The sequence below is a fragment of the Burkholderia sp. E168m22 genome (genome assembly GCF_001319805.1).
GTDB lineage: Bacteria > Pseudomonadota > Gammaproteobacteria > Burkholderiales > Burkholderiaceae > Burkholderia > Burkholderia orbicola.
In genome coordinates this window covers 1-56,241 of sequence record NZ_BBSK01000097.1, presented here as the reverse complement: position 1 = coordinate 56,241, position 56,241 = coordinate 1, and the positions used below count along the sequence as shown (strand labels likewise).

General features: G+C 68.7%; 53 protein-coding genes (1 of these 53 only partly in view). 22 read left to right on the top strand and 31 right to left on the bottom strand.

Going from position 1 to position 56,241, the window contains the following annotated elements:
* On the top strand, positions 1-209 hold the 3' portion of the coding sequence (locus AP428_RS22100) for an ABC transporter substrate-binding protein (RefSeq protein WP_011548044.1). 1,453 nt of this gene lie to the left of the window's left edge; only the last 209 of its 1,662 coding nucleotides appear in the window; the start codon falls outside the window, past its left edge; its stop codon occupies positions 207-209.
* 49 nt (positions 210-258) lie between these two features.
* On the opposite strand, the gene AP428_RS22095 is transcribed toward AP428_RS22100, so the two are convergent.
* From AP428_RS22095 to AP428_RS36805, 9 genes are all read right to left on the bottom strand, one after another.
* The gene (locus tag AP428_RS22095; protein ID WP_011694694.1) at positions 259-1,206 is read right to left on the bottom strand and encodes a TauD/TfdA family dioxygenase; all 948 of its coding nucleotides are present in this window, start codon (positions 1,204-1,206) and stop codon (positions 259-261) included.
* Positions 1,207-1,363: 157 nt separating this feature from the next.
* Positions 1,364-2,317, bottom strand: a complete 954-nt coding sequence (locus AP428_RS22090; protein WP_011694695.1) for a TauD/TfdA family dioxygenase — start codon at positions 2,315-2,317, stop codon at positions 1,364-1,366.
* A 148-nt stretch (positions 2,318-2,465) separates the two neighbouring features.
* On the bottom strand, positions 2,466-3,311 hold the full coding sequence (locus tag AP428_RS22085; RefSeq protein ID WP_011548042.1) for an ABC transporter ATP-binding protein: 846 nt from the start codon (positions 3,309-3,311) through the stop codon (positions 2,466-2,468).
* Between the two features lie 40 nt (positions 3,312-3,351).
* The gene (locus AP428_RS22080; protein WP_011548041.1) at positions 3,352-4,167 is read right to left on the bottom strand and encodes an ABC transporter permease; all 816 of its coding nucleotides are present in this window, start codon (positions 4,165-4,167) and stop codon (positions 3,352-3,354) included.
* Positions 4,168-4,202: 35 nt separating this feature from the next.
* Entirely contained in the window at positions 4,203-5,045 is an 843-nt protein-coding gene (locus tag AP428_RS22075; RefSeq protein ID WP_011548040.1) for an ABC transporter permease, read from the bottom strand.
* Positions 5,046-5,066: 21 nt separating this feature from the next.
* Positions 5,067-6,134, bottom strand: coding sequence for an ABC transporter substrate-binding protein (locus AP428_RS22070; protein ID WP_041489405.1), 1,068 nt, complete (start codon positions 6,132-6,134; stop codon positions 5,067-5,069).
* A 103-nt stretch (positions 6,135-6,237) separates the two neighbouring features.
* On the bottom strand, positions 6,238-7,485 hold the full coding sequence (locus tag AP428_RS22065; protein ID WP_011548038.1) for a glycosyltransferase family 87 protein: 1,248 nt from the start codon (positions 7,483-7,485) through the stop codon (positions 6,238-6,240).
* 6 nt (positions 7,486-7,491) lie between these two features.
* On the bottom strand, positions 7,492-8,589 hold the full coding sequence (locus tag AP428_RS22060) for a glycosyltransferase family 2 protein (protein WP_011548037.1): 1,098 nt from the start codon (positions 8,587-8,589) through the stop codon (positions 7,492-7,494).
* Positions 8,590-8,726: 137 nt separating this feature from the next.
* Positions 8,727-8,900 carry a hypothetical protein gene (locus AP428_RS36805; RefSeq protein WP_154585706.1) on the bottom strand — a complete coding sequence of 58 codons (174 nt, stop codon included), beginning with the start codon at positions 8,898-8,900 and terminating at the stop codon, positions 8,727-8,729.
* Here AP428_RS36805 and AP428_RS22055 point away from each other — a divergent pair.
* Positions 8,899-9,273 carry a phage protein NinX family protein gene (locus AP428_RS22055; protein ID WP_011548036.1) on the top strand — a complete coding sequence of 125 codons (375 nt, stop codon included), beginning with the start codon at positions 8,899-8,901 and terminating at the stop codon, positions 9,271-9,273. The genes AP428_RS36805 and AP428_RS22055 overlap by 2 nt on opposite strands.
* A gap of 21 nt (positions 9,274-9,294) precedes the next feature.
* On the opposite strand, the gene AP428_RS22050 is transcribed toward AP428_RS22055, so the two are convergent.
* The 5 genes from AP428_RS22050 to AP428_RS22030 form a co-directional block, all read right to left on the bottom strand.
* Positions 9,295-10,281 carry an ABC transporter substrate-binding protein gene (locus AP428_RS22050; protein WP_011548035.1) on the bottom strand — a complete coding sequence of 329 codons (987 nt, stop codon included), beginning with the start codon at positions 10,279-10,281 and terminating at the stop codon, positions 9,295-9,297.
* 228 nt (positions 10,282-10,509) lie between these two features.
* Positions 10,510-10,941 (bottom strand): DUF1090 family protein, encoded by a 432-nt coding sequence (locus tag AP428_RS22045; protein ID WP_011548034.1) that lies wholly within the window; start codon positions 10,939-10,941, stop codon positions 10,510-10,512.
* Positions 10,942-11,104: 163 nt separating this feature from the next.
* Positions 11,105-12,289, bottom strand: a complete 1,185-nt coding sequence (locus AP428_RS22040) for a LysR family transcriptional regulator (RefSeq protein WP_011548033.1) — start codon at positions 12,287-12,289, stop codon at positions 11,105-11,107.
* A 61-nt stretch (positions 12,290-12,350) separates the two neighbouring features.
* Positions 12,351-13,073, bottom strand: coding sequence for an aspartate/glutamate racemase family protein (locus AP428_RS22035; RefSeq protein WP_011548032.1), 723 nt, complete (start codon positions 13,071-13,073; stop codon positions 12,351-12,353).
* Between the two features lie 23 nt (positions 13,074-13,096).
* Entirely contained in the window at positions 13,097-14,647 is a 1,551-nt protein-coding gene (locus AP428_RS22030; protein WP_011548031.1) for an NCS1 family nucleobase:cation symporter-1, read from the bottom strand.
* Positions 14,648-14,882: 235 nt separating this feature from the next.
* On the opposite strand from AP428_RS22030, the gene AP428_RS36800 reads away from it, so the two are divergent.
* Positions 14,883-15,134 carry a hypothetical protein gene (locus AP428_RS36800; protein WP_156349344.1) on the top strand — a complete coding sequence of 84 codons (252 nt, stop codon included), beginning with the start codon at positions 14,883-14,885 and terminating at the stop codon, positions 15,132-15,134.
* Positions 15,135-15,330: 196 nt separating this feature from the next.
* A complete protein-coding gene (locus AP428_RS22020) occupies positions 15,331-15,882 on the top strand; it encodes a DUF3005 domain-containing protein (protein ID WP_011548029.1) in 552 nt (183 codons plus the stop codon).
* A 107-nt stretch (positions 15,883-15,989) separates the two neighbouring features.
* On the opposite strand, the gene AP428_RS22015 is transcribed toward AP428_RS22020, so the two are convergent.
* On the bottom strand, positions 15,990-16,751 hold the full coding sequence (locus AP428_RS22015; RefSeq protein WP_011548028.1) for a DUF4397 domain-containing protein: 762 nt from the start codon (positions 16,749-16,751) through the stop codon (positions 15,990-15,992).
* A gap of 282 nt (positions 16,752-17,033) precedes the next feature.
* Positions 17,034-18,341, bottom strand: coding sequence for an MFS transporter (locus AP428_RS22010; RefSeq protein WP_011548027.1), 1,308 nt, complete (start codon positions 18,339-18,341; stop codon positions 17,034-17,036).
* Between the two features lie 539 nt (positions 18,342-18,880).
* Here AP428_RS22010 and AP428_RS22005 point away from each other — a divergent pair.
* The gene (locus AP428_RS22005) at positions 18,881-19,327 is read left to right on the top strand and encodes a MarR family winged helix-turn-helix transcriptional regulator (RefSeq protein ID WP_006491051.1); all 447 of its coding nucleotides are present in this window, start codon (positions 18,881-18,883) and stop codon (positions 19,325-19,327) included.
* 25 nt (positions 19,328-19,352) lie between these two features.
* On the opposite strand, the gene AP428_RS22000 is transcribed toward AP428_RS22005, so the two are convergent.
* The 5 genes from AP428_RS22000 to AP428_RS21980 all read right to left on the bottom strand — a co-directional run bounded on the left by AP428_RS22000 (position 19,353) and on the right by AP428_RS21980 (position 25,220).
* Positions 19,353-21,626 carry a xanthine dehydrogenase family protein molybdopterin-binding subunit gene (locus AP428_RS22000; RefSeq protein WP_041489404.1) on the bottom strand — a complete coding sequence of 758 codons (2,274 nt, stop codon included), beginning with the start codon at positions 21,624-21,626 and terminating at the stop codon, positions 19,353-19,355.
* A gap of 231 nt (positions 21,627-21,857) precedes the next feature.
* Positions 21,858-22,505, bottom strand: coding sequence for an isochorismatase family protein (locus AP428_RS21995; RefSeq protein ID WP_011548024.1), 648 nt, complete (start codon positions 22,503-22,505; stop codon positions 21,858-21,860).
* Between the two features lie 19 nt (positions 22,506-22,524).
* Positions 22,525-23,565 carry a hypothetical protein gene (locus AP428_RS21990; protein ID WP_011694696.1) on the bottom strand — a complete coding sequence of 347 codons (1,041 nt, stop codon included), beginning with the start codon at positions 23,563-23,565 and terminating at the stop codon, positions 22,525-22,527.
* Between the two features lie 44 nt (positions 23,566-23,609).
* On the bottom strand, positions 23,610-24,440 hold the full coding sequence (locus AP428_RS21985) for an alpha/beta fold hydrolase (protein WP_011548022.1): 831 nt from the start codon (positions 24,438-24,440) through the stop codon (positions 23,610-23,612).
* Between the two features lie 27 nt (positions 24,441-24,467).
* Positions 24,468-25,220 (bottom strand): Asp/Glu racemase, encoded by a 753-nt coding sequence (locus AP428_RS21980; RefSeq protein WP_006483547.1) that lies wholly within the window; start codon positions 25,218-25,220, stop codon positions 24,468-24,470.
* Between the two features lie 298 nt (positions 25,221-25,518).
* Here AP428_RS21980 and AP428_RS21975 point away from each other — a divergent pair, with 298 nt between their 5' ends.
* The 4 genes from AP428_RS21975 to AP428_RS21960 all read left to right on the top strand — a co-directional run bounded on the left by AP428_RS21975 (position 25,519) and on the right by AP428_RS21960 (position 30,331).
* Entirely contained in the window at positions 25,519-26,676 is a 1,158-nt protein-coding gene (locus tag AP428_RS21975; protein WP_011548021.1) for an FAD-dependent monooxygenase, read from the top strand.
* Between the two features lie 184 nt (positions 26,677-26,860).
* Entirely contained in the window at positions 26,861-27,364 is a 504-nt protein-coding gene (locus AP428_RS21970; protein WP_011548020.1) for a (2Fe-2S)-binding protein, read from the top strand.
* Complete coding sequence (locus AP428_RS21965; RefSeq protein WP_011548019.1) at positions 27,354-29,774, top strand: c-type cytochrome; 2,421 nt, start codon at positions 27,354-27,356, stop codon at positions 29,772-29,774. Before AP428_RS21970 ends, AP428_RS21965 begins: the two co-directional genes overlap by 11 nt.
* Before the next feature lie 224 nt (positions 29,775-29,998).
* Entirely contained in the window at positions 29,999-30,331 is a 333-nt protein-coding gene (locus tag AP428_RS21960) for a hypothetical protein (RefSeq protein ID WP_011548018.1), read from the top strand.
* 115 nt (positions 30,332-30,446) lie between these two features.
* Here the strand turns inward: AP428_RS21960 and mmsB are convergent, their stop codons facing one another.
* From mmsB to AP428_RS21945, 3 genes are all read right to left on the bottom strand, one after another.
* Positions 30,447-31,337 carry a 3-hydroxyisobutyrate dehydrogenase gene (gene mmsB / locus AP428_RS21955; protein ID WP_011694697.1) on the bottom strand — a complete coding sequence of 297 codons (891 nt, stop codon included), beginning with the start codon at positions 31,335-31,337 and terminating at the stop codon, positions 30,447-30,449.
* 14 nt (positions 31,338-31,351) lie between these two features.
* Positions 31,352-32,878, bottom strand: coding sequence for a CoA-acylating methylmalonate-semialdehyde dehydrogenase (locus AP428_RS21950; protein ID WP_011548016.1), 1,527 nt, complete (start codon positions 32,876-32,878; stop codon positions 31,352-31,354).
* A gap of 111 nt (positions 32,879-32,989) precedes the next feature.
* Positions 32,990-34,309, bottom strand: coding sequence for an MFS transporter (locus tag AP428_RS21945; RefSeq protein WP_011548015.1), 1,320 nt, complete (start codon positions 34,307-34,309; stop codon positions 32,990-32,992).
* Between the two features lie 158 nt (positions 34,310-34,467).
* Between AP428_RS21945 and AP428_RS21940 the strand changes: the two genes are divergently transcribed.
* Together AP428_RS21940 and AP428_RS21935 are read left to right on the top strand one after the other, a co-directional pair.
* Positions 34,468-35,427: a LysR family transcriptional regulator gene (locus AP428_RS21940; protein WP_011548014.1), complete on the top strand. Its 960-nt coding sequence runs from the start codon at positions 34,468-34,470 to the stop codon at positions 35,425-35,427.
* An 82-nt stretch (positions 35,428-35,509) separates the two neighbouring features.
* Complete coding sequence (locus AP428_RS21935) at positions 35,510-36,301, top strand: hypothetical protein (RefSeq protein ID WP_011548013.1); 792 nt, start codon at positions 35,510-35,512, stop codon at positions 36,299-36,301.
* Between the two features lie 67 nt (positions 36,302-36,368).
* On the opposite strand, the gene AP428_RS21930 is transcribed toward AP428_RS21935, so the two are convergent.
* A complete protein-coding gene (locus AP428_RS21930; RefSeq protein ID WP_041489403.1) occupies positions 36,369-37,091 on the bottom strand; it encodes a haloacid dehalogenase type II in 723 nt (240 codons plus the stop codon).
* A 201-nt stretch (positions 37,092-37,292) separates the two neighbouring features.
* The gene (locus AP428_RS21925) at positions 37,293-37,931 is read right to left on the bottom strand and encodes a hydrolase (protein WP_011548011.1); all 639 of its coding nucleotides are present in this window, start codon (positions 37,929-37,931) and stop codon (positions 37,293-37,295) included.
* Positions 37,932-38,051: 120 nt separating this feature from the next.
* Between AP428_RS21925 and AP428_RS21920 the strand changes: the two genes are divergently transcribed.
* Together AP428_RS21920 and AP428_RS21915 are read left to right on the top strand one after the other, a co-directional pair.
* Positions 38,052-38,945, top strand: a complete 894-nt coding sequence (locus AP428_RS21920; protein ID WP_027808942.1) for a LysR substrate-binding domain-containing protein — start codon at positions 38,052-38,054, stop codon at positions 38,943-38,945.
* A 270-nt stretch (positions 38,946-39,215) separates the two neighbouring features.
* Positions 39,216-41,465: a bifunctional diguanylate cyclase/phosphodiesterase gene (locus AP428_RS21915; protein WP_011548009.1), complete on the top strand. Its 2,250-nt coding sequence runs from the start codon at positions 39,216-39,218 to the stop codon at positions 41,463-41,465.
* A 22-nt stretch (positions 41,466-41,487) separates the two neighbouring features.
* Here AP428_RS21915 and AP428_RS21910 read toward each other — a convergent pair whose 3' ends face one another.
* Both AP428_RS21910 and AP428_RS21905 read right to left on the bottom strand, forming a co-directional pair.
* Complete coding sequence (locus tag AP428_RS21910; RefSeq protein ID WP_027808944.1) at positions 41,488-42,552, bottom strand: diguanylate cyclase; 1,065 nt, start codon at positions 42,550-42,552, stop codon at positions 41,488-41,490.
* 77 nt (positions 42,553-42,629) lie between these two features.
* The gene (locus AP428_RS21905; RefSeq protein WP_011694698.1) at positions 42,630-43,634 is read right to left on the bottom strand and encodes a chemotaxis response regulator protein-glutamate methylesterase; all 1,005 of its coding nucleotides are present in this window, start codon (positions 43,632-43,634) and stop codon (positions 42,630-42,632) included.
* Positions 43,635-43,946: 312 nt separating this feature from the next.
* Here AP428_RS21905 and AP428_RS21900 point away from each other — a divergent pair, with 312 nt between their 5' ends.
* Positions 43,947-44,375 carry a hypothetical protein gene (locus AP428_RS21900; RefSeq protein ID WP_011694699.1) on the top strand — a complete coding sequence of 143 codons (429 nt, stop codon included), beginning with the start codon at positions 43,947-43,949 and terminating at the stop codon, positions 44,373-44,375.
* A gap of 48 nt (positions 44,376-44,423) precedes the next feature.
* Here the strand turns inward: AP428_RS21900 and AP428_RS21895 are convergent, their stop codons facing one another.
* Positions 44,424-44,648 carry a hypothetical protein gene (locus AP428_RS21895; RefSeq protein WP_011548005.1) on the bottom strand — a complete coding sequence of 75 codons (225 nt, stop codon included), beginning with the start codon at positions 44,646-44,648 and terminating at the stop codon, positions 44,424-44,426.
* 271 nt (positions 44,649-44,919) lie between these two features.
* Between AP428_RS21895 and AP428_RS21890 the strand changes: the two genes are divergently transcribed.
* From AP428_RS21890 to AP428_RS21875, 4 genes are all read left to right on the top strand, one after another.
* Positions 44,920-45,609: a DUF969 domain-containing protein gene (locus tag AP428_RS21890; RefSeq protein ID WP_011548004.1), complete on the top strand. Its 690-nt coding sequence runs from the start codon at positions 44,920-44,922 to the stop codon at positions 45,607-45,609.
* Positions 45,606-46,556: a DUF979 domain-containing protein gene (locus AP428_RS21885; RefSeq protein ID WP_011548003.1), complete on the top strand. Its 951-nt coding sequence runs from the start codon at positions 45,606-45,608 to the stop codon at positions 46,554-46,556. Before AP428_RS21890 ends, AP428_RS21885 begins: the two co-directional genes overlap by 4 nt.
* Positions 46,557-46,575: 19 nt before the next feature.
* Positions 46,576-47,598, top strand: coding sequence for a DUF2891 domain-containing protein (locus AP428_RS21880; protein ID WP_041489488.1), 1,023 nt, complete (start codon positions 46,576-46,578; stop codon positions 47,596-47,598).
* Positions 47,599-47,755: 157 nt separating this feature from the next.
* On the top strand, positions 47,756-48,817 hold the full coding sequence (locus AP428_RS21875; RefSeq protein ID WP_011548001.1) for an asparaginase: 1,062 nt from the start codon (positions 47,756-47,758) through the stop codon (positions 48,815-48,817).
* Positions 48,818-49,059: 242 nt separating this feature from the next.
* Here AP428_RS21875 and AP428_RS21870 read toward each other — a convergent pair whose 3' ends face one another.
* Positions 49,060-50,034, bottom strand: coding sequence for a LysR family transcriptional regulator (locus AP428_RS21870; protein ID WP_011548000.1), 975 nt, complete (start codon positions 50,032-50,034; stop codon positions 49,060-49,062).
* A 142-nt stretch (positions 50,035-50,176) separates the two neighbouring features.
* Between AP428_RS21870 and AP428_RS21865 the strand changes: the two genes are divergently transcribed.
* Together AP428_RS21865 and AP428_RS21860 are read left to right on the top strand one after the other, a co-directional pair.
* Positions 50,177-51,583, top strand: coding sequence for an aspartate ammonia-lyase (locus tag AP428_RS21865; RefSeq protein ID WP_011547999.1), 1,407 nt, complete (start codon positions 50,177-50,179; stop codon positions 51,581-51,583).
* A gap of 78 nt (positions 51,584-51,661) precedes the next feature.
* Positions 51,662-53,167, top strand: coding sequence for an amino acid permease (locus AP428_RS21860; RefSeq protein ID WP_011547998.1), 1,506 nt, complete (start codon positions 51,662-51,664; stop codon positions 53,165-53,167).
* 58 nt (positions 53,168-53,225) lie between these two features.
* On the opposite strand, the gene AP428_RS21855 is transcribed toward AP428_RS21860, so the two are convergent.
* Positions 53,226-53,915 carry an alpha/beta hydrolase gene (locus AP428_RS21855; protein ID WP_011547997.1) on the bottom strand — a complete coding sequence of 230 codons (690 nt, stop codon included), beginning with the start codon at positions 53,913-53,915 and terminating at the stop codon, positions 53,226-53,228.
* Between the two features lie 162 nt (positions 53,916-54,077).
* Here AP428_RS21855 and AP428_RS35635 point away from each other — a divergent pair, with 162 nt between their 5' ends.
* Both AP428_RS35635 and AP428_RS21850 read left to right on the top strand, forming a co-directional pair.
* Positions 54,078-54,311, top strand: coding sequence for a virulence-associated protein (locus AP428_RS35635; RefSeq protein ID WP_226138881.1), 234 nt, complete (start codon positions 54,078-54,080; stop codon positions 54,309-54,311).
* Between the two features lie 327 nt (positions 54,312-54,638).
* On the top strand, positions 54,639-56,241 hold a 1,603-nt coding region (locus AP428_RS21850), incomplete at its 3' end, for an MCP four helix bundle domain-containing protein (RefSeq protein ID WP_054928389.1).

Here is a 56,241-nt window from a genome sequence, read left to right as displayed (position 1 = left end):
TCGAGCAGCTCGTGACCGCCGCGCGGTCGAACGGGGACGTCGCGAAGCGCACGGCGCTGTACGAGCAGGCGCAGGTGGTGTTCAAGGAGCAGGTGCCGTTCACGCCGATCGCGACGTCGATCGTGTCGTTGCCGATCTCCAGGCGCGTGCACGGGCTGACGTTCTCGCCGCTCGGCGGGCACCGGTTCGATGGCGTGTGGCTGGATTGAGGGAAGCGGAAGCCGGCGCGTTCGTGCGCGCCGGCGTTCGCCGCGTCAGTCAGTTGAGTGCGACGGCGGCCGCGGCCTCGACCGGCGTGCCTTCGAGCGCGACCGACGGGCGGCCGTCGGGGCCGACCGGCACGTCGCCGATGAGCGTCGTGCGATACAGCTGGCGATCGAAGTCGAGATCGAAGATGTCGACGGGCGCGAGATGCGCGGTCGCGCGGTTGTCCCAGAACGCGATGCTGCGCGGTTCCCACTTGAAGCGGATCGTGAATTCCGGCCGCGTCACGTGCTCCCACAGCAGTTCGAGCAATGCCTGGCTCTCGCGCGGCGTCAGCCCGACGATCGTTTTCAGGAAGCTCGGGCTCACGTACAGCGCGCGTTCGCCGGTCTCCGGATGCACGCGCACGAGCGGATGCTCGGTCACGAGCGGGCGACGCTCGACGGCGTCGTCGAATGCGCCGGTCGCGCGCGCGCCGGGCGGCGGCGTGAAGCGATGGATGCCGCGCAGGGTATCGACGAAGCCGCGCAGCGGCGCGGACAGCGTTTCGTACGCGCGTACGAGGTTGGTCCAGTGCGTGTCGCCGCCGTACGGCGGGATCGTCACGCCGCGCAGGATCGACGCCCACGGCGGGTTCACGGCCGCCGTCACGTCGGTGTGCCAGCCGGTCCAGGGCCGGCGCACCGGTTCGCCTTCGAAGCGCGTCGCCTTGCGATGCTTCGCGATCGAATAGACGGCCGGATGGCCGTCGACGTGCCCGAACACCGGGTGGCCGACCGTCGGCTCGCCGAACTGCGCGGAGAACGCGACATGCTGCTCGTGCGTGAGGAATTGTTCGCGGAAGAAGATCACGCGCCATTTCAGCAGCGCGGCGCGGATCGCCGCGATCTGCGGCGTGGTCAACGGTTGCGTGAGGTCGACGCCGCGGATTTCCGCACCGATATGGGCGGACAGCGGGATCACGTCGACCGGCTGGGCGGCGGGTTCGAGTAGGGCGCTCATGCGACGCTCCTGGCGGAAGTGAACGGGGAAGAGGGACGACATCGTTGCGCGTGCAAGTGTCGGTCCGGTGGTGCGAGTTTCATGGCGGGTGTCCTCCAGAGCGGAGCGCGGCGGCGCGCGGAAAAGAGCGCCGCCGCGTGACGTGGGTACGTCGACGTTATTGCAGCGTGGCGCCCGGCCCCTTGAGCAGGACGCTCTGGCGGCCGTCGATGCCGACCGGCACGTCGCCGTGAACGGTCGCGCGGCGCACGACGCGGCGTGCATCGCCGTAGTCGTTGATCGCGTAGTGCTGGGTCGCGCGGTTGTCCCAGATCGCGACGTCGCCTTCCTGCCAGTTCCAGCGCACGGTGTTCTCGAGGCGCGTCACGTGTTCGTGCAGCACCTGCAGCAGGTGCGCGGAATCCTGCGACGACAGCCCCTTGATCTTCTGCACGAAGTGCCCGAGCACGAGCGTGCGTTCGCCGGTTTCCGGATGCACGCGCACGACCGGATGCTCGGTTTCGTAGACGGTCGACGTGAATACTTCGCGGTAGCGCTTCAGTTGCGTATCGTCGGCATGCACGTGCGTCGACGCATAGTCGTACGCGTTCGTATGCAGCGCCCACAGCGTGTCGGCGAGCGCGCGCAGCGGGTCGGGCAGATTCGCGTACGCGGTGGCCGTGTTGGCCCACACGGTATCGCCGCCGAACGGCGGGATCACGACTGCGCGCAGGATCGAGATCTTCGGGTACGCGTCGACGAAGGTCACGTCGGTGTGCCACGAATTGGCGCGTGCGCCGTGCGCGGAATCGAGTTCGAGCAGGGCAGCGCTGCCGTCGACGGACGGCACGGTCGGGTGCGCGACCGTGTCGCCGAAGCGGCGGGCGAAGGCTTCCTGCGCGGTGTCGTCGAGATGGTGCTGGCCGCGGAAGAACAACACCTTGTGGCGCAGCAGCGCGGCGTGGACCGCATCGAACGTCGCGTCGTCGAGCGTGGCCGACAGCCGCACGCCGGAAATTTCGGCGCCGATCCGGCCGGCGACCTGGCGAAGCTGAAGCGGGACGGCGGCCGTGCGCGGCGCGGCGTGAGAAGCAGGCGAAGGCGAATGAGCGGCGTGCTGGACTTCGGACATCGGGAGTCTCCTGGGAGTCGGGTCGGTCGAGTCTCCATTCAAGCAGGCGCCGCGCGGAACCGGAACCGATGAATCGTCACAACCTTAGCGTGCGCGCTGCGATGAACGATATGTGTCGTGATGCTGAACGATCCGGCGCGTCATGCGCTTACCATGCGAGCCGCCATTCGCCGATCCGGTGCGGGCGCGCGGCGTCGAGGCGCTTGCCGCCGGAACCGTCGTCGTCCGGCGGCTCGCTGTCGTCGAAATCGGCGAGCACGGTGTCGCGCAAGCGCGCGAATGCCGGCGAATCGCGCCGGCGCGGGCGTGGCAGCGCGACGTCGACGATGCGCGCGATGCGGCCCGGACGCGGCGCCATCGTGACGACGCGGTCGCCGAGATAGACGGCTTCGTCGACATCGTGCGTGACCAGGATCATCGTGATGCGCTCCTGTTCCCAGATCCGCAGCAGTTCGTTCTGCATCTTCGCGCGGGTTTGCGCGTCGAGCGCGCCGAACGGCTCGTCGAGCAGCAGCACGCGCGGCCGGTTCACGAGGCCGCGTGCGATCGCGACGCGCTGCGCCATCCCGCCCGACAACTGGTTCGGAAACGCGTGCTCGAAACCGTTCAGCCCGACGAGCGCGACGTGCTCCGCGATCGCGCGCCGTTTCGCGGCGGCGTCCAGCGGCGCGTTGCGCAGCGCGGCGCCGATGTTCTGTTCGACGGTCAGCCACGGGAACAGCCGGTGATCCTGGAACACGATGCCGCGCTGCAGCGACGTGTCGCGCACGCGCTCGCCGCCGGCGTGGATTTCGCCGGTGTAATCGGTGTCGAGCCCGGCGACGAGCCGCAGCAGCGTCGACTTGCCGCAGCCGCTGGCGCCGACGATCGTGACGAATTCGCCGGCGCGCACGTGCAGCGACACGTCGTCGAGCACGGCGAGCGCCGCGCCGCGTTGCGCGTAGTGCTTGCTTACATGGAGGATGTCGAGCGAATCGGAGGCGAGAGTCGTCATGGCGGTCAGGAGAAGGGAGCGATATGGAGGGAACGGGCGCTCAGCGCGTCAGGTCGCCGCGCCGGGCCAGCACCTTGCGCTCGATCGCCCGCGCGGTCGCGTTCAGTGCCCAGCCCGTCACGCCGACGACGATGATCCCGAACAGCACGAGATCCATCCGGAACTGCTCGCTGCCGTCGATCAGCGTGTTGCCGATCCCGCTGCCGGCGACGAGCAGGTATTCCGCGCCGAGCGTCGCGAGCCACGAATAGATCAGGCCGAGATACAGGCCGGTGAAGATAGACGGCAGCGCGGCCGGCAGGATCACGTAGCGGATCAGCTGAAGCCGTGAGTAGCGCAGCGCGCGGGCGACGTCGACGTACGTGCGCGGCACCGCGTGAATGCCGTCGCAGGTATGGGCGGCGACCGGCAGCAGCGCGGCGAGCGACAGGAACACGACCTTCGCGACGTCGCCGAGCCCGAACCACACGGAAATCAGCGGAATCCACGCGAACAGCGAGATCTGCTTGAACGTGTCGAAGCTCGGGCCGACCATCCGCGCGGCGACGCGCGACAGCCCGAGCACGGCGCCGAGCAACAGCCCGCCCGTCGCGCCGATCGCGAACCCGCACGCTTCGCGCGCGAGCGATGCCGACAAGGCACGGCCGAGCGCGCCGCTCGTGGCCTGCGCCCACGCGGTGTGCAGCACGTCGGCGGGGCTGACGAACAGCCCGCTTTTCACGAGGTGCGCGGAAGCGAGGGCCCACCAGCACGCAAGTGCGGCGAGCGGCAGCACGAAGCCGCGCCAGTCCGGTGCATGCAGGCGGCGGTCGGCGGTGGCGGGCGGTGTGGCTGACGGTGTGGCGGCGTGCGACACGGGCGACTCTCCTTCGATGGGGCGGGCGGCCCGGTTCAGCCGCGAAACGCGGACGGCACGCCGCGGCGCAGGCGCGCTTCGAGTGCGTCGAGCGCCCGGTTGATCAGCAGGCCGACCGCGCCGACCACGACCACGGCCGCCATCACGAGATCGAGCTGGAACAGTTGCCGCCCGTACACGATCAGGTAGCCGAGCCCTTCGGACGACGCGACGAGTTCGACCACGACGAGCGCGAGCCACGACTTCGTGAATGCGAGCCGCACGCCGGTCGCGAGCGTCGGGATCGCGGCCGGCAGCACGACGTGGACGATGCGTTGCCGGCGCGTGTAGCCGAACCCGCGCGCGACTTCGTCGAGGGCGGGCGGCGTCTGGCGGAATCCCTGCAACGTGCTCAGCGTGACCGGGACGAGCGCCGCATGCGCGATCAGCAGGTACTTGAGCGGCTCGCCGACACCGACGAGCAGCAGCAGGAACGGCAGCCAGCCGAGCACCGGAATCTGCACGAGCGCATTGAAGCTCGGCAGCACATAGGCTTCCAGCGTGCGCGACAGCCCGAGCGCGACGCCGATCGACACACCGAGCAGCGTGCCAGCCGCGAAGCCGACGAGCACCCGCTGCAGGCTGATCAGCGTGTGACGCGCCAGATCGCCGCTCGACGCGAGCTCGGCCAGCGTGTCGACCACGCGTTCCGGCGGCGGCAGGATCTGCGGCGCGATCCAGCCGCGCGCGCTGCCGACGCTCCACAGTGCGAACAGCAGCGCGGGCAGCACCCACGGCGCGAGCTGCCATGCGAGCCGTTTCAGCGCGGCCGAGCGGCGCGGCGGCACGGCGAGCGGGTGCGATTCGGACGACGGGACGGAAAACGCGGTATCGCTCATCGGGGCGGGTCCGGTCGGGTGTCAGGTGAGGGGCTTGCCGGCGGCGTCATGACGCGGCCAGTAGTTTTCGAGTTTCAACGTGCGCAATGCGTTGTCGAGATACTTCGGCTCGAACCAGCCGTCGACGTCGACCGGCTGGCGGATCAGCTTGAGGTTCAGCGCATCCTGGGCGACCGCCTTGTAGCGCGCGACGACGAACGGATCGATCAGCGGGGACAGGCGCTCCTTCAGGCGCTGGTTCGCATAGTCGGCCTGCCACGACGAATACGGCACGCCGCTCTTCGCCCACAGCTTGAACAGCGCATCGCGGTTCGCCTCGTCGGACGACCATTGCGCGCCCTTCACGAACGCGGTGACGACGCGCTGCACGATGTCCGGGTGCGCGCGGTCGAAATCGTCGAGCACGAGCAGGTGGGTCTGGCGCGTCAGTTGCGGGCCGTCGTTCTGCGATTCGTAGATGATCTTCGCGAGGCCCGCGTCGCGCAGCTTGTACAGCGCGTAATCGCCCACCGACGCGTCGATGCCTTTCGATGCGAGTGCGGCGAGCGAACTGGCGGCGTCGAGGTTGATCACGCGCAGGTCGCGTTCGCCGAGGCCGTTCTTCGCGAGCGCGTTGTCGGCGACGAGCTGCAGGTTGGTGCCGCGGAAGATCGACACGCGGCGGTCCTTCAGGTCCTTGATCGAGCGGATCGTCGAGTCGGGCGGCACCGCGATCTTGATGCCCGAGCGCACGCTCGCGGCGAGCAGCAGGCGGGTCTTGATCCCGTTCGAGCGCGCGAGCACGGCGGGCAGGTCGCCCTGGTACGCGAAGTCGAGCGCCTTGTTGGCGATCGCCTCGTTGACGGCCGGGCCCGCACCCTTGAAGAACAGCCATTCCACCTTGATGCCGTCGGCGGCGAATTCCTTTTCGACGAGCTGCTGCAACTGCACGGTGGCGGCGCTCGATCCGCCGAACGTCGGGGGATCGCCGGCGCCTTGCTGGGCGACGCCGATGCGGATGGTGGCGGGCTTGTCGGCGTGCGCGGCGGCGGCCGGCAACGCAAAAAGGGACGCGATCAGCAGCGATCGCAGCAGGCGCAGTGGGAGCATGAATCGATGGATCCGGAACGTTGGAGAACGAGGCCGGGCCGCAGCCCGTCGGGTCATTCTCGATGACGCCCCGGGGCCGGACAAGCAACGATTTGAACTATGCTTATCGTCGCGCGGGGGATCGCGGGAGGGCGCGGGCGCGCTGCAGGAGCACGAGCAGCGCGGTCGCCGTGACGGCAGGCCCGATCTGCGGCAGCGTCAGCCAAGGATTCAGAAACTCGTACATCGGCAGCGCCCACATGACGGCGACGACACACTGCTCGCCGCGCCGCCAGCCGTACTGCGTGCCGATGGCGATCATGCATGCGATCGGGATGCACAGCCACGACAGTTCGTAGTGCCAGACATACGGATTGGCGGCCAGCGTCGCGACGACCAGTACCGCACCGCGCAATCGTGCGTCCCGGCTGCGGCGCCAGACGAAGCACGCCGCCGCGAGCGCGATCGCCGCGATGACGGCCTGACCGGCGTACGCGAGGGCGGGCGACAGGCCGGCAAGCCGAAACGCCGCGAACGGCGTCGGCGACGCAAACCAGAACGGCACGCCGTGCTCGATGATCAGCGAACGCAGCGCGCCGGCGTTTTGCAGGAACAGGCGCAGCGGTTCCATGCCGCCCGCCGCGATCCCCAGTGCGGTGATCGCGGTCGCCCATGCGGCGGCCCACGCGAACGCGCGCCACGCACGCGCGGCAATCAGCACGAACGGGAACAGCAGGGCCAGTTGCGGCTTGACCGACAGGAGTCCGATACAGAGGCCGGCCAGCAGCGGCCGCCGGTCGACGAAGTACACCGCGAGCGCCGCGCACGCCGCGGTCAGCATCGCGTTCTGTCCGTACATCGCGGTGACGAACACGCCCGGGCAGGCGAGCAGCGCGAGCCAGCCGATGCGCGTCGCGCCGGGCACCGCGCCGAATCCCGACACCCGCCACACCGCGAGGCCGAGCAGCACGATGCCGAGTACGACGAACACCGGATAGCTGACCGCGTAGGGCAGCAGCGCGAGCGGTGTCGCCGCGAGCAGATACGACGGCGGGTACAGCCACGGCAGGAACGCATGGCGGCCGGCCAACGGGAACAGCGTGGCGAGTTCGCGCGAGAACGCGGGGATGTCGTAGGCCAGCCACGGCGAGCCGTGGAGCATCAGATGGGACGCGGACCAGAACACCATGTACCCCGAGCCGGGGCGAAACGTGCCGGGGTCGGTCGAGTGAAAGCCGATCCAGAGCAGGATCGCGGCCAGCAGCACACCGATCACCAGCATGACCGCGCTGTAAAGCGCGATGCGTCCGGGCGTGAGCCAGGGGCGGACGGGGCGTTCGTCGCGCCGGATCGACGAGCCGGAAATATCCATGCGGCGCTACTTGACCGACAGATTGCGCGACGCCTGCGCGCCTGCCACGACCGTCTGCCGGCGCCGGGCCGTCGCGATGCGCCGGACCGGAAACTGCAGCAGTTTCGAGCCGTCCGGAGACGCGGCGTGCCGCGCGGGCTGCTGGCCGGCCTGCGCATCGGCCCGGTAGCGGCGCCGCACGAGGTAGACCGGGCGCTGCTTCGATTCGTGATAGATGCGGCCGAGGTATTCGCCGATCACGCCGATGCCGATCAACTGGATGCCGCCGACGAACAGCATCACGGAGATCAGCGACGCGTAGCCGTGCACCGGGTTGCCGAACAGCAGCGTGCGCATCACGATGTACGCGCCGTAGACGAACGACAGCACGGCGAACGCGAGGCCGATGTAGGTCCACACGCGCAACGGCACCGTGCTGAAGCTCGTGATGCCCTCGAGCGCGAAGTTCCAGCGCCGCCATCCGGAGAATTTCGAGCGCCCGCCGCTGCGCGCCGCGCGCGTGTATTCGATGATCTCGGTACGGTAGCCGACCCACGCGAACAGGCCTTTCATGAAACGACGCCGCTCGGGCAGGGCCCGCAACGCATCGACGACCTGGCGATCCATCAGCCGGAAATCGCCGACGTTCTCCGGCATCTCGACCTCGGAGAGCTGGTTGTGCACGCGGTAGTAGAGCGCGGCGGCCACGCGCTGCATCAGCGGATCGCACCGGCGGTCGGTGCGCTTCGCGGCGACGACCTCGGCGCCCGCGTGCCAGCGTTCGAGCATCGCGGGGATCAGGGCCGGCGGGTCCTGCAGGTCGGCGTCGATCAGGATCACGGCCGCGCCGGCCGCTTCGTCGATGCCGGCCGTGAGCGCGGCTTCCTTGCCGAAGCGCCGCGTGAGATCGACGATGCGCACGCGCGGATCAGCGACCGCGATGTCGATCAGCTTGTCGAGCGTGCCGTCGCGGCTGCCGTCGTTCACGCAAACGATTTCGAAGCGCGCGGTGCCGATCGCTTCCAGTATCGGAACGGTGGTCGCGAAGAACGCATCGATCGCTTCTGCTTCGTCGTGAAACGGCACGACGAGCGATACCAACGGCTTCAGGGTGTGCCTGGACATACGTCCCCCGTGAGATCCGGTCTGCGCCGCATCGTCTGGTCCTGTCGTCGCCGGGTGTGCGAAAACGGGTCCGGATCGGCGCGTATGTTGTGTTTGTAATGGCCTCGGCGGCGTGCCGCGAGCCGGGCGGCGAGCCGTCAGATCATTCTACGCACGAATGACACGCAGGTGACAGCGCGCGCGGGTTTGTTCGGGGGCGGGTTTCCGCGATGCAGCGGCTCGCCGGGGAGCGCTGCGGCGCCGGTTACGCGTGCATCCGCAACGGTTAGCATGTCGTCGGTAATGACGATGACGATGACGGAGACGGTCATGCAAGTCCAGGATCTGACAGGCGCGCGGCTGGATTACTGGGTCGCGATCGTGGAAGGCCACGAGGCGCCGCGTGCCGACGCGTCCGGATGCACGTCGATTCGCGCGGCGGGCGGCGTGCCGACGCCGTTCGCGCCGTCGTCGTCCTGGGCGGACGGCGGCCCGATCGTCGAGCGGCTGCCGTTCGCCGCGTTCGAGCGCGACGGCGGGCGGGGCGCCTGGCGTGCGGTGCTGCACCGCGCCGTACCGGCCGCGGGCGAGCGCTGCACGTTCAACCAGGCGGGGCCGACGTTGCTGGTCGCCGCGATGCGCACGCTCGTCGCGTCGACCTTTGGCGACGACGTGCCGGATCTCGATATGGCGCGGCCGCGCTGAACGCGCCCCGCCTGGTCCCGCTCAGGCCGACACGTTCCGGATGGCGATCGACGCGACGTCGACGCGGCGCGGCAGGATCGCATCCGCGGCCGCGCGATCGGCGACACGCTGCAGCACGTCGATGTCGGCGCCGCTGAGGCTGCGCTGCGCGAGCGCGGCCCGGCGCGCGATGTCGGTGGCCGCGTCGGGCGGCAGGCGCGTGAGCGACGCATAGACGCTCGCGTAGTCGGCCGGGTGCGCGAGCGCCCATTGACCGGCGCGGGCGAGCCGCGCGAGCACGTCCGCGAGCGCCGCGCGCTTGCCGCGATCGTCGAGCGTTTCGACCGGCGACGTCAGGAACGCAAGCCCCGAATTGATGCCGCTGCCGTCGCGGACGATGCGCGCACCGCGTCGCACCGCATGCCCGTAGTACGGATCGAACGTGGCCCAGATGCCGATCCGCTTCGCCTCGAATGCGGCGAACGCGTCGACCGGCAGCACGAAGCGCACGTCGACGTCGCGCGGGGCGAGCCCGTGTTCGCGCAGCGCGCCGTACAACTGGTACTGCGAGATGCTGCCGCGCGCCGACGACACGACGACGGTTTGTCCTTTCAGGTCGGCCACCGTGCGGACCGGCGAGTCCGGCTGCACGACGATGCCGAGCGACGCCGGCGAGCCGACGCGCGTCGCGACGATCCGCAACGACGGATCGCCGAGCGCGGCCGTCAGCACGGGCAGGTCGCCGGCCGGTGCGAGATCGATCGCGCCCGCGCGCTGCGCTTCGAACAGCGGCGCGGCGCCCTGGAAGTTGGCCCAGCGGAACCGGTACGGCGCGCCGTCGAACACGTGCGCCGCTTCGGCCAGCGCCCGCAGGCCGCCGGCCTGGTCGCCGAGGACGAGCGTGACGCCCGACAGGTCGGTGCCGGCCGCGCGGGCGGGCAGTGCGAGGCCGCCGGCGAGCGGCGCGGCGGCGAGCGCGGCAAGGCGCTGCAGCGCGCGGCGGCGCGCGGGGGCGGAAGAGTGGGTCATCGGCGGCGTGTCCTCGGTGATCCGCGCGGGCCGCGCGGCTGCCGGGCAGATTACGGAATCGGTTTCCGGCCGGCAAACATCGAATCCTGAAATGCATATTCGCGCGGCGGCCGCCGGCGTGGCCGGTGTCGACCCCTCGGGGCGGTCGTGTCGCTGTCGGGGCTGCTCGCACTCGCACTCGAGCGGCACGCGCGACGCGGCCCGTCGCATCAACCGTTGTTCAATCCGTCAGCCTTTAAGCGCATCGCGATCGACCTGCGCGTCGTGCAGGTCGCGCGTGGCGTCGCGCAGCTTCGCCTGCTTGTCGGCGAGCTTGCGTTGCGCGTTGCTCAGCTTCCTTGCATCGCCTAGCGTTTCGGCTTCGTGGACGCGCGCCTGTGCGTGGCGGACTTCGTCTTCCGCGTGGCGCACGTCGCGCGCCTTGTCGGCGAGCTTGCGTTCGGCGCGTGCGAGCTGGCCGGCATCCGTGCAGTTCGCCTGGATTCGTTCGAGCGCGGCTTGCTGGCGCAGCGCCTGCTGCGTGTTGCCGAACCGTTTCGCGTTGTCGATCTGCGTGTGCAGCGCGCGGATGCGCGTTGCGCAGTCCTGAGTGCCGGCGAATGCGCCGGTACTCGCGAATAGCGCGACCGGGATGGCCAGCGCGATGAGTGTGTGTTTCATGCGATTTCCTCGATTCGATCAAGCGGCCACGGGCGGTCGCGATACGACGCCCGGCGGCACGGGTTCGAGGCGTCATTCTGACGAGTCGGTGCGACGCGGGTAAATAGGACCGGTCTGACATGCAGCGGCCGACAGGATCATTCCGGCCCGGGTGCGGCGCCGGTCAGTGCGATTTCGTCGCGCCGCGATGGATGCGTGCCGCCTGCGCGACGCGCGCCGGATGCGACGCATGGCAATGGGTGGCCGGTCTGCGGCGCGTGCGCCGGGTGGGCTCGGGCGGATCGGTGCCCAGCACCGCGGTGTTCGTTGCGTCCGCATCGGCCCCGGAAGCGGCAACGGCAGCGACCGCCGCGACCGCCGGCAACCTTGCCTCGGCGTCGAGCCATGCGCGCGTCGCCTCGGCGATCAGTCCGCGCAGCCACCGACCGCCTTCCGCGCACGATCCCGATTCGTTCCACGTTATCCGGTACGCGATGTCCGGCGGCTCGACCGGCAGCGCGACTGCGGCGAGCGGCAGCAGCTTCGCATAGTGCCGCGCGAGCCGGTACGTGGTGGTGAGGATCAGGTCGGTGCGCACCAGCGCATGCGCGGCGAGCTCGAAGTGCGGCAGCGTGACGACGATGCGCCGTTGCAGACCCACGCGTTCGAGTTGCCGGTCGATCGCGCCGGACGCTTCGAGCCACGACGGCGTCGGGCACAGCTGCGGCGCCGCCGCGAACCTGGCGGCCGTCATCGCGTCGCGCCGCGCGAGCGGGTGCGTCGCGCGCATCAGGCATACGACGCGGTCGTCGAACAGGTCGTCCTGGCGGAAGCGCGACCGGCGCACGGGCCGGTTGTCGATCACGACGTCGAGCTCGCCGTCGGCCAGCGCGCGCTCGTCGTCGAACCCGTCGCCGAGCGGATGGAACACCAGTTGCGCGTGCGGCGCACGCTCGCGAAACAGCGCGACGAGCTTCGGCACGAACAGGACATTCAGGTAGTCGGGGCAGCCGATCCGGTAGGTGCGCACCGACGTGCGCGCGTCGAACGTCGGCTGCTGGATGCGGATGAAGTCGATCACGCGCAGCGCGTTGCGCAGCGGCTCGATCAACCGCGCGCCGAACTCGGTCGGCACCATCCCGTAGCGGCTGCGTACGAGCAGCGGATCGCCGAGCAGCGTGCGCAGGCGCTTGAGCGCGGCGCTCGTCGCCGGCTGCGACATGTTCAGGCGCACGGCCGCACGCGACACGGTGCGCTCGGTCAGCAGCACGAGCAGGATGCGCATCAGCCGTGCATCGAGCACGTCGAGCGCGCCCGCGGCATCGAACGTGCCGCGGGGCAGGGCGGTCGGATCTAGCGGGGCCCGCATGGCGATACGCGTCCCGACGATACGAGGCGGCCGCGCGATGCGGCAGCCGGCCGGCGGCCCGTCATTTTGCGAACGGCCAGCCGACGATCCGCTTCGGGCGCGGCGGCGCGTACGTGCGGACCTTCGACGTCTTCAGCTTCAGGCGCACCAGCGATTCGGCGAGCACGACCGCGGCCGATACGCCGTCGACGACCGGCACGCCCGTGCATTCCTCGATCTGCCGGTCGAGGCCGGCCATCCCGCCGCAGCCGAGGCAGATCACTTCCGCGTGATCGTCCTTCACCGCGCGCTGCGCCTGGCCCACGATCGATTCGATCGCGCGGGCCGGATTCTCCTCGAGTTCGAGCACCGCGAGGCCGCTCGCACGCACCGACGCACAGCGCGCATCGAGCCCGGCGAGCTTCAGGCGATCCTCGATCAGCGGCACCGTGCGGTCGAGCGTCGTGACGACCGAGTAGCGATGGCCGAGTAGCATCGCGACGCTCGCGGCCGCTTCGGTGATGTCGACGACGGGCACCGTCAGCAGTTCCTGCAGCCCTTCGCGGCCATGCTCGCCATAGCCGGCCTGGATCACCGCATCGTACGGTTCGTCGTAGTTCAGCACGCGGTCCATCACGGCGATCGCGGCGAGGTAGCTCTCGAAGTTGCCTTCGACCGACTCCGCGCCGAAGCGCGGCGTCAGCCCGACGATCTCCGTGCCCGGCGATGCGGCGGCCTGCGCCTGCGCGGCGATCGCGTCGGTGATCGACTCGGTCGTGTTGACGTTGACTACCAGGATCCTCATCGGCGACTCCGTATGCGTGTGTGTCAGTGTTGTGCGCAGGGGACCGCGATGTGCTCGCCCGAGCGCGCTTCGTAGATCCGTTTGCGATCGGCCAGCAGCCAGTACACGCTGCCCGCGATCGCTGCGCCGAGCAGCCACGAGAACGGCGTCATCGCGCTGAAGGCCGGCACGACGGCGAGCGTGATCGAGATCAGCGCGGACGGCACGAGTGCCGCGAGCGCCTTGCGGTTCACGCCGCGCGTGTAGAAGTAGGCGCCGCTCGGCGCTTCGGTGTAGAGATCGGGCACGTTCACGCGCTGCTTGCGCACGAGCCAGTAGTCGACCGTGATGATCCCGTACAGCGGGCCGAGCAGCGCGCCGAGGCCGGACAGGAAATAGACGATCACGATCGGGCTGTTGTACAGGTTCCACGGCAGGATCAGCACGGCGATCGTCGCGCTGATCAGGCCCGCGCGGCGGAACGACAGGCGATGCGGCGCGAGGCTCGTCAGCACGAAGGCCGGCGCGACGAAGTTCGCCATGATGTTCACGGCCACCGTCACGATCAGGAAGGCGAGGCAGCCGAGCACGAGGAACAGCTTGTTCGGCACCGTCGCGATGATTTCCGTCGGGCTGTGGATGATGTGGCCGTTCAGTTTGAACTGCGCGCCGGCAAGCACGAAGCTGATCGTCGCGAATACGAGGATGTTGACCGGCAGCCCCCAGAAGTTGCCGACGCGCACCGTCTTCGGGCTCGGCGACGAGCGGGCGAAATCGCAGAAGTTGAGCACCAGCGTGCCGTAGATCGCGAGCCACAGCGAGCCGCCCGCGAAGATTTCCGTCCACATCTTCAGGCCGCTCATCGGTTTGCCGATCGACATCGCGAGGTGGCCGCCGGTGCGGCTGAACATCCATGCGGCGAGCGACAGCGTCGTGACGAGGATCACCGGGCCGGCGAGCCCCTCGTACTTGCGGACCATTTCCATCCCGTACGTGAGGATGCCGATCTGCACCAGCCAGATCGCGACGAACGTGATCCAGCCGAGCGTCGACAGCCCGAAGATCGCATTCTGGTCGAACGCGGCGAGGCCCGGCCAGATCGCGGTGAGCAGCACGCGCAGCACGACGGACGCGAGATAGGTCTGGATACCGAACCATGCGATCGCGATCACCGCGCGGATCATCGCGGGCAGCATCGCGCCGTAGATGCCGAAGCTCATCCGGCTGATCACCGGGAACGGCACGCCGGTTTTCTGGCCCATGTAGCCGGTGAGGTTCATGAAGCCGTACACGAGCACCGCGCCGATCGCGAGCGACGCGAGCATCTGCCAGCCCGACAGGCCGAGCGCGAACAGCCCGATCGCGAACGAGTAGTTCGCGATGTTGTGCACGTCGTTGGTCCATAGCGCAAAGATGCTGTAGCGGCCCCAGGTCCGGCCTTCGGCCTGGGTCGGCGCGAGATCGGGGTTGTGCAGCCGCGGGCTCAGCGCGGGATCGCGCGCGGCCGGGTCGGTTCGATGCGATGCGTCGTCCGCGCCGAGCCCGAGGCCCGCGCGGTGAATGGCTTCCAGTTGCACGCCGTTGTCTCCTTCCATGTGCGGGGCACGAAACCGGCTGCGTGTCGTACGCGGCGCGGGCCGGGCCCCGGTGGACGTTATGTCTCGGATTTGTTCGCGAGTATGGGCGGCGGCTACCACGATGGGAAATTAAATATTCGGCTGGGCGTCATTTGAAAAATGAATGAATCGCGTCAGGCCGCGGCGGCGGGGGGAACGGCATGCAAATTGCGAGTGAACGGGTTCCATCCACATCGACATCAGCGGAGGTGTCATGCAGCGATATTCCATTCGTCACGTATCGCGAGCCGTCTTCGCCGGCATCCTGATCGCGGGCCTGGCGGCAGGCGCGGGTTGCCAGAAGAAGGGCGACAACGGCGCGGCCAGTTCAGATTCGAGCGCAGCGAGCGGCATGTCGGCCGCGCCTTCCACCGCGCCTTCGACCGCACCGTCGGGCACGCCGAGCAGTGGGGCGGACGCCGGCGCGAGCCTGCCGGGTGCGGCCTCCGCGCCGAGCGGCGGCTGACCGCCGGCGGATAGCCGGGGCGGACGGTGCGTCAGCGCGCCGTTCGCTGCTGAGGTGCGGTGCCCACTGGCACGCGCGCCGGACGGCGTGCGCGCGCGGCCGTGCGCATGAAAGATTTGCAAGGACCGTTGTAGCGATTTCCGGCCCGGCGGCGACGGCGTGACGCCGGCGTCCGCCGGCCGGGCAAGGAGGTGCGATGCAGAACGCGGAATCGAACCCTACCCCGGAAAAGCAGCGGGAACAGATCGAGAAGAGCCCGGTGAAGACGCCGGCGGCCGGCGACATGCCCGACGCGGCGACCCAGGCGGCGCAAGTGGCGCGGCGTCCGCTGACGCCGGAAGCGGTCGCCGGCAAAATGCCGACCGGCCTGCCGGAGATCGACGTCGACGCGCATGCGGTCGACAGCGGCGACCCGGTACGTCGGGCCGCCGGCCGGATCGTCACGCTCGACAACGCGAACATGGCGATGACCGACAACACGGTCGACGTCGACGGCAAGGGCATGGAGGCGCGTACCGGCGCGTCGGAGCTGCAGGACAACGTGATCTATTCGAACGCGTCGCTCGACGAAGCGGTCGATACGCCCGACGAAGGGCTCGGCGGGATCGAGAGCAGGCCGTCCGGCAACATGCCGCAGATCGCGACGCGGCCGGGCTGGCGGGTGCGTCATGTCGGCGACGTCGATGTCGAGCATGGTGACAGCACGCGTGCCGAGCACGTGATCTGCCTCGAACGGTCCGACGACTGATAGCGGCTATTGATACCGGCGATTGATACCGGTCTTCGAGGTATTCGACACGCGGCGGCCGGTGCAAATCGCACCGGCCGCCGCGACCGTTTCCGGCCCGTGCTGCGTTACTGCGGCCCCAGCTCCTGCGCGGACGTATCGGCGTCGTTGCCCTGCGCGACCAGCACGTGGATGTCGTTCGGCGTCACGTCGCCGACGCCGCCGGACGGAATCGTCAGGAGCAGCCAGTCCGCGTTGTTGCCGATGCTGACCGGCGCGGTCTTGAGAATCGGCGACTTGCTGCCGGCCGTCGTGACGACCACCTGGTACGTGCCGCCGTTCAGGTAGACCGAATCCTGCGTCGTTGCCGGTACGGCATTCTGGTAGGCGGCGCCCGCCATCGTCGGGCTGACCGTCGTGATGTCGGTGCCCGGCGGCACGACGTACACGTCCACGTTCTGCGCATTCGGCGATGCGTTGAAGCTGCGCACGCGCGCCTTGTCCGACAGCAGGCCCTTGTCGTACGGGTCGTCGATGACGGAGATCAGCGACGTCGTGCTCGGCAGCGCGATCGTCGTGTAGTGGTGGCCGTTCGCGGCGCTGAACGCCTGGGACGCGATGGTCGTGGTCGTCCCCGACACGTCGTAGCTCGCGGTCTGCGTGCCTGAATCGACGTCGTGATAGCGCGTCACACCCTTGTAGGCGACGCCCGACTGGTCGACCTTCCCGTTCAGGTAGTAGTCGAGGTTCGGGCCGGCCGGCACCGCGTTGATGAAGCGCGCCTGCGGCTTCGAGATACCGAGTACGGTGCCGGCGTCGTCGCCGCCGCCGCACGCCGCGAGTACGGAAATGACCGAGCACAGGGCCACTATCGTTCGTATTGATTTCATGTTGTCCTCTCGTTCAGGGAACCTGCTTGCGATGCAGAACCGCCGCGTGACGGATCGCGCGGGGCGCAGCGCCGGTTGGAAGGCAGATGACTGTCCGCCGGATGGCGGGCGCGAGGATGTCGCAAGCGGTGTGCCTGTGCGAGGAAAAAGCGGCGAACGGCGGCGGGGGAAGCGCGCACGCGCCGGCGTGGCGGCGTGCGCGGGATGACGCGAGGAGCGGGAGCAGACCGCGCGAATCGGCACGGTTGTAAAAAAGCAGCGTTGCGCGCGCGGCGCGATACGTCAGCGGTTCACGAGCCGGGCCGGATACGCGAGCGCGAGTGCGCAGCCGACCAGCATGCACGCGGCGAAACCATACAGACCCGCGCTTTGCGAATGGAACGTATCGCGCAGCCAGCCGATGAAATAGGTGCTGCCGAACCCGCCGAGGTTCGCGATCGAGCATGCGAACGCGATGCCGCCGGCGGCGGCCGAGCCCTTCAGGAACGTCGATGGCAGCGCCCACACGACCGGCATCGCGGCGGCCGCGCCGGCGTTGATCAGCGAGAACAGCAGCACCGTGCCGAGCGTGCCGTGCGACGACGAAGCCGCGATCGCCAGCGCGACGGCCGACACCATGAACGGCACGACGATATGCCAGCGGCGTTCGCGTGCGCGATCGGAGCTGGCGCCGCAGTACAGCGTCGCGAGCACGGCGGCGGCGTTCGGAATCACCATCAGCCAGCCGATGTGATATGCGTCCTTCACGCCGGTGTCGCGCAGGATCGTCGGCAGCCAGAAGCTCACCGCATACAGGCCGAGCAGCACGCACAGGTCGATCAGGCCGAGCGCCCACACCTTCGGATCGGAGAACGCCTTGCCGAGCGCGTGGCTCTTGTTGCCGGACGGATCGGCGTCGAGATTCGCGCGCAGCACCCGCTTCTCGTCGGCGTTCAGCCAGCGCGTGGATTCGATGCCGTTCGGCAGCCAGCGCAGCACCGCGAAGCCGAGCAGCACCGACGGCAGCGCTTCGAGCAGGAACAGCCACTGCCAGCCGCCGAGCCCGTGCGCGCCTTCGAACGCACGCATGATCCAGCCGGAAATCGGGCTGCCGATCATGCTCGACAGCGGCAGGCCCACCATGAACAGCGCGACGATCCGTGCGCGACGTGCATCGGGATACCACTGCGTCAGGTACAGCAGCACGCCCGGCAGGAAACCGGCTTCGGCGGCGCCGAGCAGGAAGCGCACGACGTAGAACTGCACCGGCGTGTGCACGAACATCGTCGCGCCCGACAGCAGGCCCCACGTGATCATGATCCGCGCGATCCACAGCTTCGCGCCGACGCGTTGCAGCACCAGATTGCTTGGGACTTCGAACAGGATGTAGCCGGCGAAGAACAGCCCGGCGCCGAGGCCGTACACCGTGTCGCTGAACTTCAGCGCATCGAGCATCTGGAGCTTCGCGAGACCGATGTTGATGCGGTCGAGATAGGCCGCGAAGTAACACAGGCAGAAGAGGGTGATGAGGCGCAGCGTGACCTTGCGATAGAGAGGGCCGTGGGGCGCGTCGTCGGGGGAAACGGCGGCGCTCGGGTGTGCGGTAGACATGGGACTGCCCCTGTTCGAGTGTGACGGATGAATGGGTGGCTCGATCGTCGCGAGCGGGACGTTCCGCTGCGCACTGGAGTCTGTATATCACGTCAAATACGTAGCGTACACACTAGAAAATACCGAAGCGCACAGGCACGTATGCGGTCATCTTAAGGCAAGCGTTTGCATGACAAAAGTCCGTGTTATCAAAGGGGTTTTGGATGATATGGAGTGTGCGCTGAAAAGATGGGCGCACAGGCGATGGCATGCACGAATTTCGTGCGTATGCACTCAAAATTGAAGTGTGTGCGCGAAAGCCGTCGGCAGCGCACGCATGCGCGGGCGGTAGCCGCCGCGACGGTGTGCGGCTGGCCGGCACGCCGCCGTGACGGGCTGGCGATCCGCCATGGATCGGACGAGCCTCACGCGCCGCTTGCATGCGATTCCGCGAACCCTGATGCACCGCAATGACGCGAGCGGCCAGCCGCCGGCCACGCCGATTTGAGGGTGTACACTGCTTGTCTTTCATTTGCATGCAGGCAAGGGCTTGCACTCTCATGGCGTCTTCCAAGGATTCGTACGATTTTCACGACCAGGTCGGGCATCTGCTGCGCCGCGCGTATCAGCGGCACGTTTCGATTTTCCAGGAAGCGATTCCCGATTCGGATCTCACGGCCGCGCAGTTCGTGACGCTGTGCGCGGTCAAGGAGCGGCAGGCGTGTTCGCTGAACGACATCGTCAAGGCGACCGCGATCGATCAGGCGACGATTCGCGGCGTCGTCGAGCGTCTGAAGACGCGCGCGCTGATCGAGGTGTTGCCCGACCCGAACGACGGCCGCAAGCTGATCGTGCGCGCGACCGCGGCCGGCCTCGCGCTGATCGACCGCACGGTGCCGTTCGCGCGGCAGGTGACCGAGCGCACGTACGGCGCGCTCAATCCCGGCGAACGGGTCGCACTGCAGTTCCTGCTGCGCAAGATGATGGAAGAAGACGGCGATGCCTGACGGGTGGCGCGCGGCCCAGACCCATCTACGTCGTGACGGGCGCTGCCGCGTCGGCGCGCATCAGCCGGCCGGCCTCGTGTAGCCGGGCGCGCACGGTTTCCGGCGTAAAGGGCGGCGCGTAGAACCGTACGCCGGTGGCATCGAACAGCGCATTCGCAACTGCGGCCGGGCCTGGCACCGATGCCGATTCGCCCGCCCCGAGCGGCGGTTCGCCTTGCCTCGGCATCAATACGACGTCGACGTCCGGCACTTCCGCGAACGTCAGGATCGGGTAACTCGCCCATTCGCGCGACGCGACCTTGCCGTCCGCGAACCGCACGCGCTCCTTCAGCGTGCGGCTCAATACCTGGATCACGTTGCCGTGGATCTGGTGGCGCACGCCATCCGGGTTGATCATCGTGCCCGTGTCCTGTCCGACCGTCACGCGCTCGATGCGGACCTCGCCCGACACGCGATCGACGCTCAGGTCGACGATCCAGGCCGACCACGCCGCGCCGAAACCGGGGAAGCGGCTGTGCACGTAGCGCGCATACGCGATCCCGCGGCCGCGCACGAGCCGTGCTTCGTCGCGTTCGTCGGGCGGGCGCGGCACGCGTGGCGTCCACCCTGCGCGCTCGGCCACCGCCTGCAGCAATTCGATCGCACGCGTGTCCTGCAGATGGCGAATGCGGAACGCGAGCGGATCGACGCCGGTCAGCGCCGCGCATTCGTCGACGAACGCATCGTGCGCGAACGAGTTCGGCAACGCCGACACGCCGCGCAGCCACGACGCCCGCACGAGCGGCGCGAGATCCTCGCAGACGAAGCGACGATGCGGGCTGGCATACGGCGACACGGCCGTGCGGTCGCCCATTTCGAACACGCGCGGCGCGGGCGCGATCGCGCCGGTCAGCAGCGCCGCGAGCAGCGGCGCGTCGTTCGACGGATAGCGCGTCGTGAAGTCGTAGCCGAGCAGGCGGCCGTCGCGCGTGACGGTGCCCGTCACCTGCATCGACTGGCCCGCGCCTTTCGGTTCCCACAGATGTTCGTCCGCGCGCGACAACTGCACTCGCACCGGGCGGCCGACCGCGCGCGACAGCAGCAGCGCATCGCCGCACACGTCGTCCGCACCGTTGCGGCCGTAGCAGCCGGCCGCTTCCATCCGCACGACGTCGATATCGGCCTCATCGCGCGCGACGAGCGTCGCGAGGTCGTAGCGCAGCGACACGGGGTTCTGCGTGCCGGACCACACGGTGATCCGCCCGTCACCGGGCGCGCGGTAGTCGGCGAGCGCGCACGACGGACCGATCGAGCCGTGCATCTGGAACGGCCATGCATAGGTGCGCGATACCGTGAGCGTGTCCGGTTCCGTTCGCGCGGCGTCGACATCGCCTTCGTCGAGCAGCACGCGGCGGGTGGCCGGCGCGGCGGCGATCGCGGCGGCCGGCGCGTCGAGCGGCGGCAGCGCGGGAAGCGGCCGCCACGTCACGCGCAACTGGCGCGCGGCGCGGATCGCGTGCTCCTCGCGCTCGGCGACCACCCCGACGAAATCGCCGAGCGCGACGACGGCCACGAGCCCCGGCACGTCGGCTACCGATGCGCGATCGACGTCCACCAGCGACGTGCCGACGAACGGGCCGCTGTCGTGGCCCGCATACGGCGGCCGGACGACGCGGCCGTGCAGCATGCCCGGCACGCGCATGTCGTGCACGAACGTGAGCTGGCCGGTCGCCTTCGCGGGCAGGTCGACGCGCGGCGACGCGCGGCCGACGATCCGGTAGTGCGCGGGGTCTTTCGTGCGGGTGTTCAGGTCGAGCGTCAGCGCGATCCGCCGTGCGGCGACGAGCGCGGCGAACGTGACCGCCTGTCCATCGGCTGAAATCGATCCATCGTCGATGTTCAGCCGCTCGACATCGACGCCGAACCGCTCGGCGGCGAGCGCCAGCAGCGCGTGACGGGCCTGCGCGGCCGCGCAGCGCAGCGGCGTCGCGGAAATCTGGATCGTCGCGCTGGCGATGGTCGGCCCCTGGTTCGGCGTCGCGGCCGTGTCGCCGAGCACCATTGTCACGCGCGCGGCCGGCACGTCGAGTTCCTCGGCGACGATCTGCGCGAGCGACGTGCGAATGCCGGTGCCGAGATCGACGTGTCCGTTGAACGCGAGGATGCGGCCGTCGTCGAGAATCGCGACGAACACTTCGGGCAGCGTGGGCACGTACGACGACAGGCTGCCCGGCTGGCCGGGCGCCGGCTTCACGGGCGGGGCCGGTGACCGGATCACGGTCAGGCAGCCGGTGTGCGCGAGCAGTTCGGAGCGGTTCACGGGGGAGAGATCCTGTCGAGGAAGGCGCGGCCGGTGCCCGGCCACGACGAAGGCGGCGTGCGGGCAGCGCGCGGCGCACGCGAGACGGCGGCAAGCCGCGGCGCGGCGGCGCATGCGGTCAATCTAGGTCGCCAAAACCGCAGCGTCAATGGCGCGCGGGTGCGGGCGTAGCCACCGCTCACGCCGCCCGAACCGCCCGAACCGCCGGAGCCACCCGCGCGCCGTGGCAGTTCAGCGTGCCTGCACGGCATCGATTGCCGCGATCGCATCGTCGAGCGGCATCACGGCCGCATATTTCTGCTGCATGTCGAACAGGTTCGCGTCGTGCGGCGCGATCGCGCGATCGCCGACGCAATCGGCGAGCACGAGCGGGCGAAACCCGTGCGACATCGCGTCGACGACGCTCGCGCGCACGCAGCCGCTCGTCACGGCGCCCGCGACGAGCAGCGTCTGCACCGCGCGCTGCGCGAGCCACGGCGCGAGCTGCGTGCCGAAGAACGCGGACGGCACGGTCTTGCGCACGACGAGTTCGCCCGGCGCCGGCGTGAGCTCGGGCACGATCGCGCTGTTCGGATGATGCTCGGTCAGCGTCGCCATGCCGGGCACCTTCAGCGAAAACACGTTGTCGTCGCTGCCGTCGTCCGCATACACGATGCGGCTGTGCGCGACCGGCCAGCCGCGTTCGCGGGCGAGCGCGAGCGCCTTCGTCGTGCGCGCGATCGCCGGCGCGATGTTGCCGCCGCCGAACGTCGCGGGATCGGCGAAGCCGACCACGAAATCGACGATCAGCAGTCCAATGTTGCCGTGCGGCGGAAGCGGCGTGCCGAAACCCTGCTGGCGATACACGTTCGCTTCGGCGTGACGGGAAAGATCGTTCATGGTGTCGGGGGCTCGTCGGTCAGGCGGGTTGATCGGTCACGCGGCCTTCGCGCACGACGGTCTCGCCGTCGAGCTCGACCGTGCAGCGGCGCAGCGGGATGTCGATATGACAGGTGGTCGTGCGGCTGCCGCCGCCTTCGTTGTTCGGGCCTAGCGAGAACAGGAAGTTGCCCTCGAACGCGCGCGCGTCCATTCCGATCGTCGCCTCGCGGTCGTACAGCCCGAGCGTCGACCAGCGCGCGCGCGGCTGCAGCCCCCAGCCGATATGCGAGATCGCATAGCCTTCGGGGTCGGCGAACGTTTCCATGTAGTCGCGCAGCAGGTCGGCGTCGACGCCGCCTTCGATACGCGTCGCATAGCCGCCTTCGACGGTCAGCGCGATCGGCTCGCGCACGTAGTGCTTCTGCGGCAGCAGAATGTCGCCGCGGTCGATCACGATCGTGCCGCGCGCGGTGCGATCGTTCGGATAGGTCAGCGCGAAGCCGCTCGGCCAGTGGTCCCAGCGGCCCGGTGCGTCGACGAAGCCGTATTCGGCGGTCGGCGGAAACTCACCGAGCGGGCACACGAGCGCGGTGCCGGCCGCCGAACTCACGCGCATCTCGCGGGCCGCGGCGATTTTCTTCGCCGCGGCGAGCACGCGCGTGCGGTCGGCCAGGGTCGGCACCATTCGTACCAGCACTTCGGGCGGTTCGACCGCGAGCAGGATCTTCGTGCCGGACTTCAGGATGTCGTGCTGTTCGGGCGAGAACAGCAGCGTCATCAGGTCGAGCACGAGGTCGCTCTCGCGCAGCGCGGCGATCGCGGCCTTGTTGCCGGTCAGCGGCGTCGTGCCGAGGTAGGCGAGCGGGTCGCGGCTGAACGCCTTGTCGCCGTTGACGGGCGGCAGGTCGAGCCGGTTGACGATCGCACCCAGCGATTGCGTCGCGATCAGCGCGCACGACAGCGTCTGCGGATGGGTGGCCGCGCTCGTCAGGATCGTGACGGTCTGGCCCGGCTCGAGGCGCGACAGCGTGAGGACCTGCTTCCACGCGTCGATCAGTTGGGTATCGCTGACTGGCATCGTCGGCTCCGGTAAAGGCGTGAAGGAAAGGGCGGGCGCCGCGCTCAGGCCGCGAGCGGCGCGCCGAGGAAGTCGCCGAACGCCGCGTAGAAACCCGCCGCGTTGTCCCACGGGATCATGTGGCCGGCGTCGGGCACGCGCACGTGCTGCATCGTCGGCGTCGCGCGCTGCAGCTCGGCGACGTCGTCGTCGCGCACCACGTCGCCGCGCTCGGCCGTGATCAGCAGCGACGGCACGGCCAGTTGCGCGGCATCCGCGTGGAAATCGTCGGTGTGGAAGCCTTCGTACGATGCGCGCACCGCGCGTTCGTCGCAGGTATGCAGCCATTCGGCGCGCAACTGCAGCTCGGCATCGGTCCAGGTCGGGCAGAACGCGCGCATGCCTTCGGCATCGGTGCCGGCGCGCGCGAGCGCCATCGAGTCGATGTACCACGGCAGCTTGCCCGGATAGTCGCGGCGGTTCGGGCCCGACACGGGCGGATCGACCAGCACGACCGACGCGAGCCCGCGGATGCCGCGACGGGCCGCGCGCGCGGCGATGCGCGCGCCCATCGAATGGCCGACGAGGCTCGTGCGCGGCAAATCGAGCGCGGCGACGAGCGCCGCGACGTCGTCTGCCTGCGCATCGAGGCCGTAGTCGAGCGACGGCGACGCGTCCGACAGCCCGCGGCCGCGCACGTCGAGCACGTAGGTGTCGAACGCCGCGCCGAATACTTCGCCGACGAAGCCCCACGTGATCGCGGGGCTCGTGATGCCGGGAATCAGCACGATCGCCGGGCGCGCCGCGCGTGCGCCGGTCGCGCCGCCGTAGCGCAGATAGTGCTGGCGGATGCCGTTGGCGCGGACGTTCGCGCCGTACAGGAAAGTCGAGGACATGGGATGGCTCCGAAGTAGCGGTGGCGCTCAGTACGCGCCGGACAGCAGCGCGCCGGCGCCCGGCACGACCGGTTCGAGATCGAGCTCGCGCAGCATCGCGTAGGTGGTCGCGATCGCCGCGGTGATCACCGGCTTGCCCGTCATCGCCTCGACCTTCGCGACGGCCGGCAGCGACGGCATCTGCACGCATGCGGACAGCACGATCGCATCGGCGTCCTGGTACGGCAGCGTCTTCACGATGTCGGGCAGGCGCGCCGGATCGTGGCGGCCCACGTCGAGGTTGTCGGGGATCTCCAGCGCGCGGTACGCGAGCACGTCGAAGCCTTCGTTGCGGATGTAGTCGACCACCAGCTCGGTGAGCGGCAGCATGTACGGCGCGACGACGACGATGCGCTTCGCGCCGATCACCTTCAGCGCGTCGACGAGCGCACCCGCGCTCGTCAGCACCGGCGCCTGCGCACCGTTGTCGGCCGTGTGCTTCGTGAGGCGCGCCTGCGACACGCGGTGATAACCGTGACCCATCGCCATGATCGCGACGAGGCACGCGTAGCCGAGCACGTCGACGCGTGCATCGCTCAGTTCCACCGCGCAGCGGTCGGATTCGGCGTCCATCGCCGCGAGTTCTTCCTTGACGACCTTCTTCATCCGCATCCGGCTCGAGTGATACGTGAAGCGCTCGGGCCGGATCGCTTCGCGCAGCCGCAGCATCGCCGGGATCTCGGTCTCCATCGTCGTGTTGGAACTCGGCACGATCTGGCCGATGCGGTAGGTCTTGCTCATGACGGGAGGCTCCGTGTCGGTAAGGAGGGGGCGGCACGCTGGCGCGGGATCGCCGGATGTTGGGCAAAGTCTAGTGTGTACATTTGAAAATGGCAATGGATCAAAATTACGTCTGCCATGGGTAGATTGTTTGTGTGTATGGATTTCGGGAGATTTATTGGTGCTTTCCCGGAGACGTCGGCATCGATCAATAATCTGCTTGTCCTGAATAAATTGAGTGTGTACGCTAAATAAACGCCATTCAATCCGCCCGCCCTGGCGCCGCGTTCGGCAATGGGCCCACGATCAGGAGATCCGCATGAGCAAACCCCGTATCGCAATCATCGGCGCCGGTCTCGGCGGCACGGCCGCTGCCGCGCTGCTGCAGCGCGGCGGTTACGACGTCGCGCTGTACGAGCAGGCGCCCGCGTTCTCGCGTCTCGGCGCGGGCATCCATCTCGGCCCGAACGTGATGAAGATCATGCGGCGCATCGGCTGCGAGGACGCGCTGGAAACGATGGGTTCGCATCCGGATTTCTGGTACAGCCGCGACTGGCGCACGGCCGACGTGCTGTCGCGGATTCCGCTCGGCGACTACGCGCGCAAGGCCTACGGCGCGAGCTACCTGACCGTGCATCGCGGCGATTTCCATGCGCTGATGACGCAGGCGGTGACGCCCGGCACGATCCGCTTCGGCAAGAAGCTCGCGGCGGTGGAGGACACGGGCAGCGATGTGCGCCTCACATTTACCGACGGCAGCATCGAGACGGCCGACATCGCGATCGGCGCGGACGGCGTGAATTCGCGGCTGCGCGAGCACCTGCTCGGTGCGGAACCGCCGCGCTACACCGGTTATGTCGCGCACCGCGCGGTGTTCCCGGCCGCGCTGCTCGGCAACAAGCCGTACGACATGTGCGTGAAGTGGTGGTCGGAGGATCGCCACATGATGGTCTACTACGTGACCGAGAAGCGCGACGAGTACTACTACGTGACGGGCGTGCCGCAGGCCGAATGGCCCGAGGGCGTGTCGATGGTCGACAGCAGCCGCGACGAGATGCGCGAAGCGTTCGCCGGTTTCCACGCTGACATCCAGCATCTGATCGACGTGTCGCCGTCGATCACCAAATGGCCGCTGCTCGAACGCGATCCGCTGCCGTTGTGGAGCCGCGGCCGGCTCGTGCTACTCGGCGACGCGTGCCATCCGATGAAGCCGCACATGGCGCAGGGCGCCGCGATGGCGATCGAGGATGCCGCGATGCTCGCGCGCTGTCTCGACGAAGTCGGCGTAGGCGATTACGCGGGCGCGTTCGCGCTGTACGAGGCGAACCGCGCGGCACGCGCGTCGAAGGTGCAGCTCGTGTCGCACAACAACACGTGGCTGCGCACCAACGAGGACCCGTCGTGGGTATTCGGTTACGACGTGTTCGACGTGCCGCTCGAAGCGCCGTCGCGCAGCAGTGTGGCGGCCGTGGCCTGACGCGCGGCGCCCGCGCCGGCCGGCGCTTTGCATCCGCTTTGCAGCCGCTGCGCCGGCGCGGGAATCGATGCGCGGCAACGCGCATTTCGGCGTGTTATATGTCAGGCGCGCCGGCAGGCGCCAGCCGGCGGCCCGTGCCCGCGCCGGCCGACGCCGGCCCGCCCGCCGTATTCCGGATCCCTTCATGTCCCATCCCGCTTCTCCGTCGCGGCCGCTGGCGTTTCGCGTGAACGGCACGCCGCACACCTTCGCCGACGCCGCGCCCGACGCGCCGCTGCTGCTGGTCCTGCGCAACGACTGCGCGCTCAACGGCCCGAAGTACGGCTGCGGGCTCGGGCAGTGCGGCGCGTGCACGGTGCTCGTCGACGGGCAGGCCACGCGTTCGTGCGTCGTGCCGGCCGCCGCCGCGCACGGGCGCGACGTCACGACGCTGGAAGGGCTCGGGTCGTGCGACGCGCCGCATGCGATCCAGCGCGCGTTCATCGACGAGCAGGCCGCGCAATGCGGTTACTGCCTGAACGGCATGATCATGAGCACGAAGGCGCTGCTCGACCGCCACCCCGCGCCCGACGATGCGGCGATCCGGGACGCGTTGCGTTTCAACCTGTGCCGTTGCGGCACGCATCTGGAGATCATCCGCGCGGTGCATCGCGCCGCACGCTATCTGCGAGGCGGCGATGAAGCCTGACGCAGGTCCGCCGATGGCGCCGGCGTGTGTGGCGGAACCCGCGCCGCACGATGACGCGGCCGCCGCCGCCGCGCCGCCGCACCGCGCACGCTACGCCTGGCCGATCGGCGATGCGCGCACGCCTGCATCGTTCGATATCGAAACGCGGACCGCGCCCGACGGCAGGATGACCACGTGGCGCTATCGCGCGCAGGCGGTCGGCTCAGCCACGAACGATGCTCGCGGAGCCGCGGCACGCGCTGATTCCGGCGCCGCATCGCCGTTCGTCTACCGGCACGCGCAGACGTCGATCGAGCTGGCCGATGCCGATGGCGCGATTCCCGGTCACGCGCACGTCTTTGCCCGCGAATCCTTCGTCGACGAACTCGCGGGAGCGTTGCGGCGCGACCCGGTCGCGTTGCGGTTGCAACATCTGGATGCCGCGCGGGACGCAGGGCCGCGCGAAACGATCCGGATGGTCACCGAACGCGCCGCCTGGGGCGTGCCGGTTGCGTCGCGGGCGAACGCGGCGTCGCGTGTCAGCGGTCGCGGCTTCGCCTTCGATGGCGAGCCGGTCGATGCGCGCGCAGTCGCATCCGCATCCGGCGACGATGCCGACCGTCACGGCGATCCGCACTGGTCCGCGTGGGTCGTGGATCTCGAGGTCGACCGTGCGACCGGCGACGTCTCGGTGCGGCGCGTCGTGGCCGGGCAAGGCAGCGGCGAGCCGGGCGACGCGTCGCTGGCCGGCCTGCCCGCATGGCAGATCGAGGCCGCGATTTCCCGCGTAATGGGCGCACGGTTGTCCGCGCGGCCCGCGCACGACGAGACCGATGCCGATGCGCGGCCCGACGCGATCGCACACGAGCTGGTTGCCTTCGACGCCGCCGCGCATCGCGCGCATGGCGACCTGTCCGGATACGATGCGCGGCGAGTCGAGCAGGCGGCCGCGCCGGCCGCGGCTGCCATCGCCAACGCGCTGTACGACGCGACGGGCGTGCGTTTTCGCGCGCCGCCGTTCGATGCGGCGCACATTCGCGCCGCGCTCGCGCAACCGGTGCCGGCCGATGCCACCGACAGGCCGCACGCGGCCCCGCGCCGCGCATCGCGCTGGCGCCGCTGGCTGGCCGGCGGCGGCGCGGGCGGCGTGGTCGGCGGGCTGATCGGGCTGGCGTGCGCGATCCTGCCGGGCCCGGCGCCGATCGCACCGCTCGGGCCTGTTGCGCCCGGTGGCGCGGACGGCGCGATGTGGAGCGCGGCCATGCTCGAACGCGGCCGCCTCGTCGCGCTCGCCGGCGATTGCGCGGTGTGCCACACGGCGCCCGGCGGCGCGACCAATGCGGGCGGGCTCGCGCTCGATACGCCGTTCGGCACGATCTACACGACGAACCTCACGCCCGATCCGGAAACCGGCATCGGCAACTGGTCGTATCCGGCGTTCGCCCGTGCGATGCGCGAAGGCATCTCGCGCGACGGCTCACACCTGTACCCGGCGTTCCCGTACACCGCATTCGCGAAGCTGAGCGAGCCCGACCTGCTCGCGCTCTATGCGTACCTGATGTCGCAGCCGCCGGTGAAGCACGTGCCGCCGCGGACGAATCTGCCGTTTCCGCTCGATCAGCGGCGTCTGGTGGCCGGCTGGAACTGGCTGTTTCACGACGCGCGGCCGTTTGCGCCGGACCCGGCGCGCTCGGCGATGTGGAATCGCGGCAAGTATCTGGTCGACGGCGCCGGGCACTGTGGCGCCTGCCACACGCCGCGCAACGCGCTCGGTGCGGAGAAGGGCGGCCTCGCGTACCTGTCGGGCGGCGAAGCGGAAGGCTGGGTCGCGCCGCCGCTCGTCGCGTCGCCGGCTTCGCCCGTGCCGTGGACCGAAGGCGCGCTGTTCGACTATCTGCGTACCGGGTTCTCGGCACAGCACGGCGTCGCGGCCGGGCCGATGGCGCCGGTCGTCGCGGGGCTCGCGGCGCTGCCCGAATCCGACGTGCGGGCGATCGCGCATTATCTGGCGTCGCTGTCGCCGCCCGTCGATGCGGCAATCGCCGCGGTTGCGGCCGACCGCCAGGCACGCGGCGCGGAAACCATCGCGACGCTCGGCCTCGAGAACGGCCGCCGCGCGTTCGACGCGGCGTGCGCGGTGTGTCATGCGGAATCGGGCGGCGTCGGACATTTCGGCGTGCGGCCGCTGATGGGACTCAACACGAGCGTGAGCCAGTCGACGCCGGACAATCTGCTGCGCGTGCTGCACCACGGGATCGACCAGCCGGCCACCGACCGGCTCGGCTACATGCCGGGCTTCGGCGATGCCTTCGACGATCGGCAGATGGCCGAGCTTGCCGCCTACATTCGCGCACGCTACGCACCGGGGCAGCCGGCGTGGCGCAACCTCGCGGAAGCATCCGCGCGAATCCGTCAGGCGGGTGCACATTGACCGTCGCGCCGGCGTGAGCGGCCGCGCCGGCGGGCATGCCGGGCGAAATGACCTGACGGATGAAAACGATGGCCGGCGACGGCTGTAATTCTTGCCAGATTCGGCCATCGTTTAACCATTCGAAACAATGTGTTCACCGAAAGGGGCATGATCTCCGGCGATCGAGCAGGCATACTGTCGCCTATGTTGCTCAATGCACGTCGACTGACGTGCGCCTGCCCTCCATGTCCATTCCAGTCTCTTTTCGAACCCTGCGATGGTTGACCATTGCGGCTGCTGCATGCTTGCTCGCCGCGTGTTCGACTGCTTCCGACGTGACCGCGACGTCGAACCCGAACGTGTACACCGTGACGACGCGCACGGTCGGCGTGTCGACGACGTGGGCCGACGCCCACGAGAAGGCCGTCAACGAAGCCACCAATTACTGCACGCAGCGCGGGATGCGCGCCAGCGTGAAGCAGGAATCGCTGACCGGCGGCCGCCGCGTCGACGCACGCTCCGAACTCGCGTTCGAGTGTCATCCGACCTTCGAGACGGCGTCGAACCCGCGCGGTTGACCGACCGGCGGCATGATGACGCCGCCCGCGTTTTTCTTCCCCCGCCTGCAAACCGACCCGCGATGCCGTTCCGGCCCATCGCGGGTCGACGCACGTCCGGCGTCGGCCGGGCGAATCAGGCCGGCTGCGCCTCGTACAGCTTCACGCACGCGGAGAAGTCGAGCGTGCCGAGCCCCTGCTGGCTCATCGACTGATACAACTGCTGCGCGAGCGCGCCCATCCAGACCGGCTGATGCGCGCTGCGTGCGGCTTCGGTCGCGAGACCGAGATCCTTCAGCATCAGGTTCGCCGCGAAGCCGCCCGCATAGCCGCGCGCGGCCGGCGCGGTGTCGCTCACGCCCGGATACGGGTTGTACGTGTCCGAACTCCAGCAGCGGCCGGTCGACGTGTTGATGATGCCGGCCAGCACGGTTGGATCGATGCCGAGCGCGGCGCCGAGCGCCATCGCTTCCGATACGCCCATCATCGAGATGCCGAGCAGCAGGTTGTTGCAGATCTTCGCGATCTGCCCGGTGCCGGTGCCGCCGCAGTGCACGACGTTCTTGCCCATGTCGAGCAGCACCGGGCGGATGCGCTCGAACAGCGCGCCATCGGCGCCGACCATGAAGGTCAGCGTGCCGGCCTGCGCGCCGCCGGTGCCACCCGACACGGGCGCGTCGGCGAGCGGGAAGTCGCGCTGCGCGGCGGCGTCGGCCACCGCGCGCACGGTGCCCGGATCGATCGTGCTGCAGTCGATCAGCGTCGCGCCGCCGCGTGCGCCGGCCAGCACGCCGTCGTCGCCGAGGTAGACGGCGCGCACGTGCTGCGCGGCCGGCAGCATCGTGATGATCAACGAGCCGCGCGCGGCGGCGTCACGCGGCGACGTCGCCGCCGCCGCGCCGGCGCGCACCGCGGCGTCGACCGCATGCGCGTCGAGGTCGAACACCGTCAGCGCGTGGCCGGCCTTGAGCAGGTTGGCGGCCATCGGGCCACCCATGTTGCCGAGTCCGATGAAGGCGATTTCCATGTGCGGGCCCTCGCTCAACGCAGCGCGATCGTCGTGTTCACGCCGCCGGCCGTCGCGTCGTCGTCGAACCAGCGCGCGGTGACCGTCTTGGTCTGCGTGTAGAACTGCACGACCTGCTTGCCGTACGGGCCGAGATCGCCGAGCTTCGAGCCGCGCGAACCGGTGAAGCTGAAGTAGGGCACCGGCACCGGGATCGGGATGTTGATGCCGACCTGGCCGACGTCGATCTCGCTCTGGAACTTGCGCGCCGCCGCGCCGCTCTGCGTGAACAGGCCCACGCCGTTGCCCATCGGGTTGCGGTTGACGAGCGCGATCGCGTCGTCGAGCGTGTCGGCTTCCATCACGACCACCACCGGCCCGAAAATTTCTTCCGTGTAGATCGACATGTCGGCCGTCACGCCCGAGAAGATCGTCGGGCCGACGAAGTTGCCGTGCTCGTAGCCGGGCACCTTCACGTCGCGGCCGTCGAGCAGCAGTGTCGCGCCTTCCTTCACGCCGGCGTCGATCAGCGACAGGATGCGTGCCTTCGCCGCCTTCGACACGACCGGGCCGACGTCGGTGCCGGCTTCGGCGCCCGCGTTCACCTTCAGCGCTTTCGCCTTGTCGACGAGATCGGGCAGCCAGTCGCGCGCCTTGCCGACCAGCACGACGACGGAGGTCGCCATGCAGCGCTGGCCGGCCGCGCCGAAGCCCGCGCCGACCAGCGCGTTGATCGACTGCTCGCGGTGCGCATCGGGCAGCACGACCGCGTGGTTCTTCGCGCCCATCATCGACTGCACGCGCTTGCCGTGCTGGCTGCCGAGGTTGTACACGTGCGTGCCGACGCGCGTCGAGCCGACGAACGAGATCGCCTTGATGTCCGGGTGCGTGCACAGGCGGTCGACCACCGTCTTGCCGCCGTGCACGACGTTCAGCACGCCTGGCGGCACACCGGCCTCGAGCGCGAGCTCGACGAGCTGCATCGTCGACAGCGGGTCCTGCTCGGACGGCTTCAGCACGAACGTGTTGCCGCACACGATCGCCATCGGGAACATCCACAGCGGAATCATCCCGGGGAAATTGAACGGCGTGATGCCGGCGCACACGCCGATCGGCTGGCGCAGCGTGTAGGTATCGACGCCGCCCGCGACGTTCTCCGCGAATTCGCCTTGCTGCAGCGTGCCGATCGAGCACGCGTGCTCGACCACTTCGAGGCCGCGGAAGATGTCGCCCTGCGCGTCCGGCAGCGTCTTGCCTTGCTCGGCCGTCAGCGTGTGCGCGATCCGTTCGAGATTGCGGCGCACGAGATCCTGGAACTTCAGCATGATGCGCAGCCGCGCGCCGATCGGCGTCGTCTTCCAGGTCTGGAATGCGCGCTGCGCGGACGCGATCGCGGCATCGACCTCGTCGAGCGTCGCATACGGCACGCGGCCGATAACTTCCTGCGTCGCGGGGTTGACGATGTCGCCCCACTCGGTGCTGTGCGATTCGACGAACGTGCCGTCGATCAGCAGCTTGGCGGTGGGCAGGGCGAGGGTGGTCTGGGGAACTGCGGCGTTCATGGAACTCTCCGGGGAAACGATGTGCGATGACGAAAGGGGCCCTGCGTCCGCCACGCGCGCAGGCGCGGCGGGCGACAGGACGAACTGAAGAGCGAATGCCGGCCGGCGTGCTCAGGCGCGCGCCGGGCGCATCAATGCGGTACACACGAGGGCGAACACGCCGAAGCCGACGAGGTACGCGATCACGTAGTGCGGCTGGCCGCCGCCGGCCTTGAGCAGCGACGTCGCGATCATCGGCGCGAAACCGCCGCCGATCACGCCGGCCAGCTGCACCGACAGCGAGATGCCGCTGTAGCGGATTTCCGCCGGGAACTGCTGCGCGAACAGCAGCGATTCCGGCGCATAGAGGATCGGGAACACGACGCCGAGGCCGAGCACGATCGCCCACCATGCGGTCGAAGTCTGCTGCGTGCCGAGCATCATGAAGAACGGTGCGGCGAACGCGCACATCAGCACGAGGCCGATCGCGAACATCCGGCGCTGCCCGATGCGGTCGCTCAGATGCCCGCACAGCGGCATCGTGACGAGCGACAGCGCCGCGCCGGCCGTGATCGCGTGCAGCATCTCGGCCTTCGGCAGGTGCAGCTGCTGCGTCGCGTAAGCGAGCGCGAACGTGACGACCATGTAGAACCAGGTGTTCTCGGCGGCGCGTGCGCCGACGATCGTCAGCACCTCGCGCGGATGGCGGCGCAGCGCGGCCGTCACCGGCGATTTCTCGGCCTTGCCCTGGCGCTGTATCTTCTCGAAGTCGGGCGATTCCGGCACCTTCGCGCGGATGAACCAGCCGAGGCCGACGAGCGCGATGCTCGCGAGGAACGGCACGCGCCAGCCCCACGACAGCATGTCGGCTTCCGGCAGCGCGGCCACCGCGGCCATCGCCACCGACGACAGGATCAGGCCGAGCCCGACGCCCGTCTGCGGCAGGCTGCCGAACAGCCCCTTGCGGCCCTTCGGCGCGTGCTCGACGGCCATCAGCACCGCGCCGCCCCATTCGCCGCCCACCGCCATGCCCTGCAGGAAGCGCATCGCGATCAGGAGCGCGGCGGCCCAGTAGCCGATGCTGTCGTACGACGGGATCAGCCCGATGATCATGCTCGGCACGCCCATCAGCAGCAGCGTGATCATCAGCATCGACTTGCGGCCGATGCGGTCGCCGAAGTGGCCGAACACGATGCCGCCCATCGGCCGCCCGATGAAGCCGACCGCGAACGTGCCGAACGCGGCGAGCGTGCCGACGACCGGGTCCAGCGACGGGAAGAAGATGCGGTTGAACACGAGCGCGGCGGCCGTGCCGTACAGGAAGAAGTCGTACCACTCGATCGTGGTGCCGGCCATGCTGGCCCAGCCGGCCAGCAGGTAGTGCTTCGCGGTGCGCTCGGGCGCCGGCGTCGCGATGGTCGCATGCTCATCGAGGGTGGATCGGGTCTGCATGGTGTCTCCGGTTTTATTGCCCGCGGCTCATGGTCCGCAGGTCACGGTCGAGTATAGTTATGCGCAGATTCATGATGTACCGATAAAGAAACCGGTTGGATATGCATTTATGCACATCGACGGCCGGCCCGGAGACGCCCGCCTTTTTTCCCTCGCCGATGCGACATGCCACCGAGCCGGTTTCCGGCAACCTGAACTGGGACGACCTGCGCTTTTTCCTCGAAGTCGCGCGCACGCAGCGCGCGAGCGGCGCCGCGAAGCGGCTCGGGGTCGACTACACGACCGTCGCGCGGCGCATCCGCGCGCTCGAGGCCGCGATGGGCACGCTGCTGTTCGACAAGTCGCGCTCGGGCGGCTTCACGCTGACGGCCGAAGGGCAACGGCTCGTCGCGTATGCGGACGCGATGGAGACGACCGTGCAATCCGCGTGCGATCAGGTCGCGAACACCGGCGAGGCGCTGTCGGGCCACGTGCGGATCGGGTCGACCGAAGGGTTCGGCTGCTTTTTCCTCGCCCCGCAGCTCGCGCGGTTCCGCGCCGCGCATCCGCACGTGACGGTCGACCTGCTGCCGGTGCCGCATTTCGTCAACCTGCCCAAGCGCGAGGCCGATCTCGCGATCACGCTCGAACGGCCCGAGCGCGGGCCTTACGTGGTCACGAAGCTGTGCGACTACCAGTTGCGGCTCTATGCGACGCACGACTATCTGGCGACCCACCCGCCGATCACGTGCACCGACGATCTCGCGCGGCACGCGTTCATCAGCTACGTCGACGATCTCGCGTTCAGTAACGAACTGCTGTACCTGGACCGCGCGGTGCCCGGCGCGACGGCGGGCTTGCGCACGACCAGCGTGATCGCGCAGGTTTTCGCGGCGCTGCAGGGTGGCGGCCTGGCGATCCTGCCGTGCTTCATGGCGGCCACGCAGCCGGCGCTGGTGCCCGTGCTGCCGAACGACGTGGTCGTCACGCGGTGTTTCTGGCTGACGTGCCGCGAGGATCTGCGCAAGCTGCGGCGCGTGACCGCGCTGTGGGACTACCTGCGCGCGGCGGCAGACGCGAATCGCGCGTTGCTGTCGGGGGAATCGGCTACGCTGCGCTTCGTCGGCGAGCCGGAGTAGCGGTCGACGGGCGGTGCGCGACGATTGATCTGGATGACAACACGGCCGGCGGCGATTCGACCGGCCAGCGGGGAGAGGGCAGATGGCTTTGACGCATGCGGGCAAGGTTTTCGTGGTGTGCGTGGTGGTATTCGGCGTGGTCGCTTACTGGCTCGCGTCGCGCATGGTGCGCCGCCAGACGGGCGGCAAGCGTGGGGCCGGCGGCGCGGTCGCGTTCTGGTGGCTCGTGTGTTTTTGCCTGGTGTCGCTGTCGTTCCCGTTCGCGTACTGGATCGGCGACGAGCTCTACGCACTGGCGGTGTCGCCGACATACGAAGCGACCGTCGTGTCCTACCAGTCCGAGTGGGACACCTGCGAGCGCCGCGACAGCTCGGGACGAACCTCGTCGTACCGGTGCATCAAGTACACGTCGATCCTGGAAGCCGTGATGCCGGATGGCGAACGTATCACGCTACCGGGCAACATTCGCTCGGGCGCCGTGCCCGACATCGGCGAGAAGGTCGATGTCGTGTTGCCGCAGGGCGCCCATCAGTGGCACGAGCGCAGCCTGCGCAGTATCGGGCTGCTGGCCGGCGGCACGGTGATGGTCGCGATCATCGGGTATTTCGTCTACCTGATCGCGGCGTACGGTGCCGGGAAGAAGATCGACGGCGCGGCCCGCTTCGGCGTGGCGGCGGTGCTGAACGGGCTCGTGCCGCTCGGCGCGCTGCTGATGGAAGTTGCATTCCTCAGCGTGCCGTATCGCTACTGGGCGCAAGGCAATCCGGAACAGTGGCCCGTGTGGGTGCTGGCACTCTGCCTGCTGTTCGCGCTGGCGCTGCTGCCGTTGCTGCTCGTCTACGCGCGAACCGCATGGCGGGCGGTCGTGAAGTAACGGCGGCGCGGCATGCCTGTACCGCGCCTCGCGATCGCGGCGCGGGGGCCGGCCGCGCCGCAGGCCTTCAACGCGGGCAGCCCAGCCGATCCGCCAATTCGTTCAGGTCCCTGACGTCGAAATCCCACGCATCGTCGGCTTGCAGGTCGGTCGTCTGGCCGGGCCCGTGCTCGGTCGGCCGCAGCACGAACGCGGTCGACAGCCCGAGCCGGCGCGCGGCGCCAAGATCGCCGTTGTGCGCGGCCACCAGGCACAGCTCGGCCGGCGCGAGGCCGAGAATCTCGACCGCTTCGGTGTAGACCGCCGGCGACGGCTTGTACGCGCGGGCGACCTCGGCGCCGAGAATCGCGTCCCACGGCAGCCCGCCATGCTTCGCGACGTCGACCATCAGCCGGATATTGCCGTTGGACAGCGGCGCGATGATGTAGCGCTGCTTCAGCCGGTGCAGCCCGGCGACGGCATCCGGCCACGGATCGAGCCGATGCCACGCGAGATTGAGCGCGTCGATGTCGGCCTCCGGCACGTCGACGATCCCGAAGCGGTCGAGCGTGCGCACCAGGTTCTCGCGATGCAGCACGTCGAGCCGCACGTAACGGCGGCGTCCGCTGCGGATTTCTTCCATCGACGGCGAATACTCGGCGCGCCACGCATCGGCGAACGCGAACGGGTCGAGTGTCGGCGCGTGGCGATCCAGGAACGCGGCGGTGCCGCGCGCGACACCGCTTCTCCAGTCGACGATCGTTCCGAAGACATCGAAAACGAGCGCCTTGATTTCGGCAGGGTTCGTCATGGTGATCCAGTGAAGGTCGTTCGATGAGGGTTCACATCGCCGTGCCGCCGGATGGCGCGGCGCCGGTTCGATCGACATTGAATCACGGATACGAAAACGCGGCCGGGGAGGCCGCGATAGGTGGCTCGCGCGCCGGTCACGCCGGCGCCAGCGAGCGGGGGCAGGGCGCGCGGCGCCGGCCGCCGCGCGCGTCCTCGCCAGTCAGCTCTTGTCGTACGAGAACTGGATGCCGGCCGTGCCGCCGGTTTCGATGAACAGGTTGATGAACGCCGGCACGGTGGCGCTGCGCGCCCAGTCGCGCTGCAATTCGCAGAACAGCTGCGCGACGCTGATCATCTGGCCGCCGGCCTGCTCGATGCGGCGCAGCGCCGCTTCGTGCGCGGCGACCGACGTGCCGCCGACCGCATCGACGACCACGTACACCTCGTAGCCGGCCTTCAGCGCATCGAGCGCCGGGAAGGTCAGGCATGCCTCGGTCCACAGCGCGGTCATGATCAGTTTCTTGCGGCCGGTCGCCTCGACGGCCTGGCGGAACTCGACGTCTTCCCACGAGTTGATGCTCGTGCGGTCGTAGGTCGGATAGCCTTCGAGCGCCGCGCGCAGTTGCGGGATCGGCGGCTTGTTCAGCCCGGTCTTCACGTTGACGGTCGAGTGGACGATCGGGAGGTCGTACGCGACCGCCGCCTTCGATGCGCCGACGATGTTGTTGATCAGCAGCTGGCGATCCATCGACGCGATGGAGTTCACCTGGACCGGCTGGTAATCGATGACGATGAACGCGGCGTTCTGCGGGGTGAGCAGGTGGTCGTTCGCGGGGTCGCGAATCGGTTCGCTTGCCATGGTTGCCTCCAGAGAGGGTTCGGGAATGTGAAGGGATACGTCGAAACAGGATGCTATGCGTGCAACAACCGCCGTTCCAGTCCCTTAAAATGCCGTCAGTGTTCTATGAGTGGAACAATCATGGATGACCTGAACGACCTCTACTATTTCGTGAAGGTGGTCGAACACGGCGGATTCACGCAGGCCGGGCGCGCGCTGGACGTGCCGAAATCGACGCTGAGCCGGCGCATCGCGGCGCTGGAAGCGCGGTACGACGTGCGGCTGCTGCAGCGCACGACGCGCCATTTCACGGTCACGGAAACCGGGCGCGAATTCTACGAGCGCTGTCTCGCCGTGCTGGTGGAAGCCGACGCGGCGCGCGAGGTGATCGAGCGCCGGCACGCGGAGCCGCGCGGCATCGTGCGCGTGAGTTGCCCGACCGCCTTGCTGGAATTCCGCGTGAGCGAACTCGTCGCCCGTTTCATGGCGATTCATCCGCAGGTGCACGTGCACCTCGAAGCGACGAATCGCCGCGTCGACCTGCTGAGCGAAGGGTTCGACCTGGCGCTGCGCGTGCGCTTCCCGCCGCTGGAGGACAGCGATCTCGTGATGCGTGTGCTCGCCGACAGCCCGCAGCGGCTGGTGGCCGCGCCGCAGTGGCTGGACGGGCGCACCGCGCCGTCGGACCCGGCGGAGCTGATCGGCGTGCCGAGCCTCGACTGGGGGCCGGCGCGGCATCACGTGTGGCAACTGGTCGGGCCGAACGGCGAGCATGCGCAGTTGCGCCATCACCCGCGCTTCGTGACCGACGACATGCACGCGCTGCGCGATGCGGCGATTCACGGCGTCGGCATCGTGCAATTGCCGTGCATGGTCGTCGAGGACGACCTGCGCGACGGCACGCTGGTCGACGTGCTGCCCGGCTGGGCGCCGAAGGGCGGCGTGGTGCACGCGGTGTTTCCGTCGCGGCGCGGGTTGCTGCCGCGCGTGCGCCTCCTGATCGACTTCCTGGCCGAGCACATCCGGAAGGACTGACGGGCGGCGCCCCGCGCCTTCGTGCGGCGCAGCAGCCCGTCGGCGTACCGGCCGCCGCCTGCATGCCGCGCGGCAACCGCGCGTATCCCCTGATGGAAGCAGCTATGTCGATCGTCGCGGATTGGTGTTAAATACATTTCGGTGCGCCTGGGCTCGGCGCGCAAACGGGGCGCACCGGGGATCGGCGTAAACCCGGGGCGGAACAGGGCACGAAATATCGATAACGAATCGGGCGCATCAGACCCGGTCGGACAGACGGCAGGATTCATATTGAATACCGAACCGCAAAGTTCTCGCTACAGCCTCGGGCTCGCCGCGGAAGTACTCGCATCCGAGCAGAGCGTACTGAGGCTGATCACGCGCAACACGCCGCTGCCGGAACTGTTGGTCGAGGTTTGCCGGCGTGCCGAGGCTTTGCTCGGCGACGGCGCGTCCTGCACGATCCTGCTGCTCGATACGGACGGCGTGCACGTGCGCGTCGGCGCGGCGCCGTCGTTGCCCGCGCAGTACAGCGCGGCGATCGACGGCGCGACGATCGGGCCCGCGGCCGGCTCGTGCGGCACGGCGATGTACGAGCGCCGGATGGTCGCCGTCGAAGACATCGAAACCGATCCATTGTGGGCCGACTACCGCGCCATCGCGTTGCCGCTGGGCTTGCGCGCGTGCTGGTCGGTGCCGTTCCTCGACGAGGCGGGCGCCGTGCTCGGCGCGTTCGCCGTCTATCACCACCGGCCGTGCCGGCCGAGCGACGAGGAAACCGCGCTGTTGCGCGATATCGGCAACAGCGTCGGCCTCGCGGTGCACCAGGACCGGATCGCGCGACAACTCGCGCGCAGCGAGGAACATCACCGGCTCGTCGTCAACAGCCTGAGCGAGGGCATCCTCGTCATATCGCGCGAAGGCGTCGTGATCGCGAGCAATCCGAGCGCGAACCGGATGATGCGCGTGAAGGGCGAACTCGTCGGCCGCCGGCTGTCGACGGTGATCCTGCGCAAGCTGCGCGAGGACGGCACGCCGATCGACCCGCACGACTGGCCGAGCCGGCGCGCGCTCGAGACGGCCACGCCGATGCTCGACTATACGGTCGGCTTCGGTCTCGCGGATGGCGACATCATCTGGGTGCGCGGCAACGCGGTGCCGATCGTGAGGCCGGGCGAGACGCAGGCCGACTCGGTGCTCGTGTCGTTCAACGACATCGGCCCCGTGCGCGAAGCGCAGCAGCAGTTGCGCTACATGGCGACCCGCGACGCGCTGACGGGCCTCTACAACCGCCGCTGGCTCGGCGACCGCATGCGCGAGCTGTTCTGCGCGCACGACGCGGCAGCCGGGCCGGCGCGCGTCGCGATCCTGTTCATCGATCTGGTCGGCTTCAAGAAGGTCAACGACACGGCCGGCCACGACGCCGGCGACGCGCTGCTGCGCAGCGTCGCCGCGCGGCTCGCGGCCTGCGGGGAGGGCCGCTACGCGCTCACGCGCGTCGGTGGCGACGAGTTCGTGATCCTCGTCGACGATTGCGACGATCCCGATCGCCTGTCGGTGCTCGCACGCGAGGTGATCGAGGCGATCGCGAAGCCGTTCGCGATCGCGAACAACGAGTACTGGCTCGGCGTATCGATCGGCATCAGCGTCGCGCCGCGCGACGGCGACGATGCCGTGACGCTGATGCGCAACGCCGATTCGGCGATGTACGACGCGAAGCAGCGCGGCCGCAACCACTTCACGTTCTTCACCGCGCAGCTCAACCTGCGGCTGCAGCGCCGCTTCGCGATCGAGCAGTCGCTGCGGCGCGCGCTCGCGTCGGACCTGCTGCGGCTCGCGTATCAACCCGTCGTCGATGCGCGCAGCGGCCGCACGGTCGGCGCCGAGGCGCTGCTGCGCTGGACGAGCCCCGAGCTCGGGCCGATGTCGCCGGCGGAATTCATCCCGGTCGCGGAAGATACCGGGCTGATCGTCGCGATCGGCCAGTGGGTGCTCGAAACCGCGTGCCGGCAGGCGGCCGAGTGGCGCCGCACGATCGCGCCGGACCTGATGCTGGCCGTCAACCTGTCGCCGCGGCAGTTTCACGAGGGGCTCGTCGAATCGGTCGGCCGCTGTCTCGCGCAGACGCGGCTCGACCCGTCGGCGCTCGAACTGGAGATCACCGAAGGCGTGCTGATGAACGACACGGACACCGTGCTGCCGATGCTCGAAGCGCTCACGGACATGAACGTGCGGATCTCGGTCGACGATTTCGGCACCGGCTATTCGTCGCTCGCGTACCTGAAGCGCTTTCCGCTGCACAACCTGAAGGTCGACCGCTCGTTCGTGTCGGGCGTGCCCGATCATCACGACTCGGTCGCGATCACGCAGGCGGTCGTCGCGATGGCGCATTCGCTCGGGATGAAGGTCACGGCCGAAGGCGTCGAGACGCAGGCGCAGTCGTGGTTTCTGCAGCAGATCGGCTGCGACATGCAGCAGGGCTATCTGTTCAGCCGGCCGCTGGACGCGAGCGATTACGCGCGCCGGCTCGGCGCCGCATGAAAGCGCGCTCGGCGGCGTTCCGCTAGTGCGCGCCGAATCCGCCGGCGCCCGGCGGCGGCGTCGACGACGGATCGATCTCGACCCGGTTCTTGCCTTCGTGCTTCGCGCGATAGAGCGCGCGGTCGGCCGCCTCGATCAGGACGGTCGTCGGCAGGCCGGGCGCGGGCACGATGCTCGCGCCGCCGATGCTGATCGTCACGGTGTGGTTGCCCGTCGACGAATGCGCGTGCCGCAGTCGCAGCGCCTCGACCGCGAGCCGGATCTTCTCGCCGAGCAGCCGCGCGGCGCCCGGCGACGAGGCCGGCATCACGACCGCGAATTCCTCGCCGCCGAAGCGCGCGGCGAAATCGCCCGATTGCCCGAGGCAGCGCTCGATCGTCGAGGCGATCTGCTTGAGCACGCTGTCGCCCGACACGTGTCCGTACGTGTCGTTGTAGAGCTTGAAGTTGTCGACGTCGATCATCAGCAGCGACAGCTCGCTGCGCTCGCGCGCGCCGCGTCGCCACTCGGCGGCCAGGTATTCGTCGAGATAGCGCCGGTTCGAGAGCCCGGTCAGGCCGTCGGAGTGCGTGAGGCGCCGCAGCTCGAGATTGGCCTCGAGCAGTTGCTGCTGCGACTGCCGCAGCGCGCGATAGGCTTCGTCGCGCTGCAGCAGGTTCAGGTACGAGCGCGAGTGGTAGCGGATGCGCGCGACGAGTTCGATGCGATCGGGCAGCTTGACCAGGTAGTCGTTCGCGCCGGACGCGAACGCGGCGCTCTTGATCACCGGTTCTTCCTGCGTCGACAGCACGATGATCGGCACGTCGCGCGTCGCCGGATTCGCGCGGTACGCCTTCACGAGGCTCAGCCCGTCGGTGCCCGGCATCACGAGGTCCTGCAGGATCACGGTCGGGCGCGTCTCGACCGCGGTGGCCATCGCGTCGTCCGAGCGCGGGCAGTAGTGGAAGTCGATGCCTTCCTCGTCGACGAGCGCGCGCCGCACGGCTTCCGCGACGATCGTCTGGTCGTCGACCAGCAACACCATCGCCGGCGCGTCGGCGGGCGACGCGGTCGGGCCGCCCGGCGGTCGAGTCAGGTCAATCGTCATGGTCGATGCGGGTTGTGGCGGTGGTCGCGGTCGTTGCAGGGGCAGGCATGGGTGTTGCGCGTGGTCATCGTCGGGGTTCAGATTCGCGCCAGCGCCGCCAGTTCGCCCGCGATGCGCCCGAGCGGCAGGATCGCCCGCGCCGCGCCGAGCGTCGCGGCCGCCTTCGGCATCCCGTACACGGCGCTGGTCGCCTCGTCCTGCGCGATCGTATGGTAGCCCTTCATCCGCAGCGCCTTCAGGCCGATCGCGCCGTCGCGGCCCATCCCCGTGAGCAGCACGCCGATCACGCGGCCCGGCCAGTGCTCGGTCAGGCTGTTGAAGAATACGTCGACCGACGGGCGATACGGCGTGGCGGCCGGCTCCCGCGTGTATTCGAGCGTGCCGGCGCGCGTGATGCGCAGGTGATCGTCGGTCGCGGCGAGCAGCGCGACGCCCGGCTGTGGGCGGTCGCCTTCGCGCGCGACGCGCACGGCGAGCCGGGTCTGGCCGTCGAGCCATTGCGCCATGCCTTCGGCGAACGCGCGATCGACGTGCTGCACGATCACGATCGGCGCATTGAAATCGGCCGGCAGGTTGCCGAGGATCGACGCGAGCGCGCCGGGGCCGCCGGCCGATGCGCCGATCGCGATCAGCGGGCCGGCGCCGCCGCGCGCGGCCGCACCGGCGAGGCGCGAGCTGCCCGGTGCGTCGAGCAGGCGGCCGATCTGGTCGATCTTCGCGAGCAGCAGTTTCGTCGTGTCGCCGGCCGCGCCGTCGCCGAGCCGCGGCGTGTCGACCGCGTCGAGCGCGCCGGCGCCCATCGCCTCGAACACGCGCCACGCGTTCGCGCCGATGCAGCTCGTCACGATCAGGATCGCGCACGGTCGTTCGGAGCGCATGATCCGACGCGTCGCCTCGATCCCGTCGAATTTCGGCATGATCAGATCCATCAGCACGATGTCGGGCGGCTGCGCGGCGCACAGTTCGACGGCCTGCGGGCCGTCGGTCGCGACCCACAGCACGCGGTGCTCGGGCCGTCGCGCGATCGCGCGGCGCATCGCCTCGACGGCAAGCGGGAGGTCGTTGACGATGCCGATGTTCACAAGCGGAATTCTCCGGTCGGTTCGTAGTGTTGGAGGTGGGCCGGGTTCATGGAAGGGCGTAGCCTGTTCGGCGCGGCCGGGCGGCATCGGCGGCCGGACGGCACGGCATTCTTTTCGGTTGGCGACGCCCGAATGCTGTCATGCGGCGCGGGCGGCGGCAATCGAAAAATATGCGCATTGTGCGGTTTCAGTACGTTTCCTCTATGGCGATCCCGCATTGCCGGCAAGCGGGGCGGTCGATCCTGTCCGGCAGGCCGCAAAAGTCCGCATGTTACCGTGCCGGCATCGACAAAAAAGCAAGGAGAGAACCGGATGAGCGCGCCCGATACCGTCCTCGTCAGCCGCGACCCGTACGCGCCGATCGTGATCGAGCAGGACGGCCGTTTGCTGTACCGGATCCACATCGAGAGCGGGCACGCGTCGTTCGACCGCGATTTTCCGGTCGAACCCGATGCGGTGCGCGTGCTGCGCGACGATGCCGAGCGCTACTACTTCCTGTTCGCGGCGCTTCACCATCCGTACCAGCTGAGCGCGACGAACCTCTCCGACGCGGAGCGCGAGCGTTATTTCGGCACGATCCTGTTCGCCGGCCGCGACGAAGTCGAAGCCTTCATGACGGAACGCGATCGTGCCAGCAACGGCGCGGTGGCGAACTTGCTGAGCATCTTCACGCAGGCCGATTACCGGCAACTGCGCGAGGGCCGGTGGTTCGGCATGGGTGCGGGCATGCCGGCCGCGTAGCGGGCCGTAGCGCGCATCGGGCCGCGCGGCGGCCGTGCCGCCACGCCGTCAATGGCTGCGCGCGTAGCCCTGGATCAGCGCGCGCATCATCCCTTCGACCGTCGCGTCGCGCAGGTCGGCTTCCTGCTCGGCTTCCTCGACGAGCGCGGCATAGGCGGTCGCGAGCGTCACGCGGTCGACTTCATGGCGTTGCTCCATCAGCGTCACCATCCCGTCCTTCGCCAGATGAGCGGAGAACGCGCGGCTGCCGATGGTCTGGAATACGTCAATCATGGCGGCTCTCCCGTACGTTGCCGATGCTCTTCAGTGTAGTCGGCGCCCCGGGGCTGCGCCACGCGCGCCGGGCGGCCCGATTCATCCGATGAAACGCGGCCGACACATGGCGCGGGCACGGTGTCCATCGGCTTCAACGTTTACCCGAACCGGCAAATTGTCGACTTTTTATCGATAAAGTCTCGTGTTAGATTTCGCCGTCCGAGCCCGATGCAAACCGGGCCGGCCGCGCGTGGCCGACGTGCCGCGCGTCCAGACACAAGGAGGGGAAATGCTGGTGCTGATTGGGGTGCCGATCGTCGTGATCGGCTTCGCGCTGCGCTTCAATGCGCTGCTGGTGGTCACGATCGCGGGGCTCGCGACGGGGCTGGCGGGCGGGCTGAATCTCGTCGACATCGTCAGTGCGTTCGGCAAGGCGTTCACCGAGAACCGCTACATGGGGCTGATCTGGCTCACGCTGCCGGTGATCGCGCTGCTCGAGCGCAACGGGCTCAAGGAGCAGGCGAAGCGGATGATCTCGCGGGTGCAGGCGGCCACCACGGGCCGCGTGCTGATGCTGTACTTCGTGCTGCGCCAGGCGACCGCCGCGCTCGGCCTCACGTCGCTCGGCGGCCACGCGCAGATGGTGCGGCCGCTGATCGCACCGATGGCCGAGGCCGCCGCGGTCGGCCGGCACGGCGAGCTGCCCGAGGCGGTGCGCCAGCAGATCCGCGCGCATGCGTCGGGCGCCGACAACGTCGCCGTGTTCTTCGGCGAGGACATCTTCATCGCGATCCAGTCGATCCTGCTGATCAAGGGCTTTCTCGAACAGAACGGCATCGCCATCGAGCCGCTGCACCTGTCGGTGTGGGCGATCCCGACCGCGATCGCCGCGCTGCTGATCCACTGCACGCGCCTCGCGCTGCTCGACCGCCGGCTCGCGCGCGGCTTCGGCCTGGTCAGGCAGGAGGGCGCGCGATGATCGGCCTCGAATCGCTGTACACGCTCGCGGGGCTGATGTTCGCCGCGTTCGCGTACTTCAACCTGACGGATCGCACGAACCCGCGGCGCGTCGTCAATTTCGCGTTCTGGGCCATCTACGCGGTCACGTTCCTGTTCGGCGCGCTGCTGCCGCATTTCGTGACGGGGTGCCTCGCGATCGCGCTCGCGGTGATCGCCGGCTCCGGCAAGCTCGGCCGCGGCCGGTCCGACGAGGCCGGCGAAGCGGCGGCCGGGCGGCGCGAGACGCTCGCGCAGCGCTTCGGCAACCGGCTGTTCCTGCCGGCGCTGCTGATTCCGCTCGTCACGCTGATCGGCACGTTCGCGCTGAAGCTCGTGCCGTTCGTCGAGCCGAAGAGCGTGACGCTGATCTCGCTCGTGCTCGGCACGATCGTCGCGTTCGTCGTCGCGCTCGCGATGCTGCGCGATTCGCCCGTGCATGCGCTGAAGGAGGCGCGCCACACGATGGATGCGGTCGGCTGGGCCGCGATCCTGCCGCAGATGCTCGCGGCGCTCGGCGCATTGTTCGCGGTGGCGGGCGTCGGCGGCGTGGTGTCGGGGCTCGTGAAGGACTGGGTGCCGATCGATTCGCCGTTCGCGGTGGTCGCGGCCTATACGGTCGGCATGGCGCTGTTCACGATGATCATGGGCAACGGCTTCGCCGCGTTCCCGGTGATGACGGCCGGCATCGGCCTGCCGCTGATCGTCCACCAGTTCCACGGCAATCCGGCGATCATGGGCGCGATCGGGATGCTGAGCGGCTTCTGCGGTACGCTGATGACGCCGATGGCCGCGAACTTCAACATCGTGCCCGCGGCGCTGCTCGAACTGAAGGACAAGAACGGCGTGATCAAGGCGCAGTGGCCGACCGCCGTGCTGCTGCTGGCCGTGAACACGCTGCTGATGTACGCGTTCGTATTCCGCTTCTGATTCGATGGACGAGATCCTCATGACCGACCGACTCACCCCCGAACTCGCGTCGAAATTCGCGTCGCTCGCGCTCGCGCACCTGACCCGCGAATATCCGAACAAGCTCACGCATGCGCTCGAAGGGCCGCACGACGTGCAGGGCCCGCGCGCATTGCACCCGATCTTCTACGGCAGCTACGACTGGCATTCGTGCGTGCACGGCTACTGGCTCGTGCTGCGCGTGCTCGAACGCTACCCGGCACTGCCGGAAGCCGAGCGCATCGTCGCGACCGTCGATGCGCATTTCACCGACGCGAACGTCGCCGGCGAGCGTGCGTATCTCGCGCTGCCGCACAACGCCGGCTTCGAGCGGCCGTACGGCTGGGCGTGGCTGCTCGCGCTCGCCGCGCAGCTCGAGCGGCTCGCGCTGAAGGGCGCGCTGCCGCAGGCCGCGCGCTGGGCGAAGACGCTGGCGCCGCTGGCCGACCTGTTCGTGTCGCGCTTCGAGACGTTCCTGCCGAAGGCGACCTATCCGCTGCGCGTCGGCACGCATTTCAACACCGCGTTCGCGCTGGCGCTCGCGCTCGATTTCGCCCGCGACACGCAGCGCGACGGGCTCGCGGCGCTGATCGTCGATACCGCGAAGCGCTGGCACCTGAACGACGTCGCATGCCAGGCGTGGGAGCCGTCGGGCGACGAATTCCTGTCGCCCGCGCTGATGGAAGCCGAACTGATGCGGAGGGTGCTGCCGGCCGCCGAATTCGACGGCTGGTTCGTGCGCTTCCTGCCCGATCTCGCGCAAGGCGAGCCGGCGACGCTGTTCGAGCCGGCGACGGTCAGCGACCGCAGCGACGGCAAGATCGCGCACCTCGACGGGCTGAACCTGAGCCGCGCGTGGTGCCAGCGTTCGCTGGCCGGCGCGCTGCCGGAAGGCGATGCGCGGCGCGCGAAGCTGCTCGATGCGGCCGATCGGCATCTCGCGAGCGCGCTCGCGCACGTGGCCGGCGATTACATGGGCGAGCACTGGCTCGCGACGTTCGCGTTGCTCGCGCTGGACGCGTAGCGCGCCATCGGGCTTTCGTGGAAGGCGACCGCCTTTGCGTCGTGCGCAACACCGCTTTCCACGACAGGGCCGACGCGCGGCGGCGACGACTCGCTACACTGCCGTACCGGTTGGACGGGCCCCGGCATCAGGCCCGCGAGCAAGGAGACAGAAGAGGATGGAGACCCCACGCGCAGCGGTCGTCACGTACCGCGGCAATGCGATCGAGAACACGCACGTCGCCCATGTGGCGGTCGTCGATGCACGCGGCCGGCTGCTGGCCCGGTTCGGCGATCCGTACCGGATGACGCTCGCGCGGTCGGCGGCCAAGCCGGCGCAGGCGCTGTCGGTGATCGAGACGGGCGCGCCGGAACGCTTCGGCTTCGACGACGCGGACATCGCGCTGATGTGCGCGTCGCACAGCAGCGAGGATCGTCACATCGAACGCACGCGCGCGATGCTCGCGAAGGTGGCCGCGCACGAATCGGATCTGCGCTGCGGCGGCCATCCGCCGTTGTCCGATGCGGTGTACCGGTCGTGGATCAAGCGCGATTACACGCCCACCGGCGTATGCAGCAACTGTTCGGGCAAGCATGTCGGGATGCTGGCCGGCGCGCAGGCGATCGGCGCGGCGATCGCCGATTATCATCTGCCCGACCATCCGATGCAGATGCGCGTGAAGCAGGTGGTGGCCGACGCGTGCGGCCTGCGCGACGATGAAGTCGACTGGGGCATCGACGGCTGCAACCTGCCGACGCCGGCGTTCTCGCTGGATCGGCTGGCGCGCCTGTACGCGTCGCTGGCCGACGGCGCGGACGCGGTGGAGGCGGGCGGCGCGGTGACCGAGCGGGTGCGCGCACTGGCGCGCATTCATCGTGCGATGACCGCCTATCCGGAACTGGTCGCGGGCGACGGACGCTATTGCACGGTGCTGATGAACGCGTTCGGCGGGCAGGTGGTCGGCAAGCTCGGCGCCGATGCGTGCTACGGGATCGGCGTGCGCGCGTCGGAACGCACGCGGCAACTCGGCGCGGATGGCGCGCTCGGCATCTCGGTGAAGATCGAGGACGGCAATCTCGACGTGCTCTACATGGTCGTCAGCGAAATCCTCGAGCGGCTGCGGATCGGCACGGCCGAGCAGCGCGCGCAACTGGCCGCGTTCCACCGGCCGCGGATGCTCAACACGCAGGGCGTCGAGTTCGGGCACGCGACGTTCCCGTTCGACTTGCAGGCGGCTTAGGGCCTGTTCACGCTAATAACGGGCCAGCCCCGCGAATGAATTTTTCCAAACAGGGGAACGTGCCTTTCCGCCCGCATGGCGGCGTCGTTCGTCGTTGCAATAGCTATGGCTATTGCGCCTCCTTTCTCCTTGCCCTGCGGGCGGAAAGGCACGTTCGCAAGCCCGTTATTAGCGTGAACAGGCCCTAACGCCGTCGCCGCGTCGATGCCGCCGGCCCGCGATCCGGGCCGCGCATCGGCGCGCTACGCGCGTGCGTCGCGAATCTTCGCCAGCTCCCGCTCCGACAGCTCGCCGATCTGCGCGAGGTGTTCCGCCAGAAAATCCTTGAGCACGCGCAGCTTCGCCGAGCTGCGCCGGTTCGCCAGATACGCGATGTAGATGTATTCGCCGGTCAGCCGGTTTTGCAGCCGGTAACGCGGCAGCACGGCTTCGAGCTGGCCGCTCGCGAGCAGGTCGCGTACCAGCCAGATCTCGAATTCCGCGATGCCGAGCCCCGCGCAGGTCGCTTCCAGCAGCAGCTCCGAGTGGTCGGTGACGAGGTTGCCGGCCGGCAGCACGCTGTGCTGCGTGTCGCCGCTCACGAGCGCCCAGCGCGGATCGCCTTCCGGGTGCACGTAGCGCAGGCAGTTGTGGTGCGTCAGGTCGTCCGGCGTTGCGGGGCGCCCGCAGCGATCGAGGTAGCCGGGCGTCGCGCACAGGATGCTGTCGTTGCGCGACAGCCGGTGGACGACCAGATTGTCCAGATAGTTCTCGCCTTCGTGGATGTCGAGGTCGAAGCCGCCCGCCACGAGGTCGTTGTGGTTGTCGGTGAGCCGCACGTCGAGCTGGATCGTCGGATAGCGAGCGAGAAACGGTGCGATCAGCGGCGCGAGATGACGGCGGCCGAACGCGACCGGCGCGGTGAGCTTCAGCGGGCCGCTCGGCTGCGCGTTCAGCTCGGCGACGACGCGCAGCGTGTCGTCGAGATCGGCGATCAGCGTGACCGCGCGCTCCAGGTAGATATGGCCGGCTTCGGTGAGCGTCACGCTGTGCGTGGAGCGGTGCAGCAGCGCGACGCCGAGCGCCTCCTCGATCGCCGTGACCTTGCGCGCGACGGTCGACGTCGATACGTGCATCTCCTTCGCGACCGCCGAAAAACTCCCTGTTTCGACCACCCGCACGAACGCGCGCATCGCGCCCAGATGATCGATGCCGGTTTCTCTCGCGCCTTTTTTCATTCGATTCTCGCTGTTGCGTCCCACGCAAAACCGCTTTCGATAATACAGAAGCGAGCTTGTTTTTGCAAAGGCATAGAATGCGAACCCGTCGCGTCGGGAAGCGGCGAACGACGAGCGGCACGAGACATCCAGGAGGGGCACGATGACCGAAAACGGCTTCCGCGTCGAAGCGGATCTTTTAGGCAAACGAAGTATTCCGGATGCCGCCTATTACGGCGTCCACACGCTGCGCGCGAAAGAGAATTTCGACATTTCCGGCCGCACCATTGCGTCGCTGCCGTACCTCGTGATGGCGCTCGCGTCCGTGAAGGAAGCGGCGGCCGACGCCAATTGCGAACTGGGGCTGCTGCCGCGGCCGTACCGCGATGCGATCGCCGCCGCGTGCGTCGAGATCCGCGAAGGGCGGCTGCACGACCAGTTCGTCGTCGACGTGATCCAGGGCGGCGCCGGCACGTCGACCAACATGAACGCGAACGAGGTGATCTGCAACCGCGCGCTCGAAATCATGGGGCACGCGCGCGGGCAGTACGAATACCTGCATCCGAACGAGCACGTCAATCTAGCGCAGAGCACCAACGACGTCTATCCCACCGCGATCCGCATCGCGACCTGCTTCGCGGTCGAGCACCTGCTCGAGGCGATGGCGCGGCTGCGCGATGCATTCGCGGAGCGCGCCGATGCGTTCGCCGGCTTGCTGAAGCTCGGCCGCACCCAATTGCAGGACGCGGTGCCGATGACGCTCGGCCAGGAATTCTCGACCTACGCGGTGATGCTGACGGAAGACATCGCGCGGCTGCAGGAGGCCGGCTGGCTGATCCGCGAGATCAACCTCGGCGCGACCGCGATCGGCACGGGCATCACCGCGCATCCGCAGTACGCGGAGAAGGCGCTGGCCGCGCTGCGCCGCATCACCGGGCTCGACCTGAGCACCGCGCCGAACCTGATCGAAGCGACGCAGGATTGCGGCGCGTTCGTCCAGGTGTCGGGCGTGCTCAAGCGGATCGCCGTCAAGCTGTCGAAGATCTGCAACGATCTGCGGCTGCTGTCGAGCGGCCCGCGCGCGGGCTTCGGCGAGATCAACCTGCCGCCCGTGCAGGCCGGCTCGTCGATCATGCCCGGCAAGGTGAATCCGGTGATCCCGGAAGTCGTCAACCAGGTCGCGTTCGAGGTGTTCGGCAACGACCTGACCATCACCTTCGCGGCCGAGGCCGGCCAGCTTCAGCTCAACGCGTTCGAACCGGTGATCGCGAGCGCGCTGTTCCGCAGCTTCAGCCACCTGACGGCCGCCTGCACGACGCTCGCGCAGCGATGCGTGAGCGGCATCACCGCGAATCCCCAGCGGCTGCGCGAAACGATGGAGCGCTCGGTCGCGCTCGCGACCGCGCTGAACCCGTACATCGGCTACAAGCGCGCGACCGCCGTGGCCGCCGAAGCGCATGCGACCGGCAAATCGATCCGCGAGGTCGTGCTGGCGCACGAACTGATGACCGACGCGCAACTCGACGAAGCGCTGCAGCCCGAAGCGCTGATCCGGCCGCGGGCGTTCTGACGCCGGCCGGTTCGGCAGCCGTACCGAAAGCGCCCCCGGAGCGGGGCGCGACACATCTACAAACAACGGAGACTCACGATGACACACCCCAGCGAGCGCCCGGCCGGCCCGGCCGGCGGCGCGGATGCCGTGCATGCCGACCCCGATGCGATGTTCGCGTCGCACGAAGCCGGCTATGCGAAGCAATTGAAGCCGCGGCACGTGCAGATGATCGCGATGGGCGGTGCGATCGGCACCGGCCTCTTTCTCGGCGCGGGCGGCCGCCTGCAAAGCGCGGGGCCGGCGCTCGCGCTCGTGTATCTCGTGTGCGGCGTGTTCGCGTTCCTGATCATGCGCGCGCTCGGCGAGCTCGTGATGCACCGGCCGACCAGCGGCAGCTTCGTGTCGTACGCACGGGAGTTCATGGGCGAACGCGCGTCGTTCGTCGCGGGCTGGATGTACTACCTGAACTGGGCGACGACCGGCATCGTCGACATCACCGCGGTCGCGATCTACATGAAGTACTGGGCCGTGTTCACCGACGTGCCGCAATGGGTGTTCGCGCTCGGCGCGCTCGGGATCGTGTCGGTGATGAACATGATCGGCGTGAAGGTGTTCGGCGAGATGGAGTTCTGGTTCTCGCTCGTCAAGGTCGGCACGCTTGCGGTGTTTCTCGCGGTCGGCGCGGTGTTTCTCGCGAGCGGCCATCCGGTGGCGGGGCAGATGACGGGGCTGCATCTCGTCGCGGATCACGGCGGGATCTTCCCGCACGGCATCCTGCCGGCCGTGCTGATCGTGCAGGGCGTCGTGTTCGCGTACGCGAGCATCGAGCTCGTCGGTGTTGCCGCGGGCGAGACGGCTGACGCGCGCAAGGTGCTGCCGAAGGCGATCAACAGCGTGATGTGGCGCATCGCGCTGTTCTATGTCGGCTCGGTCGTGCTGCTGACGATGCTGCTGCCGTGGACCGCGTACAGCGCGCACGAAAGCCCGTTCGTCACGTTCTTCAGCAAGCTCGGCGTGCCGTACGTCGGCACGGTGATGAACGTCGTGGTGCTGACCGCCGCGCTGTCGAGCCTGAATTCCGGTCTCTATTCGACGGGCCGCGTGCTGCGCTCGCTCGCGATGGGCGGCTCGGCGCCGCGTTTCGTGTCGCGGATGAACGCGCGCGGCGTGCCGTACGGCGGCATCCTGATCACGGTCGCGATCAACGCGATCGGCGTGCCGCTCAACTACATCGTGCCGGCCCAGGCGTTCGAGATCGTGCTGAACATGGCGTCGCTCGGGATCATCACGACGTGGGGCTTCATCGTGATGTGCCAGATCCTGTTCCGCCGCGCGGTCGATCGCGGCGAGATGAAGGCCGTGTCGTTCCGGATGCCGGGCGCACCATTCACGTCGTGGCTCACGCTCGCTTTCCTGGTCGGCGTGCTGGTGCTGATGGCGTTCGACTATCCGGGCGGCACGTGGACCATCGCGACGATTCCCGTCGTCGTGCTCGCGCTGGTGATCGGCTGGAAGCTGGCGAAACGCGGCGCCGAGCGCGAGCGGGCGGCGGCGATGCCTGCATCCGTGCGTGGCGTGGCGGACCCTGCGCAAAACGCGTGACGTGATGCACCCGGGGGCGCCGGTTCGTTCGCGGGCCGGCGCCCCCGGTACGTTTGGATCAAGTTGGGTTCAACCCGGTGCGCTCACCGACCCATCGGCCGAAATCGCCGGCCATCTCCGCGGTCAGCTCGTGGCCGGCCGCATACAGCCGCGTGTCGTGCGCGACGCCGAGCGCCGTCAGCTTCGCGTCGGCCTTGTCCGCCCACGAGACGGGCAGCTTGTCGTCGAAGCGGCCATGCATCACCAGCGCGTGCAGCGTGCTCAATGCATCGCGCGGCGCGATCAGCGGATCGATTTCCGGCAGGATGCGCCCGCACAGCACGGCGAACGCGCTGACGTCGCCCGGCGACGTGAGGCCGACGCTCGCGCTCATGATGCCGCCCTGACTGAAGCCGGCGATCACGGTCGGCAACGCGGGCGCGGCGCCATCCCGCGCGCGCAGCGCATGCAGCAGCGTGATCAGTTGCACGCGGCTCTCGTCCGCGCGCGCCGCATCGATTTCAGGGCCGTTCGGACCGAAACGCACCGGAAACCACGCATGCTGACTGGGCCCGAACGTCAGCGGGCCGCGCAGGAACGCGATTTCGATGTGCGGATCGATCACGTCGGCCACGTTCAGCAGGTTGGTTTCGTTGCCGCCGACGCCGTGCAGCAGCAACAGGCGGGCGGCGGGGCGGCCGGCGGCCGGGCGTAAACGGTACTGCAGGCCGGAATCGGGATCGGTGGTCAGCGGCAGGACGTCGGTCATCGCGTGGGTCCGGTTGGGGGAGTGATCCGACAGTCTAGAACGCCCGGCGGGGCGAGGTGAATCGCCGGATTGCGATTGATTCTTTCTCGCCAGGAATGAATTGACCGGCTTGAAAGTTTTTTGTCAGAATCGGGTGCGACCACCGACACACCGGGAGATCCGATGAATTCGACGAAAAGATTTGAAGCCGACGATGCCAAAGCTGAACGGCTTCCCAACGACGCGGGATTCGGCGCTCGCGGTTCCCATGAACCTCGTCGCAGCGCAGTGAGCGCGAACGAGCCGGCGCTGGAGCAGTGGGCGTGGCTGGCACCTCTGATCGGACCAATAGACCCGGAGTTTGAAAACGCGCTCGCGTCGCGACCCGCGATTTCAGACGAGAGCGGATGCATTTGACGTTGCGGCAGCAAGCGAATGCGCAAACGTTTTACCGGTATTCGACCGGATTGAATTGTCGGATCGAGAAATAAAAGAATGAATATCCAGATCCGATTTGCCTAGGTCACCGGGCAAGCCGGACGGGACACCCGGGCCAACAGTTAACGGCCCGTCCAATAAGAACTTTAGCCTTTTCTCCCTGCAATTAATCATTGCGATTTCCTCAATGGCCGATTGATTTTCGGTCATCGGACAGTCATACACCATCCCCGATAATTCGGCGCTCACATTCTTTCAATAGACCAAAGGGCGATCGAACCCGGATCGCTGCGGGGAGCTGTACTCATGACCATCCGTCATCGCATTACGCTGCTAGTCGTCCTGACGTTCTTCGCGCTGTCCGCGATCGGCATCTACGCCGTGTACCAGACGCGCAAGAGCGCATCCGAGGTGCGTCAGGTCACCCAGGGAATCGTGCCGAGCGCGCTCGCGTCGGCGGATCTCGTCGCCGATGTGAAGAACATCCAGATCGCGACGATGACGCTCGTCTACGCGCCCGACGCGAACACCGCCGCCCAGGCGCGCGACGAGCTGAAGGCGAAGCAGGCCGCGCTGCGCGCCGCACTCGACGCGCAGGCGAAATCGGCGGTCGGCCAGGCGCAGGTCGGGCTCGTCGCGCAGGCGAAGGACAGCGCCGCGAACTATTTCGCGGCGATCGCCGACACCGTGAAGATGAAGACGGACGGCAAGGCCGAGATGGCGCAGGCCTACCTGTTCGCGAACGTCGCGCAGTATCGCGATGAACTCGAAAGCATCGTCGACACGCTGCGCGTCGAGAAGAACCGCCAGAAGGACGACGCGATCGGCGCGCTGAACGGGATGCTCGCGACCACGGCGACCGCGATCGCGGGCGTCGCCGGCACGGTGATCGTGCTGCTGACCGCGCTCGGCTTCGTGCTGTATCGCCAGATCACGCGCCCGCTGATCGGGATGCAGACGGCGATGAGCGAGATCGCGACGAGCCAGGATTTCACGCGCCGCGTGCCGGTGGGCCGGATGGACGAGATCGGCCATTCGATCGTCGCGTTCAACGGGATGATCGGGAAGATCCAGGAGAACGCCGCGCAACTGAAGCAGAAGACGGCCGACATCCAGGCGATGCTGCAGAACATGCAGCAGGGCATCCTGACCGTCGTCGAGGGCGGCGTCGTGCACGCGGAGTATTCGGCGTACCTCGAAACCATCTTCGAGACGAACGACATCGCCGGCCGCGACCTGATGGCGCTCGTGTTCGACGATTCGGCGATCGGCGCCGACGCGCGCTCGCAGGTCGACGCGGCCGTGCACGCGTGCCTCGGCGAGGATAGCATGAACTTCGGGTTCAACGAACACCTGCTCGTCAACGAAGTCGCGAAGCGGATGCCGGACGGCCGCGAGAAGTGGCTCGACCTGAGCTGGTCGGCGATCACCGACGAGACCGACACGGTGGTGCGCCTGATGCTGTGCGTGCGCGACGTGACCGAGATCCGCGAGCTGACCGCGCAGGCCGGCGAACAGCAGCGCCGCCTCGAGATGATCGGCGAGATTCTGTCGATCAGCCAGGACAAGTTCCACGACTTCGTGCACAGCGCGAAGGGCTTCCTCAGCGAGAACGAGAGGATGATTCGCCAGCACGAGCGCGTCGATCATTCGATCGTCGCGGCGCTGTTCCGCAACATGCATACGATCAAGGGCAATGCGCGCACGTACAGCCTTCAGCATCTGACTAACATCGTCCACGAAGCGGAGCAGGCGTACGAATCGCTGCGCCGCGCGGACAGCGGCCCCGAGTGGAACCGCGACGCGCTGATGGAGGATCTGGCGCGCGTACGCGAGGCCGTCGACCACTACGCGACGATCAACGCGGTCACGCTCGGCCGTAGCGGCGAGCCGGCGCAGAACGGCGCCG

What these genes read in the sequence shown, in the direction of transcription:
- AP428_RS22095 (WP_011694694.1), bottom strand. Translation starts at nt 1,206, where the DNA reads ATGAGCGCCCTACTCGAACCCGCCGCCCAGCCGGTCGACGTGATCCCG.
- AP428_RS22090 (WP_011694695.1), bottom strand. Translation starts at nt 2,317, where the DNA reads ATGTCCGAAGTCCAGCACGCCGCTCATTCGCCTTCGCCTGCTTCTCAC.
- AP428_RS22085 (WP_011548042.1), bottom strand. Translation starts at nt 3,311, where the DNA reads ATGACGACTCTCGCCTCCGATTCGCTCGACATCCTCCATGTAAGCAAG.
- AP428_RS22075 (WP_011548040.1), bottom strand. Translation starts at nt 5,045, where the DNA reads ATGAGCGATACCGCGTTTTCCGTCCCGTCGTCCGAATCGCACCCGCTC.
- AP428_RS22070 (WP_041489405.1), bottom strand. Translation starts at nt 6,134, where the DNA reads ATGCTCCCACTGCGCCTGCTGCGATCGCTGCTGATCGCGTCCCTTTTT.
- AP428_RS22065 (WP_011548038.1), bottom strand. Translation starts at nt 7,485, where the DNA reads ATGGATATTTCCGGCTCGTCGATCCGGCGCGACGAACGCCCCGTCCGC.
- AP428_RS22060 (WP_011548037.1), bottom strand. Translation starts at nt 8,589, where the DNA reads ATGTCCAGGCACACCCTGAAGCCGTTGGTATCGCTCGTCGTGCCGTTT.
- AP428_RS22055 (WP_011548036.1), top strand. Translation starts at nt 8,899, where the DNA reads ATGCAAGTCCAGGATCTGACAGGCGCGCGGCTGGATTACTGGGTCGCG.
- AP428_RS36805 (WP_154585706.1), bottom strand. Translation starts at nt 8,900, where the DNA reads ATGACCGTCTCCGTCATCGTCATCGTCATTACCGACGACATGCTAACC.
- AP428_RS22050 (WP_011548035.1), bottom strand. Translation starts at nt 10,281, where the DNA reads ATGACCCACTCTTCCGCCCCCGCGCGCCGCCGCGCGCTGCAGCGCCTT.
- AP428_RS22045 (WP_011548034.1), bottom strand. Translation starts at nt 10,941, where the DNA reads ATGAAACACACACTCATCGCGCTGGCCATCCCGGTCGCGCTATTCGCG.
- AP428_RS22040 (WP_011548033.1), bottom strand. Translation starts at nt 12,289, where the DNA reads ATGCGGGCCCCGCTAGATCCGACCGCCCTGCCCCGCGGCACGTTCGAT.
- AP428_RS22035 (WP_011548032.1), bottom strand. Translation starts at nt 13,073, where the DNA reads ATGAGGATCCTGGTAGTCAACGTCAACACGACCGAGTCGATCACCGAC.
- AP428_RS22030 (WP_011548031.1), bottom strand. Translation starts at nt 14,647, where the DNA reads ATGGAAGGAGACAACGGCGTGCAACTGGAAGCCATTCACCGCGCGGGC.
- AP428_RS36800 (WP_156349344.1), top strand. Translation starts at nt 14,883, where the DNA reads ATGCAGCGATATTCCATTCGTCACGTATCGCGAGCCGTCTTCGCCGGC.
- AP428_RS22020 (WP_011548029.1), top strand. Translation starts at nt 15,331, where the DNA reads ATGCAGAACGCGGAATCGAACCCTACCCCGGAAAAGCAGCGGGAACAG.
- AP428_RS22015 (WP_011548028.1), bottom strand. Translation starts at nt 16,751, where the DNA reads ATGAAATCAATACGAACGATAGTGGCCCTGTGCTCGGTCATTTCCGTA.
- AP428_RS22010 (WP_011548027.1), bottom strand. Translation starts at nt 18,341, where the DNA reads ATGTCTACCGCACACCCGAGCGCCGCCGTTTCCCCCGACGACGCGCCC.
- AP428_RS22005 (WP_006491051.1), top strand. Translation starts at nt 18,881, where the DNA reads ATGGCGTCTTCCAAGGATTCGTACGATTTTCACGACCAGGTCGGGCAT.
- AP428_RS21995 (WP_011548024.1), bottom strand. Translation starts at nt 22,505, where the DNA reads ATGAACGATCTTTCCCGTCACGCCGAAGCGAACGTGTATCGCCAGCAG.
- AP428_RS21990 (WP_011694696.1), bottom strand. Translation starts at nt 23,565, where the DNA reads ATGCCAGTCAGCGATACCCAACTGATCGACGCGTGGAAGCAGGTCCTC.
- AP428_RS21985 (WP_011548022.1), bottom strand. Translation starts at nt 24,440, where the DNA reads ATGTCCTCGACTTTCCTGTACGGCGCGAACGTCCGCGCCAACGGCATC.
- AP428_RS21980 (WP_006483547.1), bottom strand. Translation starts at nt 25,220, where the DNA reads ATGAGCAAGACCTACCGCATCGGCCAGATCGTGCCGAGTTCCAACACG.
- AP428_RS21975 (WP_011548021.1), top strand. Translation starts at nt 25,519, where the DNA reads ATGAGCAAACCCCGTATCGCAATCATCGGCGCCGGTCTCGGCGGCACG.
- AP428_RS21970 (WP_011548020.1), top strand. Translation starts at nt 26,861, where the DNA reads ATGTCCCATCCCGCTTCTCCGTCGCGGCCGCTGGCGTTTCGCGTGAAC.
- AP428_RS21965 (WP_011548019.1), top strand. Translation starts at nt 27,354, where the DNA reads ATGAAGCCTGACGCAGGTCCGCCGATGGCGCCGGCGTGTGTGGCGGAA.
- AP428_RS21960 (WP_011548018.1), top strand. Translation starts at nt 29,999, where the DNA reads ATGTCCATTCCAGTCTCTTTTCGAACCCTGCGATGGTTGACCATTGCG.
- mmsB (WP_011694697.1), bottom strand. Translation starts at nt 31,337, where the DNA reads ATGGAAATCGCCTTCATCGGACTCGGCAACATGGGTGGCCCGATGGCC.
- AP428_RS21950 (WP_011548016.1), bottom strand. Translation starts at nt 32,878, where the DNA reads ATGAACGCCGCAGTTCCCCAGACCACCCTCGCCCTGCCCACCGCCAAG.
- AP428_RS21945 (WP_011548015.1), bottom strand. Translation starts at nt 34,309, where the DNA reads ATGCAGACCCGATCCACCCTCGATGAGCATGCGACCATCGCGACGCCG.
- AP428_RS21940 (WP_011548014.1), top strand. Translation starts at nt 34,468, where the DNA reads ATGCGACATGCCACCGAGCCGGTTTCCGGCAACCTGAACTGGGACGAC.
- AP428_RS21935 (WP_011548013.1), top strand. Translation starts at nt 35,510, where the DNA reads ATGGCTTTGACGCATGCGGGCAAGGTTTTCGTGGTGTGCGTGGTGGTA.
- AP428_RS21930 (WP_041489403.1), bottom strand. Translation starts at nt 37,091, where the DNA reads ATGACGAACCCTGCCGAAATCAAGGCGCTCGTTTTCGATGTCTTCGGA.
- AP428_RS21925 (WP_011548011.1), bottom strand. Translation starts at nt 37,931, where the DNA reads ATGGCAAGCGAACCGATTCGCGACCCCGCGAACGACCACCTGCTCACC.
- AP428_RS21920 (WP_027808942.1), top strand. Translation starts at nt 38,052, where the DNA reads ATGGATGACCTGAACGACCTCTACTATTTCGTGAAGGTGGTCGAACAC.
- AP428_RS21910 (WP_027808944.1), bottom strand. Translation starts at nt 42,552, where the DNA reads ATGACGATTGACCTGACTCGACCGCCGGGCGGCCCGACCGCGTCGCCC.
- AP428_RS21900 (WP_011694699.1), top strand. Translation starts at nt 43,947, where the DNA reads ATGAGCGCGCCCGATACCGTCCTCGTCAGCCGCGACCCGTACGCGCCG.
- AP428_RS21895 (WP_011548005.1), bottom strand. Translation starts at nt 44,648, where the DNA reads ATGATTGACGTATTCCAGACCATCGGCAGCCGCGCGTTCTCCGCTCAT.
- AP428_RS21890 (WP_011548004.1), top strand. Translation starts at nt 44,920, where the DNA reads ATGCTGGTGCTGATTGGGGTGCCGATCGTCGTGATCGGCTTCGCGCTG.
- AP428_RS21885 (WP_011548003.1), top strand. Translation starts at nt 45,606, where the DNA reads ATGATCGGCCTCGAATCGCTGTACACGCTCGCGGGGCTGATGTTCGCC.
- AP428_RS21880 (WP_041489488.1), top strand. Translation starts at nt 46,576, where the DNA reads ATGACCGACCGACTCACCCCCGAACTCGCGTCGAAATTCGCGTCGCTC.
- AP428_RS21875 (WP_011548001.1), top strand. Translation starts at nt 47,756, where the DNA reads ATGGAGACCCCACGCGCAGCGGTCGTCACGTACCGCGGCAATGCGATC.
- AP428_RS21870 (WP_011548000.1), bottom strand. Translation starts at nt 50,034, where the DNA reads ATGAAAAAAGGCGCGAGAGAAACCGGCATCGATCATCTGGGCGCGATG.
- AP428_RS21865 (WP_011547999.1), top strand. Translation starts at nt 50,177, where the DNA reads ATGACCGAAAACGGCTTCCGCGTCGAAGCGGATCTTTTAGGCAAACGA.
- AP428_RS21860 (WP_011547998.1), top strand. Translation starts at nt 51,662, where the DNA reads ATGACACACCCCAGCGAGCGCCCGGCCGGCCCGGCCGGCGGCGCGGAT.
- AP428_RS21855 (WP_011547997.1), bottom strand. Translation starts at nt 53,915, where the DNA reads ATGACCGACGTCCTGCCGCTGACCACCGATCCCGATTCCGGCCTGCAG.
- AP428_RS35635 (WP_226138881.1), top strand. Translation starts at nt 54,078, where the DNA reads ATGAATTCGACGAAAAGATTTGAAGCCGACGATGCCAAAGCTGAACGG.